Below are 48,076 nucleotides of genomic sequence, written 5' to 3' on the forward strand. Positions count from 1 at the left end.
GGCACAGGCGATAGGAAGCCGTCAGGTTTGTTGCAGATGCCCATACAACTTGGCATACAGCCCACCCTCGGCGATCAGCTGCTGATGGTCGCCATCCTCGGCCACATGCCCGCCGTCGAATACCAGCACGCGGTCGGCCTGCTTCACCGCCGACAAGCGGTGGGCAATGATCAGCGTGGTGCGGCCGCTGAGGAAGCGCGCCAGTGCCTGGTGCAGGTTGTACTCGGTGGCAGCATCCAGCGCCGAGGTGGCTTCATCGAGAATCACCACCTTGGGCTCGGCCAGGACCATGCGGGCAATCGCCAGGCGCTGGCGCTGGCCACCGGAAAGGCGCACCCCCGACCGGCCGACCACGCTGTCCAGCCCTTGCGGCAAGGCGGCAATGGTGGCGTCCAGCTGGGCAATGCGCAGTGCCTGCCAGCACGCTTCGTCAGTGCATTCGCGGCCCATGGTCAGGTTGGCGCGCACGCTGTCGTTGAACAGCGAGGGGTGCTGCAGCACCACCGCGACATTCTCGCGCAGGGTCTCAAGGCCGATTTCCTGCAGGCTGGCACCGCCAAAGCGGATAGTCCCGGCCTGCGCGCTGTACAGGCCCAGCAGCAACTGCACCAAGGTACTCTTGCCGCCACCACTGGCACCGACGATTGCCACTTTCTCACCGGGGGCAATGGCCAGGTTCAGCTGGTCCAGCACCGGCTCGTCGGCATAGGCAAACCGCAGGTCGCGCACCTCGATACCCACCGTCTCGCGGCCGCTGAACGGGTCACAGGACGCCGGGTACTGCGGCTCGTCGGCCCGCGACAGCAGCTCATTGAGCCGGCTCAGCGCACCGCCGGCAGCGTAGTAGGCATACTGCAGGTTGAGCAGCTGTTCCACCGGGCCGATCATGAACCACAGGTAGCTGAACACCGCCAGCATCTGGCCGATCGACAGGTCGGAAAACAGCACGGTCAGCATCGCCGCCGCACGGAAGATGTCGATACCGAACTGGAACAGCAGACCGCTGGCGCGGCCGCTGGCATCGCTCTTCCATTGCGATTCCACGGCATAGTCGCGCACTTCACGGGCCCGCAGGCCAAGGCGGCCGAGGAAATAGCCCTGGCGGTTGCCGGCACGGATTTCCTGGATGGCATCCAGGGTCTCCGACAATGCCTGGGTAAAACGCGAGGTGCTGTCGTTCTCGAGTTTCTTCAGGTGCTTGACGCGTTTGCCCAGCTGCACGGTGAAGTAGATCACCAGCGGGTTGAACAACAGGATCAGCAACGCCAGTTTCCAGTGCATCCAGATCAGGATCGCCGCCGTGCCGGTGAGGGTCAGCATGGCCACCAGGAAGCGGCTCAAGGTCTCGCCGACAAACTTGTCGAGGGTATCCAGGTCGGTGACCAGGTGCGTGGTCACGGTGCCGCTGCCCAGGCTTTCATATTCCTTCAGCGAGATGCGCTTGAGGCGCTCGATCAGGCGAATGCGCAGGCGGTAGACGATGTCCTTGGCCAAACCGGCGAACAGCTTGGCCTGCACCACGTTGAAGGCCAGCGCCGCCAGGCGCAGGCACAACGTGGCCACCAGCATCAGGCCGATGTAGCCGGCCGCCACTTGCCAGGCGCTCGGTAGCAGCTGGTTCATCCATTTCAGCGCGGCATCGCCGTGGCCCAGCAGCACTTCGTCAACCAGCAACGGCAACAGCAACGGGATCGGCACCGCGCAGCAGGCTGCCAGTACGGCGACCAGGTTGGCGGCCCAGAGGTTTTTCTTGTGATGCAGGGCCAGGCGCCGGATTTCCGCCCAGCTCAGGCGATCGGACACAGCGGCGGGCTTCCCTGGCACAGGGTCGTGCGACCCTGGCAGATCAAGCACAGACGGCCTGCTGTAGCCAGCGGCCAAGCAGCGGTTGCAGGCTGCCCAGCGGCTGGTAGCCATTGGTCAGCAACGCCAGCTGGCCGTTGCGCTCAGCTAGCAGGGTCGGGAAGCCGGCGATGCCAAGGTCCTGTACCCAGCTGAAATCGGCGCTGGTGGCGGCGCGAATATCATGGCTGGTGAACTGCTGGGCGAAGCGCTCGCGGTCGAAGCCGGCCTGTTCGGCCAGCTCGACCAGTTGCGGCGCGCGGGTGACATCCACGCCCTGCTCGTAGAACGAACGCTGGATCAGCGCCAGCAGCGGCCAGACACGTTCGGCGTCCAGCTCGCGGGCAGTGACCAGGGCGCGGCAGGCCGGCTCGGTGTCGTAGACGAAGCCGTCAGGCATGGCGCCGTCGAAACGGAACGGCTGCCCGGTGGCTTCGGCCACCGCCTGCCAGTGCTCGAGGATGTACTTGCGGGTCGAGCCGTCCAACGCGCTGCCGCCCGTGCGCAGCCCGCCCGGCACCAGCCGCGTGCTGACGCCCGCCTCGGCGGCCTGTGCGATCAGGGCCGCAGCCACAGGTGCGAAACCCCAGCACCAGGAGCACATCGGGTCCATCACATAGATCAGGCGGGCGGTCATGGTTCAAGCCTCGGCTTTGTAGTTGTAACCAATCGGGTGCGGCTGATTGCGAGCCTTGGCCAGCTCGATCTGCTTCTGCCGATCGATGGCGCTGCGGCGGGTCTTTTCGCTCAGGGTGTCCCAGCAATGCGGGCAGCTCACGCCTGGCGAATAGTGCTCCGACTCGCGGTCCTTGGCATCGACCGGGTGGCGGCAGGCATGGCACTGGTCGTACTCGCCCTCGCTCAGGTCATGGCGCACCGTGACGCGGTTGTCGAAGACGAAGCAGTCGCCGTCCCAGAGGCTCTCTTCCTGAGGCACTTCCTCGAAGTATTTCAGGATGCCACCCTTAAGATGATAGACCTCCTCGAAGCCTTCACCGAGCATGTAGCTGGACGCTTTTTCGCAACGGATGCCGCCGGTGCAGAACATCGCGACCTTCTTGTGCTTGCTTGGGTCGAAGTTGGCCTTGATGTACTCGGGGAACTCGCGGAAGGTCTCGGTCTTCGGGTCGATGGCGCCCTTGAAGGTGCCGATGGCCACTTCGTAGTCGTTGCGGGTGTCGATCAGCAGCACTTCCGGGTCGCTGATCAGGGCGTTCCAGTCCTTGGGCTCGACATAGGTGCCGACGGCCTGGTTCGGGTCGACACCCGGCACGCCGAGGGTGACGATCTCTTTCTTGAGCTTGACCTTGGTGCGGTAGAACGGCTGCTCGTCGCAGTAGGATTCCTTGTGGTCGACATCGGCCAGGCGCGGGTCGTTGCGCAGCCAGGCGAGCAAGCCGTCGATGCCCTCGCGAGTGGCCGAAACGGTGCCGTTGATGCCTTCGTGGGCCAGCAGCAAGGTGCCTTTGACACCGTTGTCGAGCATGGTCTTGAGCAGCGGTTCACGCAGCTCGACGTAATCTTCCAGGGTGACGAACTTGTACAGCGCCGCCACGACGATAGCTTGGGACATGTAACAGACTCTCCAGTGGTTGCCCTCGTAAGGGGCGGACCGGGTTTGACCTAAAAAAACATGGGGGCGCCTTGCGCCCCTTTCGCGACACAAGGCCGCTCCTACAGGGGAATGCGAATTCCTGCAGGAGCGGCCTTGTGTCGCGAAAGGGCCGCAAAGCGGCCCCCGGATTTTGCAGGATTGTACCAGAACGACGGAAAGGATTCAGTGCCCGCCGCCAGCACACACCGGCGAAGCCGGTGCTGCGCCCACCTTGGCCCACTCTTCGGCCGTGTAGGTGTGGATCGCCAGGGCGTGGATCTCGCCCATCAGCTCACCCATGGTGGCGTAGACCTTCTGGTGGCGCTTGACGCTGTTGAGCCCGGCGAACTGCTCGCTGACGATCACCGCCTTGTAGTGGGTTTCCTGGCCACGGCTGTGCATGTGGCTTTCGTTGTGCACTTCAAGGTGTTGCGGGGCCAGCGCGGCCAGTTGCTGCTCGATGCGTTGCTGCATGCTCATCGGGTGCTACTCACTTCTTGGCCGGGGCGGCGGCCTTGCCAGCGTTCGGGTCCAGCTCCTTGGTCATGTCGTCGAGCAGCTTGTTGACCACAGGCACCGCCGGTTCCAGGCTGGTCTGGGTCAGCTGGGCCGACTGCTGGGTGACCTTGGGCATTTCACGCAGGACTTTCTTGCCCAGCGGCGACTCGTAGAACTTGACCAGGTCCTTGAGCTCTTGCTCGGTGAAGGTCTGGGTGTACAGGTCGACCATCTTCGGCTTCAGCTTGTTCCAGCCGATGGCGTTGTCCAGGGCAGCGTTGGCCTTGGCCTGGTAGCTCTCGAGCACCGGCTGCTTGGAGGCCGGGGCCTTGGTCTGGGCGAAACGCTGGGCGAACATCTGCTGGACCTGCATGTACACCGGAGTGCCCAGCTTGTCGGCATTGGCCAGGGTCAGGAATTTCTCGGCGGCAGCATTGTGGCTGGCGGTGGCAGCGAGTACCTGGCCGCTGGCACAGGCCAGGGCGACGGCAGCACAGAGGACACGGAGACGGGTCATTGCATTTCCTTCAGGAGGGGAGGCGGTACCTCAGAGGAGAGCATTCTGCTCCCGCAGGGGCGCAGCGCTCAAGTGGCACGACGAGCGAATGAACCGCTCGCACGCATGAGGGCCTAAACTGCTGATTCTGACTGACAAGGAGTGAACGCAGCATGAGCCGTATCGAGACAGACAGCCTGGGCCCGGTCGAAGTTCCTGAGGACGCCTACTGGGGCGCACAGACCCAGCGCTCGCTGATCAACTTTGCCATTGGCAAGGAACGCATGCCGCTCGCGGTGCTGCACGCCCTGGCACTGATCAAGAAAGCCGCCGCGCGGGTCAACGACCGCAACGGCGACCTGCCTGCCGAAATCGCCCGGCTGATCGAACAAGCCGCCGATGAAGTGCTCGATGGCGAGCATGACGACCAGTTCCCGCTGGTCGTCTGGCAGACCGGCAGCGGCACCCAGAGCAACATGAACGTCAACGAGGTGATCGCCGGGCGCGCCAACGAGCTGGCGGGCAAAGGCCGCGGCGGCAAGGCGCCAGTCCACCCCAACGATCACGTCAACCGCTCGCAGAGTTCCAACGACTGCTTCCCCACCGCCATGCACATCGCCGCTGCCCAGGCGGTACACGACAAGCTGCTGCCGGCGATCGCCGAGCTGTCGTCGGGCCTGGCCGAGTTGTCGGCGCGCCACAGCAAGCTGGTCAAGACCGGCCGCACGCACATGATGGATGCCACACCGATCACCTTCGGCCAAGAGGTGTCGGCCTTCGTCGCCCAGCTCGACTACGCCCAGCGCGCCATCCGCGCCACCTTGCCGGCGGTGTGCGAGCTGGCGCAGGGTGGCACCGCCGTCGGCACCGGGCTGAACGCCCCGCATGGTTTTGCCGAGGCCGTGGCCGCCGAGCTGGCCGCCCTCTCTGGCCTGCCCTTCATCACTGCCCCCAACAAGTTCGCCGCCCTCGCCGGCCATGAGCCGCTGACCAGCCTGGCCGGTGCGCTGAAGACCCTGGCGGTGGCGCTGATGAAGATCGCCAACGACCTGCGCCTGCTCGGTTCCGGCCCGCGGGCCGGGCTGGCCGAAGTGCGCCTGCCGGCCAACGAGCCGGGCAGCTCGATCATGCCCGGCAAGGTCAACCCGACCCAGTGCGAGGCGCTGTCGATGCTGGCCTGCCAGGTATTGGGCAACGACGCGGCAATCGGTTTTGCCGCCAGTCAGGGGCATCTGCAGCTGAACGTGTTCAAGCCGGTGATCATCCACAACCTGCTGCAGTCGATCGAGCTGCTGGCCGATGGCTGTCGCAACTTCCAGCAGCATTGCGTGGCCGGCATCGAGCCGGATGCAGAGCAGATGGCGGCGCACCTGGAGCGCGGCCTGATGCTGGTAACGGCGCTGAACCCACACATTGGCTATGACAAGGCGGCGGAGATTGCCAAGAAGGCCTACAGCGAGGGCAAGACCTTGCGCGAAGCGGCGCTGGAGTTGAAGTACCTGACCAATGAACAGTTCGACCAGTGGGTGAGGCCGGAGAACATGCTGGCGCCCGGTGGCAAGGGCTGAACAGCCGATTCCAGGAATAGCGCGAAACCTGTAGGAGCGGCCTTGTGTCGCGAAAGGGCCGCAGAGCGGCCCCAGCAATTTCGGCAGCGCTGCTGAAATCCTGGGGCCGCTTCGCGGCCCTTTCGCGACGCAAGGCCGCTCCTACAAAGAGCGCGCAATCCTATGCCAGGCGTGCCCTTCTGGCCCGCCACCCGGCCACCAGCGAAGGCCCCAGCGCCACCAGGCTCGACCCCGCCACCACCGTCACCGCACCTATATAGCCCAGGGTATTGATGTCTTCGGCGTGCACGTACTCAGGCCACACCACGGCAGCCAGCGCCACCGCGACAAAGGTCACCAGCGGTGTCAGCGCCAGCGTGGCGCTCACCCGTGACGCCTCCCAATGCGCCAACGCCTCGGCAAACGCGCCATAGGCCACCAGGGTATTCAGGCAACAAGCCAGCAACAGCCACCCCTGCACCGGGCTCAATTGCAGCGCCTCCAGCGGATGCACCCAAGGCGTCAACAGGGCCGCACAACTCAGGTAGATGACCATCATCACCTGCTGCGAATGCCACACCGTCAGCAACTGCTTCTGGCTCAGGGCATAGAACACCCAGATGCTGGTGGCCAGGAGAATGGTCAGGACACCCGTGGTGTAGGTGCCCAGCGAGGTCAGCAGCTCTTCCAGGCGCTGATTGAAGAACAGGCCGAAACCGCCCAGCAGCACCAGCAGGCCAATGCCCTGCCCCAGGCTGAAGCGCTCCTTGAACACGAACACGCTGGCCACCAGCAACAACACCGGGCCGATCTGCACCACCAGCTGGGCAGTGCCCGGGCTCAGCAGCTTCAGGCCGATCAGGTACAGCACATAGTTGCCCATCAGCCCGAACACGGCGACCACGATCAGGGCCTTGCCCTTGGGCGCCAGCTTGCGCAGCGACGGCAGGCGCCGCTGGGCGGCCAGCCAGGCGAACAGCACGCCGCCGGAAACCAGCAGGCGATACCAGGTGACGGTCATCGGGTCGACCACCTGCAGCACCTGCTTGAGCTTGATCGGCAGGATGCCCCAGAGCAGCGCGGTCAGCAGTGCCAGAAACAGGCCGTAACCCCAACGGCCGGAAGTTGTGTGCATACAGTCCTCGAATGTGCCCTTGGTGGGGGTAACCGAATTCTAAGGGCTTGGAGCTCCGAGCCGGAGGAAAATGCCGGGAAATAAATTCATCGGGTCATTCCTCGGCGGCATGACTGGCTATTTCTTGTCCTTGGCGAAAGCTGCCTCCAGGGCTTGGTTGATCGTGCGCAGCACCTTCACCCGCGCCCAGCGCTTGTCGTTGGCTTCGACCAGCGTCCACGGTGCGATCTCGCTGCTGGTGCGGTCGACCATGTCGCCCACGGCCTGGGTGTAATCATCCCACTTGTCGCGGTTGCGCCAGTCGTCTTCGGTGATCTTGTAGCGCTTGAACGGGATCTGCTCGCGCTCCTCGAAGCGCTCCAGCTGGGTCTGCTGGTCGATCGCCAGCCAGAACTTGACCACCACCACGCCTGCGTTGACCAATTGCTCTTCGAAGTCGTTGATTTCGCTGTAGGCACGCATCCAGTCGGCCGGAGTGCAGAAGCCCTCCACCCGCTCCACCAGCACCCGGCCGTACCAGGAGCGGTCGAAGATGGTGAACTTGCCGCGCGCCGGGATGTGCCGCCAGAACCGCCACAGGTAAGGCTGCGCGCGCTCTTCTTCGGTGGGCGCGGCAATCGGCACGATGCGGTACTGGCGCGGGTCCAGCGCGGCCGCCATGCGGCGGATGGCGCCGCCCTTGCCGGCAGCATCGTTGCCTTCGAAAACCGCCACCAGGGCATGCCGGCGCATGCGCTTGTCGCGCAGCAGGCCGGCCAGGCGGGCTTGCTCGGTGACCAGCTGCTCCTGATAGTCTTGCTTGTCCAGGCGCACGCTCAGGTCCAGGGCACCGAGCAGGCTGCGCTGATCGATGCTCCGGCCCAGCGGAGCGACGTTGCCCTGGTGCTTGCCCTTGGGGTTGTTGGCCAGCGCCGCCTGCAGGCTTTCCAGCAGGATGCGCCCCACCGCCAGGCTGCGGTAGTTCGGGTCGACGCCTTCGACGATATGCCACGGCGCGTAATCGCGGCTGGTGCGGCGCAGCACGCGTTCGCCGAAACGCACGAAACGGTCGTAGGTTTCCGACTGCTGCCAGTCCAGCGGGCTGATCTTCCAGCTGTGCAACGGGTCGTCCTTGAGCGATTTCAGGCGCGCCTTCATCTGCTTCTTGGACAGGTGGAACCAGAACTTGATGATCAGTGCGCCTTCGTCACAGAGCATCTGCTCAAGCCGTTCGGCACCGGTGATGGCCTGGTCGAGCACGGCGTCCTTGAACTGGCCATGGACCCGCCCCTGCAGCATCTGGCTGTACCAGTTGCCGAAGAACACGCCCATCCGCCCTTTGGGTGGCAACGCTCGCCAGTAACGCCAGGCCGGTGGCCGGGCCAGTTCTTCATCGGTCTGCTGGTCGAAGGTGAGCACGTCGATCATGCGCGGGTCCATCCACTCGTTGAGCAGCTTGACCGTTTCGCCCTTGCCGGCGCCTTCGATGCCATTGATCAGCACGATTACCGGGAACCGCGCCTGCTGTTTGAGTTCGTATTGCGCCTCAAGTAGCGCTTCGCGCAAGGCAGGCACTTCTGCGTCGTAGGTTTCCTTGTCGATGCTGTGACCGATTTCTGCGGATTCGAACATGCACTGGCTCCTTCATTGGATAAGCAAGACTAGCGGATTTGCGTAGCGCCTGCGCAAACCCGGCAGATGACATAAGATCCGCACATCCGCTGCAACCGAGCCAACCATGTCCACCCTCCTCCAGCATGCCCAGATCGACTGGGACGACCAGGGCCGCCCCCACTCGCGGCAGTACGACGACGTCTATTTCTCCAAGAATGAAGGCACCGACGAAACCCGCTACGTATTCCTCGAACAGACGCGCCTGGCGCAGCGCTTCGCCGCCCTGGCCCCACACGCTTGCCTGGTGATCGGCGAGACCGGCTTCGGCACCGGTATGAACTTCTTCTGCGCCTGGCAGCTGTTCACCGAACAGGCCCATGCCGATGCACGCCTGCATTTCATCAGCGTCGAGAAGTACCCGCTCGGCCGCGACGACATGGCTCGCGCCGCGCGCTTGTGGCCGGAGATGGCGGCCTTCACCGAGCCCTTCCTGGCCCAGTACGTGGCAGTGCACCCGGGCTTCCAGCAGTTCAGTTTCGACGACGGCCGGGTCACCCTGACCCTGTTGATCGGCGACGTACTGGAGCAACTGCCGCAGCTCGACGCCTGCATCGACGTGTGGTTTCTCGACGGCTTCGCCCCCGCGAAGAACCCTGACATGTGGACCCCAGAGCTGTTCGGCCAATTGGCACGGCTGGCCCACCCCGGCACCGCGCTGGGCACCTTCACCACCACCGGATGGGTGCGCCGCGGGCTGATCGATGCAGGCTTCACCATGAAGAAGATCCCAGGCATCGGCAAGAAGTGGGAGGTGATGAGTGGCGAATACACCGGGCATCCATCGCCGGCCATGGTCACGCCCTGGTACGCCCGCCCCGCGCCTGTGGCAGGCCCGCGCCAGGCACTGGTGATCGGTGCCGGCCTGGCGGGCAGCGCCAGCGCCGCCAGCCTGGCCGCACGCGGCTGGCAGGTCACGGTGCTGGAACGCCACGCGGCGCCCGCGCAGGAGGCGTCGGGCAACCCGCAGGGGGTGCTGTACCTGAAGTTGTCCGCCCATGGCACCGCCTTGTCGCAGATGATCCTGGCCGGTTTCGGCTTTACCCGGCGCCAGCTCGAACGGTTGCAGCGTGGCCGCGATTGGGACGCCTGCGGTGTGCTGCAACTGGCCTTCGACCGCCAGGAAGGCGAGCGCCAGGCCAAGCTTGCCGAGGCCTTCGACAGCAGCCTGCTGCGGGCGCTGGAGCAGGCTGATGCCGAAGCGATTGCCGGGGTGGCGCTGCCTGCGGGCGGCCTGTTCTACCCCGAGGGTGGCTGGGTACACCCGCCCGCCTTGTGCCAGGCGCAGCTGCAGCACCCGAACATTCGCGTTCAACTCCATCAAGATGTGGTCGAGCTGCGCAAGGCCGACGGCCTGTGGCAGGCCTGGGATGGGGAGCATTTGCTGGCCAGCGCGCCGCTGGTGGTGCTGGCCGGGGCCGCCGATGTGCGCCGCTTCGCGCCTTGCGCGCAATTGCCGCTCAAGCGCATTCGCGGGCAGATCACGCGCCTGCCCGCCACTGAAGCCAGCCGTGCCTTGCGCACCGTGGTCTGTGCCGATGGCTACGTCGCACCGCCCCGGGGTGATGAGCACACCCTGGGTGCCAGTTTCGATTTCCACAATGATGACCTGACACCGACCGTTGCCGAGCACCAAGGCAACCTGGCGTTGCTGGATGAGATTTCCACCGACCTCGCCTCACGGCTGGGCGCGGAGGCACTCGACGTCGAGCAACTGCAGGGCCGGGCAGCGTTTCGTTGCACCAGTCCGGATTACCTGCCGATAGTCGGCCCGGTCGCCGACCCTGAAGTGTTTGCCCAGGCGTATGCCGTGCTCGGCAAAGATGCGCGACAGGTACCGGAGGTGGCGTGCCCGTGGCTGGATGGGCTGTATGTGAACAGTGGGCATGGCTCGCGAGGGTTGATCACCGCGCCGTTGAGTGGCGAGCTGATTGCGGCCTGGGCCAGTGGCGAAGCGCTGCCGTTGCCACGGGCGGTGGCTGAGGCCTGCCACCCCAACCGGTTCATGCTGCGCCGGCTGATTCGCGGGAAGTGAGGGGGCTGGGGGCGTATGGCGATGGATCTCACAGGCGACACAAATTTATCGGCTCACACTTCAGGCCTCACCCCTGCTTATAACAGATCGATCTAAAACTCCCACAAACCGCACAGGTCAGTTCCTTACAGGGTGCCCTAATCCGGGGCGCTCATTCCCCAACGGAAAAACCGGTAAGGACCTATGTGCGGATTAGCAGGAGAGTTGCGTTTCACCCCCATCGACCAGGCCCCTCGCCCAGCCGACCTGGCTGCGGTAGAGCGCATAACCCACCACCTGGCGCCCCGTGGCCCCGACGCCTGGGGCTTCCATAGCCAGGGCCCGATCGCCCTCGGCCACCGCCGCCTGAAGATCATGGACCTGTCCGACGGTTCGGCGCAGCCGATGGTCGACAACACCCTGGGCCTGTCCCTCGCCTTCAACGGCGCCATCTACAACTTCCCCGAGCTGCGCCAGGAATTGCAGGCGCTGGGCTACAGCTTCTGGTCCGACGGCGACACCGAGGTGCTGCTCAAGGGCTACCACGCCTGGGGCGCAGCCTTGCTGCCCAAGCTCAACGGCATGTTCGCCCTGGCCATCTGGGAACGCGACAATCAGCGCCTGTTCCTGGCCCGCGACCGCCTGGGCGTCAAGCCGCTGTACCTTTCGCGCAACGGCGAGCGCCTGCGTTTCGCTTCGACACTGCCGGCGCTGCTCAAGGGGGGCGATATCGATCCGATGATCGACCCGGTGGCGCTCAACCACTACCTCAACTTCCATGCCGTGGTGCCTGCACCGCGCACGTTGCTGGCCAATGTACAGAAGCTCGAGCCAGGCACCTGGATGCGCGTCGACCGTCACGGCGAAGTCGAGCGCCAGACCTGGTGGCAGTTGCACTATGGCCCCAACCCGGACGAGCGCGACCTCGACCTGGAAGGCTGGACCACTCGCGTGCTCGACGCCACCCGCGACGCCGTGGCCATCCGCCAGCGCGCCGCCGTTGACGTCGGCGTGCTGCTGTCTGGCGGTGTCGACTCCAGCCTGCTGGTCGGCCTGTTGCGCGAGGTCGGCGTGGACGACCTGTCGACCTTCTCCATCGGTTTCGAGGATGCCGGCGGCGAACGCGGTGACGAGTTCCAGTATTCCGACCTGATCGCCAAGCACTACGGCACCCGCCACCACCAGCTGCGCATCGCCGAGCACGAGATCATCGAGCAGCTGCCGGCCGCCTTCCGTGCCATGAGCGAACCGATGGTCAGCCACGACTGTATCGCCTTCTACCTGCTGTCGCGGGAAGTGGCCAGGCATTGCAAGGGCGTGCAGAGTGGCCAGGGCGCCGACGAGCTGTTCGCCGGCTACCACTGGTACCCGAAGGTGAACGGTGCCGAGGATGCCTTCGCCGCCTACCGCGACGCCTTCTTCGACCGCAGCCATGACGAGTACCGCGACACGGTCCAGGCCCCTTGGCTGCTGGAGACCGACGCGGCCGGCGACTTTGTCCGCGAGCACTTCGCCCGCCCCGGCGCCCCCGAAGCCGTGGACAAGGCATTACGCCTGGACAGTACGGTGATGCTGGTCGATGACCCGGTCAAACGGGTCGACAACATGACCATGGCCTGGGGCCTGGAGGCGCGCACCCCATTCCTCGACTACCGCCTGGTCGAACTGTCGGCGCGCATTCCGGCACGCTTCAAGCTGCCCGACGGCGGCAAGCAGGTGCTCAAGCAAGCCGCGCGGCGGGTGATCCCCCACGAGGTGATCGACCGCAAGAAGGGCTACTTCCCGGTGCCCGGCCTCAAGCATCTGGAAGGCGCAACGCTCGGCTGGGTGCGCGACCTGCTGACCGACCCAAGCCAGGACCGTGGCCTGTTCAACCCGGCCATGGTTGACCGCCTGCTGAGCAATCCGCATGGCCAGCTCACCCCACTGCGCGGTTCCAAACTGTGGCAGCTGGCGGCCCTGAACCTGTGGCTCAGCGAACAAGGAATCTGACCGATGAAAACCCACGAAATCGCCTACGGTCAGCGCCTTCTGCGCGGCCAGGCGCCGTCCTACGAGCGCTTGCAGGCGCGCCTGGCCGGCGACGGCAGCGAGCCGCACGACCAGCCGCGTGTGTTGCACTGCGGTTGGGGGCGTCTGCTGATCGGCCACACCTACCCGGACCCAGCCAGCCTGGCCGCCGCCTTGCAGGAGGAGCGCCCCGGCGAGCGTGACATCGCCCTGTACGTGGCCGCTCCCCAGCAATTGCTGGCCCAGGCACCCCAGCAGCTGTTTCTCGACCCCTCCGACACCTTGCGCCTGTGGTTCACCGACTACCGCCCGGCGCAGCGGGTGTTCCGTGGCTTCCGTGTGCGCCGGGCGCAAAACCCCAGCGACTGGCAGGCGATCAATACCTTGTACCAGGCGCGCGGGATGCTGCCGGTCGACCCCGAGCTGGTCACCCCCCGCCACCTTGGTGGCCCGGTGTACTGGTTGGCCGAAGACGAGGACAGCGGCGCGGTGATCGGCAGTGTCATGGGCCTGAACCACAGCAAGGCGTTCGACGATCCCGAACACGGCAGCAGCCTGTGGTGCCTGGCCGTGGACCCGCAGTGCACCCGTCCGGGGGTTGGCGAGGTGCTGGTGCGCCATCTGGTCGAACACTTCATGAGCCGGGGCCTGGCCTACCTCGACCTGTCGGTGCTGCACGACAACCACCAGGCCAAGCGCCTGTACGAAAAACTCGGGTTCCGCAACCTGCCGACCTTTGCGGTCAAGCGCAAGAATGGCATCAACCAGCAACTGTTTCTCGGGCCCGGCCCGGAAGCCGGCCTCAACCCATACGCCCGCATCATCGTCGACGAAGCGTTGCGCCGCGGTATCGAGGTGCACGTCGACGACGCCGCTGCCGGCCTGTTCACCCTCAGCCTGGGCGGGCGCCGGATCCGCTGCCGCGAGTCGCTGAGTGACCTGACCAGTGCCGTGACCATGACCTTGTGCCAGGACAAGCGCCTTACCCAGCATGTCCTGCGCAACGCCGGGCTGCAGGTGCCAGCGCAGCAGCTGGCCGGCAATGCCGACGACAACCTGGCGTTTCTCGACGAGCATGGCGCGGTGGTGGTCAAGCCTGTGGACGGCGAGCAGGGCCAGGGGGTGGCGGTCAATCTCACCTGCATCGAGGAAGTGACACAGGCCGTGGAAAGCGCCCGCCGCTTCGACAGCCGGGTGCTGTTGGAGAGCTTTCATGCCGGCAGCGACCTGCGCATTCTGGTGATCGGCTATGAAGTGGTGGCGGCGGCGATTCGCCACCCGGCCCAGGTGATCGGTGACGGCAAGCACAGCATTCGTCAGCTGATCGAGGCGCAGAGCCGCCGGCGCCAGGCGGCGACCGGTGGCGAAAGCCGCATCCCGCTGGACGACGAGACCGAACGTACCCTGCACAGTGCCGGGCACGGCTATGACGACGTGCTGCCCGCCGGCCAACGCCTGGCGGTGCGTCGCACGGCCAACTTGCATACCGGTGGCACCCTGGAAGACGTCACCGAACGCCTGCACCCGGTGCTGGCCGATGCGGCGGTGCGTGCGGCGCGCGCGCTGGAAATCCCGGTGGTGGGCCTGGACTTCATGGTGCGCGATGCCGAGCAACCGGATTACGTGATCATCGAAGCCAACGAGCGGGCCGGGCTGGCCAATCATGAGCCGCAGCCGACGGCCGAGCGGTTTGTCGATTTGCTGTTCCCGCATAGCCGGCCTTTGGCATGAATCAGTGTTGAGGCCTTCGCGGGCACGCCCGCTCCCACGAGGGCGGTGCAGTACCTGTGGGAGCGGGCGTGCCCGCGAAGGTCCCAACACAGGAACCAAGGAGTACCCATGACCGATCGACTCCCCGAACCCGACCTCGACTACATGAAGCGCGTGCTGCTGGAGATGCTCGCCATCCCCAGCCCGACCGGTTTCACCGATACCATCGTGCGTTACGTGGCCGAACGCCTGGACGAACTGGGCATCCCCTTCGAACTGACCCGCCGTGGCACCATCCGTGCCACCCTCAAGGGCCGGCAAAGCTCGCCCGACCGCGCCGTCTCGGCCCACCTCGACACCATCGGCGCCAGCGTGCGCCAGTTGCAGGACAACGGCCGCCTGGCCCTGGCCCCGGTAGGCTGCTGGTCGAGCCGCTTCGCCGAGGGCAGCCGGGTCAGCGTGTTCACCGACACCGGCGTCTTCCGTGGCAGCGTATTGCCGCTGATGGCCAGCGGGCATGCCTTCAACACCGCCATCGACCAGATGCCGATCAGCTGGGAACACGTCGAGGTACGCCTGGATGCCTACTGCACCACCCGCGCCGATTGTGAAACGCTGGGCATTGCCATCGGTGATTTCGTCGCCTTCGACCCACTGCCGGAGTTCACCGAAAGCGGCCATATCAGCGCCCGCCACCTGGACGACAAGGCCGGCGTGGCAGCCCTGCTGGCCGCCCTCAAGGCAGTGGTGGAAAGCGGCCGCCAGCCACTGATCGACTGCCACCCGCTGTTCACCATCACCGAGGAAACCGGCTCCGGTTCCGCCGCTGCCCTGCCCTGGGATGTCAGCGAGTTCGTCGGCATCGACATCGCCCCGGTCGCCCCCGGCCAGGCCTCCAGCGAGCATGCGGTGAGCGTGGCCATGCAGGACTCGTCCGGGCCATACGATTACCACCTGTCACGCCACCTGCTGAAGCTGGCCGGCGACCAGGACGTGCCAGTGCGCCGCGACCTGTTCCGCTACTACTTCAGCGATGCCCACTCGGCCGTGACCGCCGGGCATGACATCCGCACCGCGCTGGTGGCGTTCGGCTGCGATGCCACCCATGGCTACGAACGTACCCATATCGACAGCCTGGCCGCGCTCAGCCGCCTGCTTTCGGCATACCTGCTCAGCCCACCCGTGTTTGCCAGCGACTCGCAACCGGCCAATGCCTCGCTCGAGCGCTTCAGCCACCAGCTGGAGCACGATGCGCAGATGGAAAGCGATACCCGGGTACCGGCCGTGGACAGCCTAGTAGGAAACAAAAGCTGATGGCCATGGAATCGCGTAGCATGCAGGGATTCATGAACAAGACCGTGCGCTGCCCATGCTGATCCCCTACGACCAACTGCAAGCCGAAACCCTGACCCGCCTTATCGAAGACTTCGTCACCCGTGACGGTACCGATAACGGCGACGATACCCCGCTGGAGACCCGTGTGCTGCGGGTGCGCCAGGCGTTGGCCAAGGGCCAGGCGTTCATCCTGTTCGACCCGGAGAGCCAGCAGTGCCAACTGCTGGCCAGGCATGATGTACCCCGCGAGCTGCTCGAGTGACATCGTGCCTTGTCGCGGGTCCTGTGGGAGCGGCCTTGCGTCGCGAAAGGGCTGCAGAACAGCCCCAGCAATCTCGGCGCAGTCGCTGATATCCTGGGGCCGCTTTGCGGCCCTTTCGCGACGCAAGGCCGCTCCCACAGAGGCCGGTGCCGGTCAATCAGCCCTGCGCGCCAGCGCAGCCTTGATCCGCCGATAGACTTCGGCCCGGTGCACCGGCACCTTGCGCGGCGCATCCACACCAAAGCGCACCACGCCATTGCGCGTTTCCACTACCTTGATCCGAATATCGTCACCAATGGTGATGACTTCACCGATTTCACGCGTGATCACCAACATGTCCCGGCCCTCTCGCAACAGGAAAAGACCGCAGAGTGCTCAGGGATATTCCTCTGGACAATACTTCGCCTGCAATTCAGAACGAGCCTACGCAGGCAGGTAATTTCTCCTACAGACAATTCCTACAATCAACGCGGCTGCGCCTTGGCCCGCATCTTTACCGCCATGTCCGCCATCGCATTGTACAGCCGCTCCGGCGCCTGGCGTTTGAGCTGCCAAGCCTCGCGCCCGGCGGTATGGGGGAGGATCAGGAACTCACCCGCCGCGACGTGCTGGTGGATGTAGTCGGCGATATCCGCCGCGCTGATCGGCGAGCCTTCCAGCAGCTTGCCGACCTGGGCTTTCATCGCCGGGTTGGGCCCACGGAACGAGTCCAGCAGGTTGGTCTGGAAGAACGACGGGCACACGCAGTGCACCGCCACCTCGAGCTGGCGCAGCTCCACCAACAGGCTCTCCGAAAGCGCCAGCACGCCGGCCTTTGCCACGTTGTAGTTGCTCATGCCAGGCCCCTGCATCAGCGCCGCCATGGACGCGACGTTGATGATGCGGCCTTTGCTGCGCTCCAGCTGCGGCAGGAACGCCTTGCACCCCTTGACCACGCCCATCAGGTTGACCGCAATCTGCCAGTCCCAGTCTTCCAGCGACAGCTCGGCGAAGAAGCCACCCGAGGCGACGCCGGCATTGTTGACGATCACATCGATGCCGCCGAACTTTTCTTCGCAGGCCTGGGCCAGGGCGGTGAGCTGGCTGTAGTCGCGCACGTCGCAGCGCTGGACGAAGCCCTGGCCCCCTGCGTCCCGCACCAGCGCCAAGGTTTCGCGCAGGCCCGCTTCGTTGACATCGGCCAGCGCCAGGTGCCAGCCCTCACGCGTCCAGCGCAGGGCGATCTCGCGGCCAAGGCCGGAGCCGGCGCCAGTGATCATGATGCGGTTTTGCATGGTGGCACGCCTTGTTCTGACAGGTTGTGCAGCGAGTCTAATCAAGGCTTCGGCCGGGGGCAGGATCCATCAGGGTAGTGAATGGGCGGGCATGTCTGTGTAGTCAGTGCCAGCCTCTTCGCGGCTAAAGCCGCTGCCACAGGGATCACCTAAGGCCTGAGGCCAGCACAGTATCTGTGGAAGCGGCCTTAGCCGCGAAGAGGCCGGCACAGGCAGTATTCAAATGGAATCTTTGGCAAGCGGCACCGGTCCGAATTTACAAGAGGCCAGCAGTCCGAGGCCCTTGACCTTCAACCACGCAAGGACTCCGTCATGACCACGATTCTCATCATCATCCTGATCCTTCTGCTGATTGGTGGCTTACCGGTCTTCCCGCACTCGCGCAGCTGGGGCTACGGCCCGTCCGGCATCGTTGGCGTGGTGCTGGTGATTCTGTTGGTGCTATTGCTGCTAGGCATGATCTAGCCGCAGCCCATGAAAAAACCGCGCCAAGGCGCGGTTTTTTCATGGCCGGTGGATCAGTGCGAAACCGCGCCGGAGGCGCCCAGGCCGGTCTGCGAGCGAACGAACTGCGGGAAGAACTTGGCACGTTCGTCATCCGCTGCCTTGGACTTGTCGGTGATCGAGAAGAACCAGATCCCGATGAAGGCGATGATCATCGAGAACAGCGCCGGGTACTCGTACGGGTAGATGGCTTTCTCATGACCAAGGATCTGCACCCAGATGGTCGGGCCGAGGATCATCAGCGTCACCGCGCTCACCAGGCCCAGCCAGCCGCCGATCATGGCGCCGCGGGTGGTCAGCTTCTTCCAGTACATCGAGAGCAGCAGTACCGGGAAGTTGCAGCTGGCGGCAATGGAAAACGCAAGGCCAACCATGAAGGCGATGTTCTGCTTCTCGAACAGGATACCCAGGCCGATCGCCAGCACGCCAAGGGCAATGGTGGTGATCTTCGACACGCGGATCTCGTCCTTGTCGTTGGCCTTGCCCTTGCGCCAGACGCTGGCATAAAGGTCGTGGGAAACCGCCGAGGCACCGGCCAGGGTCAGGCCGGCAACCACCGCCAGGATGGTGGCGAAGGCCACGGCCGAGATGAAGCCGAGGAACACGCTGCCGCCCACGGCATCGGCCAGGTGCACCGCCGCCATGTTGTTGCCGCCGATCAGGGCGCCAGCGGCGTCCTTGAAGTCCGGATTGGTGCTGACCAGCAGGATCGCGCCAAAGCCGATGATGAAGGTCAGGATGTAGAAGTAGCCGATGAAGCCGGTGGCGTACAGCACGCTCTTGCGGGCTTCCTTGGCGTCACTGACGGTGAAGAAGCGCATCAGGATATGCGGCAGGCCAGCGGTACCGAACATCAGCGCCAGGCCCAGGGAGAACGCCGAGATCGGGTCTTTCACCAGGCCACCCGGGCTCATGATCGCCTCGCCCTTGGCGTGCACCTTGATCGCTTCGGAGAACAGCGTATTGAAGTCGAAGCCGACGTGTTTCATCACCATCAGCGCCATGAAGCTGGCACCGGACAGCAGCAACACGGCCTTGATGATCTGCACCCAGGTGGTAGCCAGCATGCCGCCGAACAGCACATACAGGCACATCAGGATACCCACCAGGATCACCGCGACGTGGTAATCAAGGCCAAACAGCAGCTCGATCAACTTGCCCGCGCCGACCATCTGCGCGATCAGGTAGAACGCCACCACCACCAGCGAACCGGAGGCCGACAGCGTGCGGATCTCCTTTTGCCCGAGGCGGTACGAGGCAACGTCGGCGAAGGTGTACTTGCCGAGGTTGCGCAGGCGTTCGGCGATCAGGAAGAGGATGATCGGCCAGCCGACCAGGAAGCCGATCGAGTAGATCAGGCCATCGTAGCCAGAGGTGAACACCAGGGCCGAAATACCCAGGAACGAGGCCGCCGACATGTAGTCGCCGGCAATCGCCAGGCCGTTCTGGAAGCCGGTGATCTTGCCACCGGCGGCGTAGTAGTCAGCCGCCGACTTGTTGCGCTTGGAGGCCCAGTAGGTGATACCGAGGGTGAAGGCGACGAAGGCCACGAACATGGCGATCGCCGGCACGTTCAGCGGTTGTTTCTGCACCTCGCCGGTCAGGGCATCGGCGGCCCACACGGCGGGTGCAAAGGCTCCGCAGGCCATGATGGCCAGGGCTTTGGCGTGGCGAATCATTGTTGCGCCTCCTTCAGGATGGCCTTGTTCAGCTCATCGAATTCACCGTTGGCGCGGCGCACGTAGATGGCGGTCAGGACGAATGCCGAAACGATCAGGCCGACGCCCAGGGGAATGCCCCAGGTAATCGACGAGCCAGGGCTGAGCTTGGTGCCCAGAATCTGCGGACCGTAGGCGATCAGGAGGATGAAGGCGCAGTAGAGGCCGAGCATGATCGCCGAGAGAATCCAGGCGAACCGTTCACGTTTGCTGACCAGCTCCTTGAAGCGCGGGCTGTTTTGTATCGAGAGGTAAATGCTGTCGTTCATTGTTTTTGTCCTAGCAGCACAGGTAGGGGATGGAACCCACACCCTTACTTTATGCAGCTGTTGGACGCCAACCAGACGACCTTAGTCTTAGATGCAACGGTGTTTTACAGAATCTGCAAAAAAGCGGGGCCGCTTTGCGGCCCTTTCGCGACACAAGGCCGCTCCTACAGGAGATCGCACACATCTGTAGGAGCGGCCTTGTGTCGCGAAAGGGCTGCAGAGCAGCCCCATGCTCTAAAAATTACTTGCCAGTCCACTCTTTAACGCGGTCAGGGTGCTTGGCCACCCAGTCCTTGGCCGCTGCCTCAGGCTTGGCCCCTTCCTGAATGGCCAGCATCACCTCGCCAATCTCATCCTTGGACTGCCACTGGAATTTCTTCAGGAACTCCGCCACTTCCGGCGCCTTGGTGCCCAGTTCCTTGCTGCCGATGCTGTTCACGGTCTCAGCCGCGCCATATACGCCTTTCGGGTCTTCGAGGAATTTCAGCTTCCACTTGGCGAACATCCAGTGCGGCACCCAGCCGGTCACTGCAATCGACTGCTGCTTGGCATACGCGCGGCCCAGTTCGGCGGTCATGGCCGCGCCGGAGCTGGCCTGCAACTTGTAGCCGGTCAGGTCGTAGTCTTTGATGGCCTGGTCGGTCTTGAGCATCACCCCCGAACCTGCATCGATACCGACGATCTTCTGCTTGAAGCTGGTATCGGTCTTGAGGTCGGCAATGCTCACCGCCTTGACGTACTCGGGAACGATCAGGCCAATCTTGGCATCCTTGAAGTTCGGGCCGTAGTCGACCACGTTGTCCTTGTTCTTGGTCCAGTACTCACCGTGGGTGACCGGCAGCCAGGCCGAGAGCATCGCGTCGAGCTTGCCGGTGGCCACACCCTGCCACATGATGCCGGTGGCCACGGCCTGCAGCTTCACGTCGTAACCGAGTTTCTGCTTGATCACCTCTGCGGCGACGTTGGTGGTCGCCACGCTGTCAGCCCAACCATCCACGTAACCGATGCTGACTTCTTTGGCCATGGCCTGTGCAGCGCTCATGGCCAATACCAGGGCGGTGCCCACCCCCAGGAAACGGCGCATTCTTGTAAAAGTAGCCATCAAAGCATCCCCTCGTCAGGTCTTGGAGATTGCATCATCTTCCTGCAACAAAGCGCGACCTGCTCCCACTGCGACCTGTACCACTCCATAGGCGACAGCACTGTGCCATTAGCGGCATCGAGCTACAGCGCCCTGCGCGATCCTTGCATGCCAAAGGTTTGGCGTCAGGCTACTATCTAACGTTTTGCGCCTGACGATGGACCGCCCGATGCCCGATGCCTCCCGCCCGCTGCCGTTGTACCTGCTCGCCTGCCTGCTCGCCCTGCTCGGGCTGGGAGCGCTCTGGTACGGGCTGGGCAAGCCGGTGCAGTTGCCCGACGCGGCCAGCCCCACGCATAAATTGCAGTGTGCGTCGTACACCCCGTTCGACAAGGACCAGTCGCCCTTCGACCAGCCTTTCCGACTGCGCCCGGCGCGCATGGACGCCGACCTGGCGTTGCTGGCCGAGCGATTCCAGTGCATCCGCACCTATTCGATGACCGGCCTTGAGGCAATCCCGGCGTTGGCGCGCAAGCATGGGCTGAAGGTGATGCTTGGCGCCTGGGTCAACGCCAACCCGGTCGACACCGGCAAGGAAGTGGACGCGCTGATTGCCGCTGCCAATGCCAACCCGGACGTGGTCAGCGCAGTCATCGTCGGCAACGAGGCGCTGTTGCGCAAGGAAGTGACCGGCGAGCAGCTGGCCGCGCTGATCGCAAAGGTGAAAAGCCAGGTCAGGGTGCCGGTGACCTATGCCGATGTCTGGGAGTTCTGGTTGCAGCACCCGCAGGTGGCGCCGGCCGTGGACTTCCTGACCATCCACCTGCTGCCCTACTGGGAAGACGACCCACGCGGCATCGACGATGCCCTGGCCCATGTTGCCGATGTGCGCCAAGTGTTCGGCAACCGATTCGCGCCCAAAGACATCTTCATCGGCGAAACCGGGTGGCCCAGCGAAGGTCGCCAACGCGAGACCGCAGTGCCCAGCCGGGCCAACGAGGCGCGCTTCATACGTGGTTTCGTCAGCATGGCCGAGGCCAATGGCTGGCACTACAACCTGATCGAAGCCTTCGACCAGCCGTGGAAGCGAGCCAGTGAAGGCGCCGTGGGCGGCTATTGGGGGCTGTACGATGCCGACCGGCAGGACAAAGGCGTGCTCGAAGGGCCGGTCAGCAACTTGCATTACTGGCCGCAGTGGTTGCTGGCGAGCGCGCTGTTGATGGTGGCCACGCTGCTGATGGCCGGCCCCCCCGCGACACCGCTGGCAGCCCTGCTGTTGCCAGTGCTGGCCGCGTTCGCTGCGGGCTGCCTGGGCTTGTGGGGCGAGTTGATGCGCACCCATGCGCGGTTTGCCGGGGAGTGGGTGTGGGCGGTGGTGCTTGCTGGGTTGAACCTGCTGGTGCTGATGCATGCGGCCCTTGCCCTGGCACGCCGCGACGGCTGGCGTCGGCGGCTGTTCGACTATATGCAGGCTCGGGCCGGTTGGCTGTTGCTCGCGGCCGGTTTTGCAGCGGCGGTGAGCATGCTGGCGATGGTGTTCGACCCGCGCTACCGCAGCTTCCCCAGCGTGGCGCTGGCATTGCCGGCGCTGGTGTACCTGCTCAGGCCCGTGGCGGCGCGGCGAGCGGAGGTGGCGTTGCTGGCCTTCATCGTCGGCGCCGGGGTGTTGCCGCAACTGTTTCGGGAAGGTTGGGAGAACCAGCAGGCTTGGAGCTGGGCGGTAGTCAGCGTGCTGATGACCGCAGCCCTGTGGCGAAGCCTGCGAATTACTATAAGGCGATAAGCTTTTTGTAGGAGCGGCCTTGCGTCGCGAAAGGGCCGCGTAGCGGCCCCAGCAATCTCGGCAGAATGCTGAAATCTTGGGGCCGCTACGCAGCCCTTTCGCGACGCAAGGCCGCTCCTACACAGACCGTGTAGTTTTTCAGGCTGCACGTTGCCGTACCAGGCGCAAGCCCGCCAGCACCACCACGAACACCGCGATGCTCGCGGTATACAGCACCAGGGCAGGAATACCGAACACCAGCGCCAACACCGCCAGCCACCAACCGCCACGACTGGTAATGACCTGGGCAAGCAACGCCAGCCCCAACCCGGCCCAGGCCATCACCTGAAAGTGAATGCCCAGCCCCAACAACGAACGTGCCTGGCACTGCCAGTGGTCGCCCGGCACTGCGCACAGCCCCACCCACTGTCCATCTTCCATCAAGCCATAGCGCACGCCATAACTGGCGGCAAGCCAGATGGCCAGAAACATCAGCAGTAGAGCGCCCGGCAGCGTTCGAGACATCCCGTTCTCCAATAGCGGTAATCGAAATCATCCATGATCGCCCAAGCCCTGTTGTAAGGCAAAATCACAACCCTGCAGCTATGTTGCAGATAACAAGCACACCAAAGGCCACCGCGCTCGGCAACTTTGCCCAGGCAACCGTGGTCCTAGCCTGCGTACTGCACGACCTTGATCCTTCTGGGGGAATACATGCTTCGATCTTGGCGCCTTGCCGCCCTTCTTGGCGGCCTGCTCATGGCTGCGGCCGCTTCGGCGCGGGATATCGACGCCGCCAGCTACGGCTACCCCTTGACCAACCCGTTCGAGGCGACCATCGCCACCACGCCGCCGGAGCAGCGCCCGACCCTGCCCAGCGACGATGACATCGACCAGTCCGACTACAGCCTGAACCTGCGCCCCGAGCGCGAGTTCACCCTGCCCGACAACTTCTGGGCAGTGAAGAAGCTCAAGTACCGCCTGGCCCGCCAGGACCACGAGGCACCGCTGATCTTCCTCATCGCCGGTACCGGTGCGCCCTACTCCAGCAGCATCAACGAGTACCTCAAGAAGTTGTTCTACCAGGCCGGCTACCACGTGGTGCAACTGTCGTCGCCGACCAGCTACGACTTCATGAGCGCCGCCTCGCGCTTCGCCACCCCCGGGGTCAGCCAGGAGGACGCCGAGGACTTGTACCGGGTGATGCAGGCCGTGCGTGCCCAACACCCGCGCCTGCCGGTCAGCGAGTACTACCTGAGCGGCTACAGCCTGGGCGCGCTGGACGCTGCCTTCGTCAGCCACCTCGACGAAACCCGCCGCAGTTTCAACTTCAAGCGCGTGCTGCTGCTCAACCCGCCGGTCAACCTGTACACCTCGATCAACAACCTGGACAAACTGGTGCAGACTCAGGTCAAGGGCATCGACCGCAGCACCACCTTCTACGAACTGATGCTGGCGAAGCTCACCCGCTACTTCCAGGACAAGGGCTACATCGACCTCAACGACGCCCTGCTGTACGACTTCCAGCAGTCGAAACAGCACCTGTCCAATGAACAGATGGCCATGCTCATCGGCACCTCGTTCCGCTTCTCGGCGGCCGACATCGCCTTCACTTCCGACCTGATCAACCGCCGCGGCCTGATCATTCCGCCGAAGTTCCCGATCACCGAGGGCAGCAGCCTGACGCCGTTCTTCAAACGGGCGCTGCAATGCGACTTCGACTGCTACATGACCGAACAGGTGATCCCGATGTGGCGCGCGCGTACCGATGGCAACAGCATCCTGCAACTGGTCAACCAGGTCAGCCTGTATGCGCTGGAAGACTACCTGCGCAACAGCGACAAGATCGCCGTGATGCACAACGCCGACGACGTCATCCTCGGCCCCGGTGATATCGGCTTCCTGCGCAAGGTGTTCGGCGATCGCCTGACCCTTTACCCCCATGGCGGCCATTGCGGCAACCTCAATTACCGCGTCAACAGCGACGCCATGCTGGAGTTCTTCCGTGGCTAACCAATTCCTCCTCGCCACCGCGCTGCTCGTCGCCGCCGGCAATGCCCTGGCAGCCGAAACCGCACCACGGGCCAGCGTGGTCGAAGCCGACCCGCAAGTCACCCAGGCGCCGCTGACACCAGAGGCCGACGGCTTCATCGACCCGCTGCGCGAATTGAAATTCAACCCAGGGCTGGACCAGCGCGAATTCGAACGCTCGACCCTGGAAGCGCTGAACGTGTACGACCCGCTGGAGTCGGTGAACCGGCGCATCTACCACTTCAACTACCGCCTTGACCAATGGGTGCTGCTGCCGCTGGTCAGCGGTTACCAGTACGTCACGCCCAACTTCGTGCGCACCGGGGTGAGCAACTTCTTCAACAACCTGGGTGACGTGCCGAACCTGTTCAACAGCGTGCTGCAGCTCAAGGCCAAGCGCTCGGCGGAAATCACCGCGCGGCTGATGTTCAACACCATCATCGGCGTGGGCGGCTTGTGGGACCCGGCCACCAGCATGGGCCTGCCGCGCCAGAGCGAGGACTTTGGCCAGACCCTGGGCTTCTATGGCGTGCCGGAGGGGCCGTACCTGATGCTGCCGGTACTTGGCCCGTCGAACCTGCGCGACACGACCGGACTGGTGGTGGACTATGCCGGCGAGCAGGCGGTCAATTACCTGAACGTGGCCGAAGCCAGCGAGCATCACCCGGAGATCTTCGCCTTGCGCGTGGTGGACAAGCGCTACACCACCAAATTCCGCTATGGGCAGCTCAACTCGCCGTTCGAGTATGAGAAGGTGCGTTATGTGTACACCCAGGCGCGCAAGCTGCAGATCGCCGAGTAGGCAGGCCCGGCCTCTTTGCGGCTAAAGCCGCTCCCACAGGTACTGTGCAGGTCTCAGGCCTGAGGTGATCGCTGTGGGAGCGGCTTTAGCCGCGAAGAGGCCGGTACAGGCAACATCAAATCCCCAGGAACTGGCACAGCTCGCGCTTCTTCGCCAGGGCATCGCGCCGCCCCAGTTCGATCAGTTCGCTGCAATAACTGGCCTCGAACAGCAGATAGCTCAGCACCCCTGCTCCGCTTGTCCGGGTCGCCCCCGGGCCGCGCAGGAACAGGCGCAACGCCGCCGGCAACTCGCGCCGGTGCCGCGCCGCAATCTCGTCCAGCGGTTGGCTGGGCGCTACCACCAGCACCTCGATCGGCGCCAGCCCCAGGCGCCGTGCATCCAGGTGCGCCGGCAGCAGCCGGCTGAGGTGGTTGAGCCGCTGCAGCAGCTCGATATCGTCTTCCAGGCTGTCGATGAACGTGCTGTTGAGCATGTGCGCGCCAATCTGCGCCAGGCTCGGCTGCTGGCCGCTGAACACGCGCTGGGTCGGCAACGGCGCAGCCGGGCGCTGCGGGTTGCCGCTGACCCCGACCACCAGCACCCGGCTGGCGCCCAGGTGCAGGGCTGGACTGATCGGTGCCGACTGGCGCACCGCGCCGTCACCGTAGTACTCGTCACCCAGGCGCACCGGGGCGAACAGCAGCGGGATCGCCGCGCTGGCCAGCAAGTGATCGATGGTCAACGGTGTGGGCACGCCGATACGGCGGTGGCGCAGCCAGGCATCGATGGTGCCGCGCCCCTGGTAGAAGGTCACCGCTTGGCCGCTTTCGTAGCCAAAGGCGGTCACGGCGACTGCCCGTAGCTGTTCGGCGGCGATGGAATGGCCGATGCCATCCAGGTCCAGGTGCGACTGCAACAGGCCCCGCAGCGGGCTGCTGTCGAGCAAGGCCACCGGCACCTGGCCGCCCAGGCCCAGCAGGCTATGGCCAACGAAGCGGCTGGCCTGGCGCACGACGCCGGGCCAATCGCTGCGGATCACCAGGCGGCTGCGGAAGTTCTGCCAGAACGTGGTGAGGCGCTGCACCGCATCGTTGAAGCGGGTGGCGCCAGTGGCCAGGGTAACGGCGTTGATGGCACCGGCCGAGGTGCCGACGATGACCGGGAACGGGTTATGTGCGCCGGGCGGCAGCAGTTCGGCGATGCCGGCAAGGACGCCGACCTGATAGGCGGCGCGGGCACCGCCGCCAGAGAGGATCAGACCAGTTACCGGGGGTGGTGCCATGGATTCCTTCCTGGGGTTGATGTGCTTTCAGGACTGTCCTCTTCGCGGGCACGCCCGCTACCACGGGTTATGCAATCCCTGTAGGAGCGGGCGTGCCCGCGAAGAGGCCGGCACAGGCAACAAACGGTCTAGCGTTTTTTCTTGTCGTACAGCCGTGGCGCGCCCTCAGGCCGCGACTTGAAGCGCCGGTGCGCCCACAGGTACTGCTCCGGGCACTCGCGCAGCACACCCTCGACCCACTGGTTGATACGCAGGCAATCCGCTTCTTCGCTTTCACCGGGGAAGTTCTCCAGCGGCGGGTGGATCACCAGACGATAGCCGCTGCCGTCCTCCAGGCGCTTCTGGGTGAAGGGAATCACCTGCGCCTTGCCCAAGCGGGCGAACTTGGTGGTCGCGGTGACCGTGGCTGCCGGAATACCGAACAACGGCACGAAGATGCTCTGCTTGGCGCCGTAGTCCTGGTCCGGTGCATACCAGATCGCCCGGCCCGAGCGCAGCAGCTTGAGCATGCCCCGCACGTCATCACGCTCCACGGCCAGCGAATCGAGGTTGTGCCGCTCACGGCCACTGCGCTGGATGAAGTCGAACAGCGGGTTGCCGTGCTCGCGGTACATGCCGTCGATGGTATGCGCCTGGCCAAGCAACGCGGCGCCGATCTCCAGGGTGGTGAAGTGCACCGCCATCAGAATCGCGCCCTGCCCGGCCTGCTGCGCAGCCTGCAGGTGCTCGAGGCCTTCGATGTGGGCCAGGCGCGCCAGGCGAGCCTTGGGCCACCACCAGCTCATGGCCATTTCGAAGAAGGCGATACCGGTCGAGGCAAAGTTGGCCTTGAGCAGGCGCCGCCGTTCGTCGTCGGACAGCTCCGGGAAGCACAGCTCGAGGTTGCGCGCGGCAATGCGCCGGCGCTCACCGGCCACGCGATACATCAGCGCGCCCAGGGCAGCGCCGAGCCATAGCAGGGCACGGTAGGGCAACTGCACCACCAGCCACAGCAGGCCCAGGCCCAGCCACAGGCCCCAGAATCGCGGGTGGAGGAAATAGGGTCGAAAACGCGGGCGTTCCATTGAAGCTTCCGGCAAGACAAAGGCCGAGCATTCTACATCGGATCGGCACCGGTTGCGGCCAACCGGTCTTATCGTTATAAGTCAGGGCACTTTTTTCGCAACAAGCCGTCTATGCAGACCATGAGCCCAAACCCCACACCCGACACCGCCTCCGTGTTCCAGCTCAAGGGCAGCATGCTCGCCATCACTGTGCTGGAACTGGGGCGTAACGACCTGGAAGCCCTCGACCGCCAGCTGGCGGCGAAAGTGGCCCAGGCGCCGAATTTCTTCAGCAACACGCCGCTGGTGCTGGCGCTGGACAAGCTGCCCGCCAACGAAGGGGCAATCGACCTGCCCGGGCTGATGCGTATCTGCCGCCATCATGGCCTGCGTACCCTGGCGATCCGCGCCAACCGCATCGAGGACATCGCGGCGGCGATCGCCATCGACCTGCCGGTACTGCCGCCGTCCGGCGCCCGTGAGCGGCCGCTGGAGCCCGAACCCGAGGTAAAAAAGGCCGAGCCTGCACCTGCCCCGGCAGCAGAGCCTGCGCCTGTGCCAGAGGTGCGCCCGACCCGCATCATCACCGCCCCCGTGCGCGGCGGCCAGCAGATCTATGCCCAGGGTGGCGACCTGGTGGTCACCGCCTCGGTCAGCCCGGGTGCGGAACTTCTCGCCGATGGCAACATCCATGTGTACGGCGCCATGCGCGGCCGCGCCCTGGCAGGGATCAAAGGCAATACCAAGGCGCGTATCTTCTGCCAGCAGATGACCGCTGAAATGGTCTCGATCGCCGGCCAGTACAAAGTGTGCGAAGACCTGCGCCGCGACCCGCTGTGGGGCGCTGGCGTGCAAGTCAGCCTGTCCGGTGACGTGTTGAACATCACCCGTCTTTAACGGATACTTGCCGTCATTTTTAGAGCAACTTTTTCATCTGTTGCCGTTTATTTGCATATTGCTGGGACACCTGTCCCGACTTATTTAGGGGTGAAACACCTTGGCCAAGATTCTCGTCGTTACTTCCGGCAAGGGGGGTGTGGGCAAGACCACCACCAGCGCCGCCATCGGCACCGGCCTCGCACTGCGCGGCCACAAGACTGTCATCGTCGACTTCGACGTGGGCCTGCGTAACCTCGACCTGATCATGGGCTGCGAGCGCCGTGTGGTGTACGACTTCGTCAACGTGGTCAACGGCGAAGCCAACCTGCAGCAGGCCCTGATCAAGGACAAGCGCCTGGAGAACCTGTTCGTGCTGGCCGCCAGCCAGACCCGCGACAAGGACGCGCTGACCCAGGAAGGCGTGGAAAAGGTGCTGATGGAGCTGAAAGAACAGTTCGATTACGTCATCTGCGATTCCCCGGCCGGTATCGAGAAAGGCGCGCACCTGGCGATGTACTTCGCCGACGAAGCCATTGTCGTGACCAACCCTGAAGTGTCCTCGGTGCGTGACTCGGACCGCATGCTGGGCATCCTGTCGAGCAAGTCGCGCCGCTCCGAGAACGGCGAAGAGCCGATCAAGGAACACCTGCTGATCACCCGTTACCACCCCGAGCGCGTGGAAAAGGGCGAAATGCTCAGCATCGCCGACGTCGAAGAGATCCTGGCGATCAAGCTCAAGGGTGTGATCCCCGAGTCGCAGGCCGTGCTCAAGGCCTCCAACCAGGGTATCCCGGTCATCCTCGACGACCAGAGCGATGCCGGCCAGGCGTACAGCGACACCGTCGACCGCCTCCTGGGCAAAGAGAAACCCCTGCGTTTCGTCGAAGTGCCGAAGCAAGGATTCTTCGCGCGCCTGTTTGGAGGCAAGTAAACCATGAACCTTTTTGACTTCTTTCGTGGCAGACAGAAACAGACCAGCGCGTCGGTAGCGAAAGAGCGTCTACAGATCATCGTGGCGCATGAGCGCGGCCAGCGCAGCGAACCGGACTACCTGCCGGCGCTGCAGAAAGAACTGCTGGAAGTGATCCGCAAGTATGTGAACATCGGCAACGATGATGTGCACATCGAGCTGGAAAACCAGGGCAGCTGCTCGATTCTGGAACTGAACATCACCTTGCCTGATCGCTGATTCAGGCGTTTCAGGCACAGGCGAAAACCACTGGGGCTGCATTGCAGCCCCAGTGGTTTTTGTCATTTTCACAGAGAACCCGCAATGCCGCTGTCGAACATCCAGATCCTCCATGAAGACGCCGCCATTCTGGTGATCAACAAACCGACCCTGCTGCTGTCGGTGCCCGGCCGTGCCGAGGACAACAAGGACTGCCTGATCACCCGCCTGCAGGAAAACGGCTACCCGGACGCGCTGATCGTGCACCGCCTGGATTGGGAAACCTCTGGCATCATCCTGCTGGCCCGCGATGCCGACAGCCACCGCGAGTTGTCGCGCCAGTTCCATGATCGCGAAACCGAAAAGGCCTACACCGCGTTGTGCTGGGGCCAGCCGGCGCTGGACAGCGGCAGCATCGACCTGCCCCTGCGCTACGACCCGCCAACCAAGCCACGGCATGTGGTGGACCATGAACAGGGCAAGCATGCACTGACGTTCTGGCGCATCGTCGAGCGATGCGGGGATCACTGCCGGGTCGAGCTGACCCCGATCACCGGGCGCTCGCACCAGTTGCGCGTGCACATGCTGTCGATCGGCCACCCGTTGCTGGGCGACCGCCTGTATGCCAACCCCGAGGCGCTGGCGGCCCATGAACGGCTGTGCCTGCATGCCTCGATGTTGAGCATCACCCACCCGGTCAGCGGCGAGCGCTTGAAGTTCGAGTGCCCTGCCCCCTTCTGATGCTGCAGGGCCTGTACCGGCCTCTTCGCGGCTAAAGCCGCTCCCACAGGGACGGTGCCAGCCGCAAGGCCTGTGATATCCCTTGGGAGCGGCTTTAGCCGCGAAGAGGCAGACACAAATTGTCGACTCAATAGGCTAAACTCGCGCCACTGCTGTCTGGAGTGAGTTATGCGCGAAGCACTGAATACCGGCCTGATCGAATTCCTCAAGGCCTCCCCGACGCCCTTCCATGCCACCGCCAGCCTGGCCCAGCGCCTGGAGGCGGCCGGCTACCAGCGCCTGGACGAGCGTGACAGCTGGGCTACGGTGCCCGGTGGCCGTTACTTCCTTACCCGCAATGACTCCTCGATCATCGCGATCAAGCTGGGCAAGCAGTCGCCGCTGCACAACGGCATCCGCATGGTCGGCGCGCACACCGACAGCCCTTGCCTGCGGGTCAAGCCGCAGCCTGAGTTGCAGCGCCAGGGCTTCCTGCAACTGGGCGTGGAAGTGTACGGCGGCGCGTTGCTGGCGCCGTGGTTCGACCGCGACCTGTCGCTGGCCGGGCGCGTCACCTTCCGCCGTGACGGCAAGGTAGAAAGCCAGCTGATCGACTTCAAGCTGCCGATCGCGATCATCCCCAACCTGGCGATCCACCTGAACCGCACCGCCAACGAAGGCTGGCAGATCAATCCGCAGAATGAACTGCCGCCGATTCTCGCCCAGGTGGCCGGTGACGAGCGCATCGACTTCCGCGCCGTGCTCACCGAACAGCTGGCCCGCGAGCACGACCTCAACGCCGACGTGGTGCTGGATTACGAACTGAGCTTCTACGACACTCAGGACGCCGCGCTGATCGGCCTCAATGCCGACTTCATCGCTGGCGCCCGCCTGGACAACCTGCTGTCGTGCTATGCCGGCCTGCAGGCGCTGCTCGGCGCAGACAGCGATGAAACCTGCGTGCTGGTGTGCAACGACCATGAAGAAGTCGGCAGCTGCTCGGCCTGTGGCGCCGATGGCCCGATGCTCGAACAGACCCTGCAGCGCCTGCTGCCGGATGGCGATGCCTATGTGCGCACCATCCAGCGCTCGCTGATGGTCTCGGCCGACAACGCCCACGGCGTGCACCCCAACTATGCCGACAAGCACGACGGCAACCACGGGCCCAAGCTCAACGCCGGGCCGGTGATCAAGGTCAACAACAACCAGCGCTACGCCACCAACAGCGAAACCGCCGGGTTCTTCCGGCACCTGTGCATGGCCGAGGAAGTGCCGGTGCAGAGCTTCGTGGTGCGCAGCGACATGGGCTGTGGTTCGACCATCGGGCCGATCGCCGCCAGCCATCTGGGGGTGCGCACGGTAGATATCGGTTTGCCGACCTTTGCCATGCACTCGATCCGCGAGCTGTGTGGCAGCCATGACCTGGCGCACCTGGTGAAAGTGCTTTCGGCCTTCTACCGTAGCCGCGAGCTGCCCTGAGATTGATGTAGGCAGGTCCGGCCTCTTCGCGGGCAAGCCCGCTCCCACAAGTCCTCCACAAGATTCAAATCCTGTGCGATACCTGTGGGAGCGGGCGTGCCCGCGAAGAGGCCGGGCCTGCAAACAGATGCCCAGGATCAATCCCCCTTCTGTCCAACCCGCTATGCTTGTTGTATGGCCCCTTAAGCAGAAGGACCGCTGCACATGTCCCCCTTTCTCTCACTGTTCGTGCCGGTATTCCTGTTCCTGATGCTGCTGACCATCGGTTTCAGCATGCGCGAGCGCAATATCGGCGTGCTGATGATGTGGATCGGCACCTTGGGCATCTTTGGCCTCACCTGCTGGACGATCCTGGAGAAACTGCCCACATAAACCTCTACACTCGGTCAATCGTTTGACCTGAGGTAGATTTCCCGGTGCCAGCCTTCCTTCGTTGCCTAGCCCTGCTGCTATTCATCTTCCTGTCCCCGGCCCACGCGGCCGGCCTGCCCAGCTTGCTGGGCTCCAGCGCCCCCGCTCAGCCGGAGGCCACCGAGCCGCTGGCCAATTCACTGGACGAGGTGATCAAGAACCTCGAAAACGACCAGCAACGCACCAAGCTGCTGGCCGACCTGAAGAAGCTGCGCGACGCCACCAGGCAATCGCAACCTACCGTCGAACAGGGCGTCCTGGGCCTGATCGGCGGCGCCCTGCACGACTTCGAGAAGCAGTTCAGCGGTGACTCCAGCCCGTTCTACCGCTGGTCGCAGGAAATCGAACAGGCCCAGGCCGAACTGGCCGAACTGATCGTACCGGTGCATCAGTGGCCGGCCATCCTGTTCGGCTTTGCCGCGGTGATCGCGGTGTGGAGCTTGCTGGCCTATGCCTTCAACTGGATTGGCCACCGCGTGCGGGTGCGTTTCGGCCTGACCGAGGAGCTGCCGCAACACCCCCGTACCTGGGACCTGGTGCGCTTCGCCCTGCGCAAGTTGGGGCCGTGGATGGTGGCGCTGATCTTCACTGTGTACCTGAGCTTTGCCCTGCCCCCGTCGCTGGGCAAATCGCTGGCGATGGTGCTGGCCTATGCACTGGTGGTCGGTACCTGTTTCTCGGCCATCTGCGTGATTGCCTTCTCGCTGCTCGACGGCCCCCATCGCCACCGCGCCCTGCACATCCTGCGCCACCAGGCCTTCCGCCCGCTGTGGCTGATCGGCAGCTTCGCCGCCTTTGGCGAGGCCATGAGCGACCCGCGCATGCAGGTCGCACTCGGTACCCACCTGGCCCACGCCCTGGCGACCCTGGCCAATGTCATCGCGGCGCTGTCGTCGGGCCTGTTCATCCTGCGCTTCCGCCGGCCGATCGCCCACCTGATCCGCAACCAGCCCCTGGCCCGGCGCCTGACCCGACGCACCCTGAGCGACACCATCGAGATCCTCGGCAGCTTCTGGTTCGTGCCGGCACTGATCCTGGTGGCCATTTCGCTGTTCGCCACCTTCATTTCCGCCGGTGACACCAGCACTGCCCTGCGCCAGTCATTGATGTGCACCGTGCTGGTGGTGGTATGCATGGTGCTCAACGGGCTGGTCCGCCGCCACGCCGCCAACCCCAAACGCGCCAACAAGCGCCAGGCGGTGTACGCCGAGCGCCTGCGCAATTTTGCCTACCTGCTGGTGCACCTGTTCATCTGGCTGGTATTCATCGAACTGGGCTTGCGCGTATGGGGCCTGTCGATGATCGGCTTCGCCGAGGGCGAAGGCCATGAAGTGAGCCTGCGCCTGCTGGGCCTGGCCGGCACGCTGATTGTCGCCTGGCTGGTATGGATCCTTGCCGACACCGCCGTACACCATGCCCTGGTCCGCTCGCGCCGGGGCCTGGCCAACGCCCGTGCGCAGACCATGATGCCGCTGATCCGCAACGTGATGTTCGTGGTGATCTTCATCATTGCGGTGATCGTCGCCCTGGCCAACATGGGCATGAACGTCACGCCGCTGCTGGCTGGTGCCGGCGTGATCGGCCTGGCCATCGGTTTTGGCGCGCAGTCGCTGGTAGCCGACCTGATCACCGGCCTGTTCATCATCATCGAAGACTCGCTGGCGATCGACGATTATGTCGATGTCGGCGGCCACCTGGGCACGGTCGAGGGCCTGACCATCCGTACCGTACGCCTGCGCGATATCGACGGCATCGTGCACACCATCCCGTTCAGCGAGATCAAGAGCATCAAGAACTACTCCCGTGAGTTCGGCTACGCGATCTTCCGCGTCGCCATCCCGCACAGCATGAACATCGACCAGGCCATCACGCTGATCCGCGAAGTGGGGCAGAAACTGCGTAACGACCCGCTGATGCGCCGCAATATCTGGTCGCCGCTGGAGCTGCAGGGGGTGGAGAGTTTCGAGTCAGGCTCGGCGATCCTGCGGGCACGCTTCAAGACCGCGCCGATCAAGCAGTGGGAAGTGTCGCGGGCGTTCAACCTGGCGCTCAAGCGCCAGCTCGATGAAGCCGGGCTGGACCTGGCCACGCCGCGGCTGTCGGTGCAGGTGGTGACTGCCGGAGGTGGCCAAATGGCGGAATCCGGTTCTTCCAGCTAAGGCCCTTTCGCGGGCTCGCCCGCTCCCACAGGGTGCTCACTGGTATTGAAACCTGCGCGTTACCTGTGGGAGCGGGCAAGCCCGCGAAGAATCCAACACCTCAGCCCGCCTGCGCGCGGATGCGAATGGCATCGTGCCGCCAGTATTCAAGGTCACAGTCGATCAGGCGCCCATGCTGGTCGCTGTTGACCCGGGTGATATGCAACCCGGGGCTTCCCGTAGAGACCTTGAGGGCAGCAGCCGCTTCCACCGGCAAGGCGGTCGGCAGGATCTCGAAGCACACCTGCCCGTAGCGGATGCCGTACACCCGCCCGTAGATCTCGGTCAGCGACTGCGCCAGGTCCTGCTCGAGGATCCCGGGAAAATACCTCGGGTTCAGGTAATGCTCGGCGTACAGCACCGCCCGCCCATCGATGCGCCGTAACCGGCATATTCGCACCACGCTGGACAGCGCCGGCAGTTGCAGGCGCGCGCAGATTGCCGCCGAAGCCGGCTGCAGACGCGCCGAGAGCAGCTCGGTGCTGGCCTCCCGCCCCTGGTCCCGCACCATCGCATGAAAGTGGCTACGCTCGATCAGGTCGTAGGTCAGACGTTGCGGTGCGACGAACCAGCCGCGCCGTTCTTCGCGGTAGATCAGGCCCTGGGCTTCCAGCTGCACCAGCGCCTCGCGCAGGGTGATGCGCGTGGTGGCGAACACCTCGCTGAGCTTGCGTTCGGCCGGCAGCTTGCCGCCCGGTGCCAGCAGGCCGTGCTCGATCTGCTCCTGCAGGGCATGGCAGATGGCTGTTACCGCGCGCGGGGGCGTCGACTGCATCAAAAGGTTACCTATCTGGACTAGTCCAGCCCCATAACGAGGCCTCTGGAGAATAGTGCAAGCCTAGGCAGGGCTGATGAACATCCTGTGACAAAGGCCTCGGCCGGGTACTGCCAGAAACGCGCCAGGCCAGCATATCCGGGGCCATCGGGTGGTCTACGCTGTAGCGTCAAGGCCTTGTGCAGGCTTTGCCCTACATCAAACTGTCATGCAAGCGGCCTACCTTGGCTCAAGCTTTGCTGACCTAGACCAACGGTCAGCAAAAACCGCTTCACTCATAACAACGATCGCTAAAGGCACCCACCCAAGGAGCTTCGGATGAAAAAGTTGTTCATGGCGTCACTGCTCGGTTCGGCCATTACCCTGTGCACCTCGGCGATGGCCGCAGGCCCCGACCTCAAAGCCCTGGAAGACGCCGCCCGCAAGGAAGGCAACGTCAACAGCGTGGGCATGCCGGATGCCTGGGCCAACTGGAAGGGCACCTGGGAAGACCTGGCCAGCAAATACGGCCTGAAGCACAGCGACACGGACATGAGTTCGGCCCAGGAAATCGCCAAGTTCGAAGCCGAGAAGGACAACGCCAGCGCCGACATCGGCGACGTCGGTGCCGCCTTCGGCCCGATCGCCGCCAGCAAGGGCGTGACCCAACCCTACAAGCCAAGTACCTGGGACCAGGTGCCGGAGTGGGCCAAGGACAAGGACGGCCATTGGGCGCTGGCCTATACCGGCACCATCGCCTTCATCATCAACAAGGACCTGGTCAAGGAAGGCGATCGCCCGACCACTTGGCACGACCTTGAAAAAGGCAAGTACAAGGTCGCCATCGGTGACGTCAGCACCGCCGCCCAGGCTGCCAATGGCGTGCTGGCTGCGGCCATCGCCTACAAGGGCGATGAAGGCAACCTGGCCCCGGGCCTGCAGTTGTTTACCAAGCTGGCCCAGCAGAAGCGCCTGTCGCTGGCCAACCCGACCATCCAGACCATCGAGAAGGGCGAGGTCGAGGTCGGCGTGGTCTGGGATTTCAACGGCCTGAGCTACCGCGAGCAGATCGACCCCAAGCGTTTCGAAGTGCTGATCCCATCGGACGGTACGGTGATCTCGGGCTACACCACCATCATCAACAAGTACGCCAAGCACCCGAACGCGGCCAAGCTTGCACGTGAGTACATCTTCAGCGACGCCGGGCAGATCAACCTGGCCAAGGGCCATGCGCGGCCGATCCGTGCCGAGCACCTGAAACTGCCGGAGGATGTGCAGGCCAAGCTGCTGCCCAACGAGCAATACAAGGCCGCGCAGCCGATCAAGAATGCCGAGGTGTGGGAAGCGACTTCGAAGAAGCTGCCGCAGATGTGGCAGGAGCAAGTGATCATCGAGATGGAATAAAGGGCTAGCTTTTGTAGTACCTGATCTGGCCCTTTCGCGGGCACGCCCGCTCCCACAGGGATTGCACATGCTTTGAAAGCTGTGCTGTACCTGTGGGAGCGGGCATGCCCGCGAAGAAGCCAACGCGGATTTGACTGGAGCCACCATGCAACACAACGTCATCCTGGTCCTGCTCGACGGCCTCAACTACCAGGTCGCGCACCATGCCATGGGCCACCTGCACGCCTACGTCGAGGCCGACCGCGCCGCGCTGTACCGTATGGAATGCGAATTGCCGTCGCTGTCACGGCCGCTGTACGAGTGCATCCTCACCGGTGTCGCACCGATCGACAGCGGCATCGTGCACAACAACGTCAACCGCCTGTCCAACCAGCGCAGCGTGTTCCACTACGCCCGCGAAGCCAACCTGGGGACTGCCGCGGCGGCCTATCACTGGATGAGCGAGCTGTACAACCGCTCGCCCTTCGACCCCCAGCGCGACCGCCACACCCACGCGCCGAAGCTGCCGATCCAGCACGGCCTGTTCTACTGGGACGACCGCTATCCCGACTCACACTTGCTGGCCGACGGCGAATACCTGCGCCGCCGCCATGCGCCGAATTTCCTGCTGGTGCATCCGATGAGCATCGACGACGTCGGCCACCGCCATGGCCTGGACAGCAGCCAGTACCGTAATGCCGCGCGCAGCGCCGATATCCTGTTGTCCGACTACCTGCCGCTCTGGCTGGAAGAGGGCTACCAGGTGCTGGTAACCGCCGACCATGGCATGAACAACGACCGCTCGCACAACGGCTTGCTGGCCGAAGAGCGTGAAGTGCCGCTGTTCGTGTTCGGCGACGCCTTCAGCCTCGACCCGGCTGCCAAACCGCTGCAGACCGAACTGTGCGGGACCATCTGCGAGCTGCTCGGGGCGGCGCACGACAAGTCGGTTTGCCGGGAGTTGCTCAAGTGAACCGTGGCCGCTACCTGGCCCTGCTCTGCCTGCTGCCGTTCGCGGTGTTCTTCGTGATCTTCCAGATCGCCCCGCTGGCCTGGGTGGCGATCAACAGCCTGCAATCGGAAGCAGGCTGGGGCATGGACAACTTCAGCAAGGTGTTCGCCTCGAAGTTCTACCTGCAAGCGCTGCAGCGCAGCCTGGAGATCAGCTTCTGGTCGAGCCTGTTCGGTATCGTCATCGCCACCCTCGGCGCCTATTCGCTGCGCCAGGTCGACTCGAAGCTGCGCGACTTCGTCAGCGCCTTCGCCAACATGACCAGCAACTTCGCCGGGGTGCCGCTGGCCTTCGCCTTCATCATCCTGCTCGGCTTCAACGGCGCGCTGACCCTGCTGCTGAAACAGATCGGCCTGCTGGAGGACTTCAGCATCTACTCCAAGAGCGGGCTGATCCTGGTCTACACCTATTTCCAGATCCCGCTTGGCGTACTGCTGCTCTACCCCGCCTTCGACGCCCTGCGCGAAGACTGGCGCGAGTCGGCCGCGCTGCTCGGTGCCAGCCACTGGCAGTTCTGGCGGCATATCGGCCTGCCGGTACTGACCCCGGCGCTGCTCGGCACCTTCGTCATCCTGCTGGCCAACGCCCTCGGCGCCTACGCCACCGTGTACGCCCTGACCACCGGCAACTTCAACGTACTGCCGATCCGCATCGCCGGCCTGGTGGCTGGTGATATCAGCCTCGACCCGAACCTGGCCAGCGCCCTGGCGATGGTGCTGGTGGGGCTGATGACGCTGGTGACGGTGGTTCATCAATGGCTGCTCAAGAGGAGCTACCATGCGCGCTGAAAAAACCTCCGCCGGGCTCTACCATCGGCTGGTGGTGTACCTGCTGTTCCTGATCCTGCTGCTACCGCTGGCCGGTACCCTGCTCTACTCGTTGGCCACCAGCTGGTCGGCAAGCCTGCTGCCCAGCGGCCTGACTTTCAAGTGGTATGTCGCGCTGTGGAGCGAGCCACGCTTCCTGGCCGCGTTCGGCCAGTCGCTGCTGGTGTGCGTGGGCGCGTTGCTGCTGTCGGTGGTGCTGATCCTGCCGCTGCTGTTCGTGGTGCACTACCACTTCCCGAAACTCGATGCACTGATGAACATCCTTATCCTGCTGCCCTTTGCGGTACCGCCGGTGGTGTCCTCGGTGGGCCTGCTGCAGCTCTACGGCAGCGGCCCACTGGCGATGGTCGGCACGCCGTGGATCCTGATCGGCTGCTACTTCACCATCGCCTTGCCGTTCATGTACCGGGCAATTACCAACAACCTGCAGGCAATCAACCTGCGCGACCTGATGGACGCCGCCCAACTGCTCGGCGCCAGCACCTGGCAGGCCGCCCTGCTGGTGGTGCTGCCTAACCTGCGCAAAGGCCTGCTGGTGGCGCTGCTGCTGTCGTTCTCGTTCCTGTTCGGCGAATTCGTGTTCGCCAACCTGCTGGTCGGCACTCGCTATGAGACCTTGCAGGTGTACCTGAACAACATGCGCAACAGCAGTGGCCACTTCAACAGCGCGCTGGTGATTTCGTATTTCGCCTTCGTGCTGGTGCTGACCTGGGTCGCCAACCGCCTGAACAAGGACAAAACCTGACATGAGCTTCGTCAGCGTACAAAACCTGCAAAAAAGCTATGCCGGCAGCCCGGTGTTCGAGCACATCGACTGCCAGATCGAACGCGGCGAGTTCGTCACCCTGCTCGGCCCCTCCGGCTGCGGCAAATCCACACTGTTGCGTTGCATCGCCGGGCTGACCCCGGTAGACGGCGGCAAGATCCTCCTCGACGGCCACGACATCGTGCCGCTAAGCCCGCAGAAGCGCGGCATCGGCATGGTGTTCCAGAGCTATGCGCTGTTCCCCAACATGACCGTGGAGCAGAACGTTGCCTTTGGCCTGCGCATGCAGAAGGTCAAGGCCGATGAAAGCCAGCAGCGCGTGCGCGAAGCACTGGAGCTGGTGGAGCTGGGCAGCTTCGCCGGGCGTTACCCGCATCAACTGTCCGGTGGCCAGTGTCAGCGTGTGGCCCTGGCCCGTTCGCTGGTCACTCGCCCGCGCCTGCTGCTGCTCGACGAACCGTTGTCGGCGCTGGATGCGCGCATTCGCAAACACCTGCGTGAGCAGATCCGCACGATCCAGCGCGAACTGGGGCTGACCACCATCTTCGTCACCCACGATCAGGAGGAGGCGCTGACGATGTCTGACCGCATTTTCCTGATGAACCAGGGGCGCATCGTCCAGAGCGGCGATGCCGAAACCCTCTACACCGCGCCGGTGGACCTGTTCGCCGCCGGTTTCATCGGCAACTACAACCTGCTCGACGCCGACAGCGCCAGCCGCCTGCTGCAACGGCCGGTGGCCGGTCGCCTGGCAATCCGGCCCGAATCGATAACCCTGGGCCTGGACGGTGAACTGGACGCCGAGGTGCGCAGTCACAGCCTGCTCGGCAACGTCATCCGCTACCGGGTATACGTGCGTGAGGTGGAACTGGTGGTCGACGTGCTCAACCGCTCGCCACAGGACCTGCATGCCGACGGCCAGCGGGTCTCCCTGTCGATCGACCCCACGGCGTTGCGCGAAGTGGCTTAAGGAGAATCAGCAAGATGGCACTGGCAATTTTCGATCTGGACGAAACCCTGATCCACGGCGACTGTGCGTCGCTGTGGAGCGAACAGATGGCCCGGCTGGGCTGGGTCGACAGCAAGGCGTTCCTGCGCCGCGACCATGAACTGATGGAGGCCTACGGCAAGGGCCACCTGCGCATGGAAGACTACATGGCCTTCAGCCTGGAGCCGATTGCCGGGCGCACGCTGGAAGAGGTAGAGCACTTGGTGGAGCCGTGGGTCGAGGAGGTGATCGAGCCGATCATCTACGGCGACGCCTGCCGCTGCATTGCCGAGCACCGCCAGCGAGGCGACCGGGTCCTGATCATTTCTGCCTCAGGCACGCACCTGGTGGGGCCGATTGCGGCGCGGCTGGGGGTTGATGAGTACCTGGCGATTGAACTGGAGGCAGTCAACGGGGTGTATACCGGCAACACCCATGGGGTGTTGACCTACCGCGAGGGCAAGATCACCCGGTTGCTGGAATGGCTGGATCAGGAGCAGGAGAACCTCGAAGGGGCGAGTTTCTATTCCGATTCGCGCAATGACCTGCCGCTGTTGTTGAAGGTGGATCATCCGCATGTGGTGAACCCGGATGCGGTATTGCGCGAGCATGCCGAGAAGAATGGCTGGCCAATCCTGAGCTGGTCCTGAAGATTACGGTGGACCTCTTCGCGGGCACGCCCGCTCCCACAGGCACCCACAGTTTTCGGACTTGTGGTGATGACTGTGGGAGCGCGCGTGCCCGCGAAAGGGCCTGGCCTGCTTACGCCAGGCTCGGGTCGATGACCATCACCAGCTTGCCGGACACCTGGTTGCTCTCAAGCTCGGCATAAGCCGCCTGGGCAAACTCCACCGGGTAGGTATCGACCAGTTGCGGCGACAGTCGCCCTTCGGCAAACAGCGGCCACACCTGCTGCTGCAATTCACGCAGCAGCTCGGCCTTGAAGCCATCATCGCGGTTGCGCAGGGTCGAGCCGGTGATCTCCAGGCGTTTGCCCAGCACCTGTGCCAGGTCCAGCTCGAACGTGCGCCCGCCCATCAGGCCAATGATCACCCAACGCCCGTCACGCGCCAGCAGCTTGAGGTTCAGCTCACCGTAGCTGGCACCCACCGGGTCCAGAATCACGTCGAACGGCCCAATGCCTTCCAGCGCGTCGAGGTTCTGGTTGCGCACCACGCCACCCGCTGCGCCCAGCGCCTCACAGTAGTCCAGGCGGTCCTGGGAACCGACACTGACCCAGATCGGGCTGCCAAAGGCCTTGCACAGCTGAATCGCCGCCGAGCCCACACCGCTGGCGCCTGCATGCACCAGCACCTTCTCACCGGCCTTCACCTTGCCCAGCTGGAAGATGTTCAGCCACGCCGTGGCATACACCTCCGGCAGTGCCGCCGCTTCATGCAGGCTCAGGCCCTCTGGCACCGGCAACACATGGCGCGCATCGACCACCACTTCTTGCGCCATGGCACCGCTGGCCAGCAGCGCGCAGACGCGGTCGCCCACCCGCCAGTCAGCGCCGGCACCGACCTCCTCGATCACCCCGGCGCACTCCAGGCCCATGTATGGGCTCGCGCCTGGCGGCGGTGGATACAGCCCTTTCATCTGCAACAGATCGGCGCGGTTCAGCCCCGCTGCAGCCACGCGAATGCGCACTTGGCCCGCGTCACAGGCCGGGCGTTCGGCCTCGACCCAGGCCACATGTCCGTCAACGCCTTGCAATGCCTTCACAGTGCCTCCATAGTTGATTCACAGACTGAGCCTGAGGAGCCCGCTCCTCAGGCTTTTTTGCAGTATTTGCCCGGCTCTGATGGAACCGGCGAACGGATAAGACGGCCTACTATGCGTGATCAATTGCCTCCACGTCGAATCAGCATGAAGCATTTCCTTCCCAGCACCGCCCTGGCCCTGATGGTTGGCCTGGGCAGCCTCACGCTCGGCGGCAATGCGGCGGCCGCCAACAAGTGGGACAGCCTGCAGCCGGACCGCGACGAAATCGTCGCCAGCCTCAATGTGGTGGAGCTGCTCAAGCGTCACCACTACAGCAAGCCGCCGCTCGATGACGCCCGCTCGGTGATCATCTACGACAGCTATATCAAGCTGCTCGACCCGGCCCGCAGCTACTTCACCGCAGCCGACATCGCTGAATTCGACAAGTGGAAGACGCAGTTCGACGACTTCCTCAAGAGCGGCAACCTCGACCCCGGCTTCACCATCTACAAGCGCTACCTCGACCGCGTCAAGCAGCGCCTGGACTTCGCCCTGGCCGAGCTGGCCAAGGGCGTCGACAAGATCGACTTCACCACCCGCGAAACCTTGCTGATCGACCGCAAGGATGCCCCGTGGGAGAAGGACCAGGCCGCGCTCGACGAGCTGTGGCGCAAACGCGTCAAGGACGAGGTGCTACGCCAGAAGATCGCCGGCAAAGAGCCGAAGCAGATCCAGGAAACCCTGACCAAGCGCTACAAGAACCAGCTGGCGCGCCTTGACCAGACCCGGGCCGAAGACATTTTCCAGGCCTACATCAATACCTTTGCCCAGTCCTACGACCCGCACACCAACTACCTGTCGCCAGACAACGCCGAGAACTTCGACATCAACATGAGCCTGTCGCTCGAAGGTATCGGCGCGGTGCTGCAGAGCGACAACGACCAGGTCAAGATCGTACGCCTGGTGCCGGCAGGCCCGGCCGCCAAGACCAAGCAGGTGGCACCGGCCGACAAGATCATCGGCGTCGCCCAGGGCAACAAGGAGATGGTCGACGTGGTCGGCTGGCGCCTGGACGAAGTGGTCAAGCTGATCCGTGGCCCGAAAGGCTCGGTGGTGCGCCTGGAAGTCATCCCGGCCAGCAATGCGCCAAGCGACCAGACCAGCAAGATCGTCTCGATCACCCGCGAATCGGTAAAGCTCGAAGAACAGGCAGCGAAGAAGTCGGTGCTCAAGCTCAAGCAGGACGGGCGTGAGTACAAGCTCGGCATCATCGAGATCCCGGCCTTCTACCTGGACTTCAAGGCTTACCGCGCCGGTGACCCGGAGTACAAGAGCACCACGCGCGACGTGAAGAAACTGCTCACCGAGCTGCAGAAGGAGAAAGTCGACGGCGTGGTGATCGACCTGCGCAACAACGGCGGCGGCTCCCTGCAGGAAGCCACCGAGCTGACCAGCCTGTTCATCGAGAAAGGCCCGACCGTGCTGGTCCGCAACAGCGACGGCCGCGTCGATGTGCTCGAGGATGAAAACCCGGGCGCCTTCTACAAAGGCCCGATGGCGCTGCTGGTCAACCGCCTGTCAGCCTCGGCCTCGGAGATCTTCGCCGGCGCCATGCAGGACTACCACCGTGCGCTGATCATCGGTGGCCAGACCTTCGGCAAAGGCACCGTGCAGACCATCCAGCCTCTCAACCATGGCGAGCTGAAGCTGACCCTGGCCAAGTTCTACCGCGTTTCCGGGCAGAGCACCCAGCATCAGGGCGTGCTCCCGGACATCGACTACCCATCGATCATCGACACCAAGGAAATCGGCGAGAGCGCCCTGCCGGAAGCGATGCCGTGGGACACCATCCGCCCGGTGGTCAAGCCCGCAGTCGACCCATTCAAGCCGTTCCTGGCCGACCTCAAGGCCAAACATGACGCTCGCAGCGCCAAGGACGCCGAGTTCACCTACATCCGTGACCGCCTGGCCCTGACCCAGAAGCTGATGGACGAGAAGACCGTCAGCCTCAACGAGCAAGAACGACGTGCCCGCCACGATGAGGTCGAAGCCAAGCAGCTGGCCATGGAGAACATTCGTCGCAAGGCCAAGGGCGAGGAGCCACTCAAGGAGCTGAAGAAAGTCGACGAGGACGCCCTGCCGGAAGAGGATGACAAGACCAAGCCGGAAGATGATGCGTACCTGGCCGAGACCGGTCGCATCCTTATCGACTACCTGAGCGAAAGCACCAAGATGGCGAAGAAGTAACCGACCAATGATGGCAGATTAATGTGATCCGTCATCAAACAGTCATGGCACTTTCGTGAAATAGAGGGGCCGGGCATGCAAATGCCCGGCCCTTTCATTTTCAGGATACCGTCATGACCATCGCCGAACAGCTCAGTGCATTGAGTGTAATTCTGGCTCAGCGCAGCATTCACAGCTTGTTCCAACCGATCGTCTGCCTCGGCGAACGGCGGGTCTTCGGCCATGAAGCCTTGAGCCGTGGCCCCTCCAACAGCCCGCTGCATTCGCCCTTGAACCTGTTCGCCATCGCCCGCCAGGCCGGTCGACTGACCGAACTGGAGGCCGCGTGCCGTGAAAGTGCGTGCCGACGCTTCAGCGAACAGGGGCTCGACGGCAAGCTGTTTCTGAACATCTCGCCCGAATCGCTGCTGGAACCGCACTATCCTTCCGGGCGCACCCTCAAGCTCCTCGAACAAGTGGGGTTGCCGCCCAGTCGGGTGGTGATCGAGCTTACCGAGCAGACCCCTGCCGACGATTTCCAGCTGTTGTCCAACGCCTTGCACCATTATCGCGACATGGGCTTTTCCATCGCCCTGGACGACCTCGGCGCCGGTTATTCGAGCCTGCGCCTGTGGTCGGAGCTGCGTCCCGAGTACGTGAAGATCGACCGCCACTTCATCGATGGCATCCACCGCGACCCGCTCAAGCGCGAATTCGTCGGCTCCATCCTGCAGATTGCCAGGGCCTCGAAGGCGCAAGTGATCGCCGAAGGGATCGAGTTGCCGGAAGAGCTGGCGGTATTGACCGAGATGGGCGTGGACCTGGTACAGGGGTACCTGATGGGACGGCCGCAGGATATGGGGGTGCGAGAAGATCAGCTAATGGCTCAAGTGCTGCCGGCGGCCTTGGTCGAACAGCCAACGGTGGGGCTGAATGCCACGCTTGGCCAGGTCATGGATTTGTTTGGCCGCTATGGTGACCTGAAGGAACTGGATGTACGGGATGCCGATGGCAACCCTTGCGGCGTGATCCATCGAGATGCTCTGTCTGTGCTGGCGTCTTCGCGGCGGTTCGACGCCTCGCAGAGGCCAGCACAGGGAGCCCACACTGTTCAGGCATGCTCGGGATAACTGTACTCAAACACCCGAACGACCTCGGAGGCATGCCAGGACGCCGCCTCCATGCCATCCACAGGCCCCGCGAAACGCCCCAGGCGCTCCACACACTCGAAGAAGCCGGTTCGCGGCAGACGGCTGGCACCCTGGCTGATCACCAGCGAGCTGCGCAAGGGCTGCTCGGCACGGGCATCGAGCACCGCCAGGTATTCCAGCGCAGCGGTGAGGGTCTGCATGGCCGGGCTGGGCAATTGCAGGCGCTCGATCAGTGCACGGTAGGTGAGCAGGTGGCGTTGACGGCGGGCCAGGTCAAGCTCGTCCAGCAGGCTCTGCCATTGCTGTCGGCTGATCCTGACCTGGCTCATGACGGCTCGCTCCAGCCGGCTACCCCCAGATGCCAGGCCAGGGCGCGGCGGATCGCGGCATCCGGCTGGCGCTCACCCGATTCGATCATGGCCAGGTAAGCCGGGCTGACCCCGACATTACGCGCCAGTTGCTCAGGGGCGATGCCTTTGGCCTGGCGCAGTTGCGCCACTTCGCTGAACGCTGGCAGGCTGGCTGCAGGCGCGCTTTGCTGCGCTGATTCGGCAACCGCCTCGGCGGGCGCTTCCCCGGCTGCCTTGAGCAAGGCCTGGTACTGCTCCCAGGGCACGACGGCATACTCGGGTTGACCGTCCCGGCTAATAACCTGAATACCCATTACAACCCCCTTACGTAAGGATTACCGCATGTAATCCGTAGGCATAACGCTTATGCCAATTATATTACCAAGCGCGGGAGTCTGTGGGGACTTGCTCGATTTCAGTGCGTATTACGCTCCAGCCGCAGTGCTTCCGGGGTGTCGGGCAGGCGTTCGACTACCCGCAGGCGCTCGGGCGCCTGGCTGTCGCGCCAGGCCTTGAAGCGCGCCAGCTCATCAGCCACGGTCTTCAGGACCCAGCCGAGCACAGCGATGTCATCGAGAAAACCGACACCCAGAATCCAGTCGGGAATGGCGTCGATGGGGCTGACGAAGTACAGCAGGCCGGCGACGATGGTCACCAGTGCCTTGGGACTGATGGCGCGGTATTCACCCCGCCACCAGGCCAGGCACAGCGACTGCAGTAACTTGACGTCGTCGCGCAGCTGGCCGATGCGCGGGCCTTTGCGGGCTACTGCGAACAGCAAGGCCGGCAAGCGGCCACGGCTGAGCAGGCGCTCGGCCAGAGGCAGGAAACGGGCGAAATTCCAGGGTGCGCTCATGGAGCCTCCAGCAGGTAAAGGTTATCCACATTTATTGTGGATAACCTTGTGAACAGGACGAAGTTTGTGACGGCGGGCGCCCACAAGGCAAGGGTCCCGCTCAGATCGGGCGTTTTTTACGCAGCCGTTTCAGATCTGCAAACGATATGCGTCAGAAGCTTCCGGCTTCTTCACACTGCACTTGCTCGGACAATAGCCGCCGCACGAGGTTCGCCGAATGAGCCTTCACAAACGACAACGCCCCGTCAGGACGGGGCGTTGTGCAAGTACCAGCCGTTGTTACTTGGCAGGTGCTTCGGCCGGGGCTTCAGCTTCGGGTGCTTCGCCACCCTGCAGCTGGGCCGGGTCCTTGATGGCGATCAGTTCCAGGTCGAACACCAGCACCGAATTGGCCGGGATCAGCGGGCTCGGGCTTTGGGCGCCGTAGGCCAGTTCGGCCGGGATGAACAGTTTGTACTTCTCGCCAACGTGCATCAGCTGCAGGCCTTCGACCCAGCCAGGGATCACACCGCTGACGGGCAGGTCGATCGGGCTGCCACGCTCGACCGAGCTGTCGAACACCTTGCCATCGATCAGCTTGCCTTCGTAGTGAACGGTGACTACGTCGGTCGGCTTTGGCTGCGGGCCGTCGGCCTTCTTCACGACTTCATACTGCAGGCCAGAGGCGGTGGTAACCACACCAGGCTTCTTGGCGTTCTCTTCGAGGAATTTCTTGCCAGCACTGGCAGCTTCTTCGCTGGCCTTGGCCAGGCGCTCTTCGGCGCGCTTCTGCAGCGCGGTGAAGGCTTCTACCAGTTCTTCGTCCTTGATGCGTTGCTCTTTCTTGCCGACAGCGTCTTCGATGCCGAGAGCGACCGCTTTCGAATCCAGGTCTTCCATGCCTTCCTGGGCCAGGCTCTTGCCCATGTTCAGGCCGATACCGTAGGAGGCTTTCTGTGCCGGAGTTTTCAGCTCGGGGCTGCTGGCTTGTTGATCACAGCCAGCCAGTACCAGGCCTACCAGGGCAACCGCAGCCGCCAGACGATGCTGTTTCATGCTATTTCCTTGTTCATGCGCCATAAGGGCAATCAGGGTAAAGCCGCGAGCTTATCAGGCGGCCATCACCAATGGCTACCGGCATAGGAGCGGGTTTTCGTAAGGAAGTTCAGTAGGTAAAAGCTTCTTCATGGAAGCTTTACAGCCATTTGCCAGTATTGACCCTTTGTGTTGGGTTTTCCTGGTTTTTGTGGCTTTTTATTTCGGCGGGTTCTGAGGTGGCGAGTGGTGAGTTTGGGAGGCTGAGGATGGCAGGATTTAAATTTGTGCCAGGGCTACCAAGTGCCTGCCTCGACAGCTTCAGCGCCTGTGAGATCGAGCGCCGCCC

General features: G+C 63.9%; 47 protein-coding genes. 25 read left to right on the top strand and 22 right to left on the bottom strand.

Annotated features, from left to right (window positions below):
* Positions 1-21 precede the first annotated feature (21 nt).
* From APH33_RS17690 to APH33_RS17710, 5 genes are all read right to left on the bottom strand, one after another.
* Positions 22-1,854 carry an ABC transporter ATP-binding protein gene (locus tag APH33_RS17690; RefSeq protein WP_054886394.1) on the bottom strand — a complete coding sequence of 611 codons (1,833 nt, stop codon included), beginning with the start codon at positions 1,852-1,854 and terminating at the stop codon, positions 22-24.
* Positions 1,847-2,479, bottom strand: coding sequence for a DsbA family protein (locus APH33_RS17695; RefSeq protein WP_054886395.1), 633 nt, complete (start codon positions 2,477-2,479; stop codon positions 1,847-1,849). Before APH33_RS17695 ends, APH33_RS17690 begins: the two co-directional genes overlap by 8 nt.
* Positions 2,480-2,482: 3 nt before the next feature.
* Positions 2,483-3,415 carry a rhodanese-related sulfurtransferase gene (locus APH33_RS17700; protein ID WP_054886396.1) on the bottom strand — a complete coding sequence of 311 codons (933 nt, stop codon included), beginning with the start codon at positions 3,413-3,415 and terminating at the stop codon, positions 2,483-2,485.
* Between the two features lie 204 nt (positions 3,416-3,619).
* Positions 3,620-3,916 (bottom strand): BolA family transcriptional regulator, encoded by a 297-nt coding sequence (locus APH33_RS17705; protein ID WP_054886397.1) that lies wholly within the window; start codon positions 3,914-3,916, stop codon positions 3,620-3,622.
* Positions 3,917-3,926: 10 nt separating this feature from the next.
* The gene (locus tag APH33_RS17710; protein ID WP_027918170.1) at positions 3,927-4,451 is read right to left on the bottom strand and encodes a DUF2059 domain-containing protein; all 525 of its coding nucleotides are present in this window, start codon (positions 4,449-4,451) and stop codon (positions 3,927-3,929) included.
* Between the two features lie 152 nt (positions 4,452-4,603).
* Here APH33_RS17710 and APH33_RS17715 point away from each other — a divergent pair, with 152 nt between their 5' ends.
* Positions 4,604-5,998, top strand: a complete 1,395-nt coding sequence (locus tag APH33_RS17715) for a class II fumarate hydratase (protein WP_054886398.1) — start codon at positions 4,604-4,606, stop codon at positions 5,996-5,998.
* Positions 5,999-6,158: 160 nt separating this feature from the next.
* Here APH33_RS17715 and APH33_RS17720 read toward each other — a convergent pair whose 3' ends face one another.
* Positions 6,159-7,112: a DMT family transporter gene (locus APH33_RS17720; protein ID WP_054886399.1), complete on the bottom strand. Its 954-nt coding sequence runs from the start codon at positions 7,110-7,112 to the stop codon at positions 6,159-6,161.
* Between the two features lie 117 nt (positions 7,113-7,229).
* Positions 7,230-8,723 (bottom strand): polyphosphate:AMP phosphotransferase, encoded by a 1,494-nt coding sequence (gene pap / locus APH33_RS17725; RefSeq protein WP_054886400.1) that lies wholly within the window; start codon positions 8,721-8,723, stop codon positions 7,230-7,232.
* 106 nt (positions 8,724-8,829) lie between these two features.
* Here pap and mnmC point away from each other — a divergent pair, with 106 nt between their 5' ends.
* The 5 genes from mnmC to APH33_RS17750 all read left to right on the top strand — a co-directional run bounded on the left by mnmC (position 8,830) and on the right by APH33_RS17750 (position 16,093).
* A complete protein-coding gene (mnmC, locus tag APH33_RS17730) occupies positions 8,830-10,797 on the top strand; it encodes a bifunctional tRNA (5-methylaminomethyl-2-thiouridine)(34)-methyltransferase MnmD/FAD-dependent 5-carboxymethylaminomethyl-2-thiouridine(34) oxidoreductase MnmC (RefSeq protein WP_054886401.1) in 1,968 nt (655 codons plus the stop codon).
* 183 nt (positions 10,798-10,980) lie between these two features.
* The gene (locus APH33_RS17735) at positions 10,981-12,768 is read left to right on the top strand and encodes an N-acetylglutaminylglutamine amidotransferase (protein ID WP_054886402.1); all 1,788 of its coding nucleotides are present in this window, start codon (positions 10,981-10,983) and stop codon (positions 12,766-12,768) included.
* 3 nt (positions 12,769-12,771) lie between these two features.
* Positions 12,772-14,517: an N-acetylglutaminylglutamine synthetase gene (ngg, locus tag APH33_RS17740; protein ID WP_054886403.1), complete on the top strand. Its 1,746-nt coding sequence runs from the start codon at positions 12,772-12,774 to the stop codon at positions 14,515-14,517.
* A 108-nt stretch (positions 14,518-14,625) separates the two neighbouring features.
* Positions 14,626-15,810, top strand: a complete 1,185-nt coding sequence (locus APH33_RS17745) for an osmoprotectant NAGGN system M42 family peptidase (RefSeq protein ID WP_054886404.1) — start codon at positions 14,626-14,628, stop codon at positions 15,808-15,810.
* Between the two features lie 55 nt (positions 15,811-15,865).
* Positions 15,866-16,093: a YheU family protein gene (locus APH33_RS17750; protein WP_054886405.1), complete on the top strand. Its 228-nt coding sequence runs from the start codon at positions 15,866-15,868 to the stop codon at positions 16,091-16,093.
* 153 nt (positions 16,094-16,246) lie between these two features.
* Here the strand turns inward: APH33_RS17750 and csrA are convergent, their stop codons facing one another.
* Both csrA and APH33_RS17760 read right to left on the bottom strand, forming a co-directional pair.
* On the bottom strand, positions 16,247-16,429 hold the full coding sequence (gene csrA, locus APH33_RS17755; protein WP_054886406.1) for a carbon storage regulator CsrA: 183 nt from the start codon (positions 16,427-16,429) through the stop codon (positions 16,247-16,249).
* 128 nt (positions 16,430-16,557) lie between these two features.
* Positions 16,558-17,367 carry an SDR family oxidoreductase gene (locus APH33_RS17760; protein WP_054886407.1) on the bottom strand — a complete coding sequence of 270 codons (810 nt, stop codon included), beginning with the start codon at positions 17,365-17,367 and terminating at the stop codon, positions 16,558-16,560.
* 312 nt (positions 17,368-17,679) lie between these two features.
* Here APH33_RS17760 and APH33_RS26780 point away from each other — a divergent pair, with 312 nt between their 5' ends.
* Entirely contained in the window at positions 17,680-17,832 is a 153-nt protein-coding gene (locus APH33_RS26780; RefSeq protein ID WP_012271016.1) for a DUF3309 family protein, read from the top strand.
* A 53-nt stretch (positions 17,833-17,885) separates the two neighbouring features.
* Here APH33_RS26780 and APH33_RS17765 read toward each other — a convergent pair whose 3' ends face one another.
* The 3 genes from APH33_RS17765 to APH33_RS17775 all read right to left on the bottom strand — a co-directional run bounded on the left by APH33_RS17765 (position 17,886) and on the right by APH33_RS17775 (position 20,960).
* Positions 17,886-19,550 (bottom strand): cation acetate symporter, encoded by a 1,665-nt coding sequence (locus tag APH33_RS17765; protein ID WP_054886408.1) that lies wholly within the window; start codon positions 19,548-19,550, stop codon positions 17,886-17,888.
* Positions 19,547-19,858, bottom strand: a complete 312-nt coding sequence (locus APH33_RS17770; protein ID WP_054886409.1) for a DUF485 domain-containing protein — start codon at positions 19,856-19,858, stop codon at positions 19,547-19,549. Before APH33_RS17770 ends, APH33_RS17765 begins: the two co-directional genes overlap by 4 nt.
* A 241-nt stretch (positions 19,859-20,099) precedes the next feature.
* Entirely contained in the window at positions 20,100-20,960 is an 861-nt protein-coding gene (locus APH33_RS17775; RefSeq protein ID WP_054886410.1) for a glycine betaine ABC transporter substrate-binding protein, read from the bottom strand.
* A gap of 196 nt (positions 20,961-21,156) precedes the next feature.
* On the opposite strand from APH33_RS17775, the gene APH33_RS17780 reads away from it, so the two are divergent.
* The gene (locus tag APH33_RS17780; protein WP_054886411.1) at positions 21,157-22,722 is read left to right on the top strand and encodes a hypothetical protein; all 1,566 of its coding nucleotides are present in this window, start codon (positions 21,157-21,159) and stop codon (positions 22,720-22,722) included.
* 138 nt (positions 22,723-22,860) lie between these two features.
* Here the strand turns inward: APH33_RS17780 and APH33_RS17785 are convergent, their stop codons facing one another.
* Positions 22,861-23,226 carry a hypothetical protein gene (locus APH33_RS17785; protein ID WP_054886412.1) on the bottom strand — a complete coding sequence of 122 codons (366 nt, stop codon included), beginning with the start codon at positions 23,224-23,226 and terminating at the stop codon, positions 22,861-22,863.
* Between the two features lie 189 nt (positions 23,227-23,415).
* Here APH33_RS17785 and APH33_RS17790 point away from each other — a divergent pair, with 189 nt between their 5' ends.
* Together APH33_RS17790 and APH33_RS17795 are read left to right on the top strand one after the other, a co-directional pair.
* Positions 23,416-24,714 (top strand): serine/threonine protein kinase, encoded by a 1,299-nt coding sequence (locus tag APH33_RS17790; RefSeq protein ID WP_054886413.1) that lies wholly within the window; start codon positions 23,416-23,418, stop codon positions 24,712-24,714.
* A 76-nt stretch (positions 24,715-24,790) separates the two neighbouring features.
* Positions 24,791-25,534: a VacJ family lipoprotein gene (locus APH33_RS17795; RefSeq protein WP_054886434.1), complete on the top strand. Its 744-nt coding sequence runs from the start codon at positions 24,791-24,793 to the stop codon at positions 25,532-25,534.
* Between the two features lie 115 nt (positions 25,535-25,649).
* On the opposite strand, the gene APH33_RS17800 is transcribed toward APH33_RS17795, so the two are convergent.
* Together APH33_RS17800 and APH33_RS17805 are read right to left on the bottom strand one after the other, a co-directional pair.
* The gene (locus tag APH33_RS17800; RefSeq protein ID WP_054886414.1) at positions 25,650-26,798 is read right to left on the bottom strand and encodes a patatin-like phospholipase family protein; all 1,149 of its coding nucleotides are present in this window, start codon (positions 26,796-26,798) and stop codon (positions 25,650-25,652) included.
* Between the two features lie 128 nt (positions 26,799-26,926).
* A complete protein-coding gene (locus APH33_RS17805) occupies positions 26,927-27,862 on the bottom strand; it encodes a lipid A biosynthesis lauroyl acyltransferase (protein ID WP_054886415.1) in 936 nt (311 codons plus the stop codon).
* 111 nt (positions 27,863-27,973) lie between these two features.
* On the opposite strand from APH33_RS17805, the gene minC reads away from it, so the two are divergent.
* The 7 genes from minC (at position 27,974) to APH33_RS17835 (ending at position 34,657) form a co-directional block, all read left to right on the top strand.
* On the top strand, positions 27,974-28,738 hold the full coding sequence (minC, locus tag APH33_RS17810) for a septum site-determining protein MinC (RefSeq protein WP_054886416.1): 765 nt from the start codon (positions 27,974-27,976) through the stop codon (positions 28,736-28,738).
* A gap of 100 nt (positions 28,739-28,838) precedes the next feature.
* Positions 28,839-29,651 carry a septum site-determining protein MinD gene (gene minD / locus APH33_RS17815; RefSeq protein WP_054886417.1) on the top strand — a complete coding sequence of 271 codons (813 nt, stop codon included), beginning with the start codon at positions 28,839-28,841 and terminating at the stop codon, positions 29,649-29,651.
* 3 nt (positions 29,652-29,654) lie between these two features.
* Positions 29,655-29,909, top strand: coding sequence for a cell division topological specificity factor MinE (minE, locus tag APH33_RS17820; protein ID WP_003252572.1), 255 nt, complete (start codon positions 29,655-29,657; stop codon positions 29,907-29,909).
* A gap of 84 nt (positions 29,910-29,993) precedes the next feature.
* On the top strand, positions 29,994-30,629 hold the full coding sequence (locus APH33_RS17825; RefSeq protein ID WP_054886418.1) for an RluA family pseudouridine synthase: 636 nt from the start codon (positions 29,994-29,996) through the stop codon (positions 30,627-30,629).
* 168 nt (positions 30,630-30,797) lie between these two features.
* A complete protein-coding gene (locus APH33_RS17830; RefSeq protein ID WP_054886419.1) occupies positions 30,798-32,087 on the top strand; it encodes a M18 family aminopeptidase in 1,290 nt (429 codons plus the stop codon).
* 204 nt (positions 32,088-32,291) lie between these two features.
* The gene (locus tag APH33_RS27450) at positions 32,292-32,459 is read left to right on the top strand and encodes a hypothetical protein (protein WP_165837385.1); all 168 of its coding nucleotides are present in this window, start codon (positions 32,292-32,294) and stop codon (positions 32,457-32,459) included.
* Between the two features lie 44 nt (positions 32,460-32,503).
* A complete protein-coding gene (locus APH33_RS17835; RefSeq protein WP_054886420.1) occupies positions 32,504-34,657 on the top strand; it encodes a mechanosensitive ion channel family protein in 2,154 nt (717 codons plus the stop codon).
* A 100-nt stretch (positions 34,658-34,757) separates the two neighbouring features.
* On the opposite strand, the gene APH33_RS17840 is transcribed toward APH33_RS17835, so the two are convergent.
* Positions 34,758-35,471, bottom strand: coding sequence for a UTRA domain-containing protein (locus APH33_RS17840; protein ID WP_054886421.1), 714 nt, complete (start codon positions 35,469-35,471; stop codon positions 34,758-34,760).
* A 318-nt stretch (positions 35,472-35,789) separates the two neighbouring features.
* Here APH33_RS17840 and APH33_RS17845 point away from each other — a divergent pair, with 318 nt between their 5' ends.
* The 6 genes from APH33_RS17845 to APH33_RS17870 all read left to right on the top strand — a co-directional run bounded on the left by APH33_RS17845 (position 35,790) and on the right by APH33_RS17870 (position 41,076).
* Entirely contained in the window at positions 35,790-36,854 is a 1,065-nt protein-coding gene (locus APH33_RS17845) for an ABC transporter substrate-binding protein (RefSeq protein ID WP_054886422.1), read from the top strand.
* A gap of 145 nt (positions 36,855-36,999) precedes the next feature.
* Positions 37,000-37,806 carry an alkaline phosphatase family protein gene (locus APH33_RS17850; protein WP_054886423.1) on the top strand — a complete coding sequence of 269 codons (807 nt, stop codon included), beginning with the start codon at positions 37,000-37,002 and terminating at the stop codon, positions 37,804-37,806.
* Positions 37,803-38,633 carry an ABC transporter permease subunit gene (locus APH33_RS17855; RefSeq protein WP_054886424.1) on the top strand — a complete coding sequence of 277 codons (831 nt, stop codon included), beginning with the start codon at positions 37,803-37,805 and terminating at the stop codon, positions 38,631-38,633. Before APH33_RS17850 ends, APH33_RS17855 begins: the two co-directional genes overlap by 4 nt.
* Positions 38,623-39,417, top strand: coding sequence for an ABC transporter permease (locus tag APH33_RS17860; protein WP_054886425.1), 795 nt, complete (start codon positions 38,623-38,625; stop codon positions 39,415-39,417). The genes APH33_RS17855 and APH33_RS17860 overlap by 11 nt, the downstream gene beginning before the upstream one ends.
* 1 nt (position 39,418) lies before the next feature.
* The gene (locus APH33_RS17865) at positions 39,419-40,408 is read left to right on the top strand and encodes an ABC transporter ATP-binding protein (protein WP_054886426.1); all 990 of its coding nucleotides are present in this window, start codon (positions 39,419-39,421) and stop codon (positions 40,406-40,408) included.
* A gap of 14 nt (positions 40,409-40,422) precedes the next feature.
* Entirely contained in the window at positions 40,423-41,076 is a 654-nt protein-coding gene (locus APH33_RS17870; RefSeq protein ID WP_054886427.1) for an HAD family phosphatase, read from the top strand.
* 112 nt (positions 41,077-41,188) lie between these two features.
* On the opposite strand, the gene APH33_RS17875 is transcribed toward APH33_RS17870, so the two are convergent.
* Positions 41,189-42,151 (bottom strand): NAD(P)H-quinone oxidoreductase, encoded by a 963-nt coding sequence (locus APH33_RS17875; protein WP_054886428.1) that lies wholly within the window; start codon positions 42,149-42,151, stop codon positions 41,189-41,191.
* Positions 42,152-42,295: 144 nt separating this feature from the next.
* Between APH33_RS17875 and APH33_RS17880 the strand changes: the two genes are divergently transcribed.
* A complete protein-coding gene (locus tag APH33_RS17880) occupies positions 42,296-44,377 on the top strand; it encodes a carboxy terminal-processing peptidase (RefSeq protein WP_177332419.1) in 2,082 nt (693 codons plus the stop codon).
* A 113-nt stretch (positions 44,378-44,490) separates the two neighbouring features.
* Complete coding sequence (locus APH33_RS17885) at positions 44,491-45,486, top strand: EAL domain-containing protein (RefSeq protein WP_054886430.1); 996 nt, start codon at positions 44,491-44,493, stop codon at positions 45,484-45,486.
* Here APH33_RS17885 and APH33_RS17890 read toward each other — a convergent pair.
* From APH33_RS17890 to APH33_RS27535, 5 genes are all read right to left on the bottom strand, one after another.
* A complete protein-coding gene (locus APH33_RS17890) occupies positions 45,468-45,836 on the bottom strand; it encodes a hypothetical protein (RefSeq protein ID WP_054886431.1) in 369 nt (122 codons plus the stop codon). The genes APH33_RS17885 and APH33_RS17890 overlap by 19 nt on opposite strands.
* Positions 45,833-46,171 (bottom strand): helix-turn-helix transcriptional regulator, encoded by a 339-nt coding sequence (locus APH33_RS17895; protein WP_054886432.1) that lies wholly within the window; start codon positions 46,169-46,171, stop codon positions 45,833-45,835. The genes APH33_RS17890 and APH33_RS17895 overlap by 4 nt, the downstream gene beginning before the upstream one ends.
* A gap of 101 nt (positions 46,172-46,272) precedes the next feature.
* Complete coding sequence (locus APH33_RS17900; RefSeq protein WP_054886433.1) at positions 46,273-46,713, bottom strand: YkvA family protein; 441 nt, start codon at positions 46,711-46,713, stop codon at positions 46,273-46,275.
* Positions 46,714-46,992: 279 nt separating this feature from the next.
* Positions 46,993-47,748 carry an FKBP-type peptidyl-prolyl cis-trans isomerase gene (locus APH33_RS17905; protein WP_027918134.1) on the bottom strand — a complete coding sequence of 252 codons (756 nt, stop codon included), beginning with the start codon at positions 47,746-47,748 and terminating at the stop codon, positions 46,993-46,995.
* A 139-nt stretch (positions 47,749-47,887) separates the two neighbouring features.
* Positions 47,888-48,076: hypothetical protein (locus APH33_RS27535; protein ID WP_218187132.1), on the bottom strand; the 189-nt coding region annotated here is incomplete at its 5' end.

Source organism: Pseudomonas sp. NBRC 111130 (assembly GCF_001320485.1).
Lineage (GTDB): Bacteria > Pseudomonadota > Gammaproteobacteria > Pseudomonadales > Pseudomonadaceae > Aquipseudomonas > Aquipseudomonas vlassakiae.

What these genes read in the sequence shown, in the direction of transcription:
- APH33_RS17695 (WP_054886395.1), bottom strand. Translation starts at nt 2,479, where the DNA reads ATGACCGCCCGCCTGATCTATGTGATGGACCCGATGTGCTCCTGGTGC.
- APH33_RS17700 (WP_054886396.1), bottom strand. Translation starts at nt 3,415, where the DNA reads ATGTCCCAAGCTATCGTCGTGGCGGCGCTGTACAAGTTCGTCACCCTG.
- APH33_RS17705 (WP_054886397.1), bottom strand. Translation starts at nt 3,916, where the DNA reads ATGAGCATGCAGCAACGCATCGAGCAGCAACTGGCCGCGCTGGCCCCG.
- APH33_RS17710 (WP_027918170.1), bottom strand. Translation starts at nt 4,451, where the DNA reads ATGACCCGTCTCCGTGTCCTCTGTGCTGCCGTCGCCCTGGCCTGTGCC.
- APH33_RS17715 (WP_054886398.1), top strand. Translation starts at nt 4,604, where the DNA reads ATGAGCCGTATCGAGACAGACAGCCTGGGCCCGGTCGAAGTTCCTGAG.
- APH33_RS17720 (WP_054886399.1), bottom strand. Translation starts at nt 7,112, where the DNA reads ATGCACACAACTTCCGGCCGTTGGGGTTACGGCCTGTTTCTGGCACTG.
- pap (WP_054886400.1), bottom strand. Translation starts at nt 8,723, where the DNA reads ATGTTCGAATCCGCAGAAATCGGTCACAGCATCGACAAGGAAACCTAC.
- mnmC (WP_054886401.1), top strand. Translation starts at nt 8,830, where the DNA reads ATGTCCACCCTCCTCCAGCATGCCCAGATCGACTGGGACGACCAGGGC.
- APH33_RS17735 (WP_054886402.1), top strand. Translation starts at nt 10,981, where the DNA reads ATGTGCGGATTAGCAGGAGAGTTGCGTTTCACCCCCATCGACCAGGCC.
- ngg (WP_054886403.1), top strand. Translation starts at nt 12,772, where the DNA reads ATGAAAACCCACGAAATCGCCTACGGTCAGCGCCTTCTGCGCGGCCAG.
- APH33_RS17745 (WP_054886404.1), top strand. Translation starts at nt 14,626, where the DNA reads ATGACCGATCGACTCCCCGAACCCGACCTCGACTACATGAAGCGCGTG.
- APH33_RS17750 (WP_054886405.1), top strand. Translation starts at nt 15,866, where the DNA reads ATGCTGATCCCCTACGACCAACTGCAAGCCGAAACCCTGACCCGCCTT.
- csrA (WP_054886406.1), bottom strand. Translation starts at nt 16,429, where the DNA reads ATGTTGGTGATCACGCGTGAAATCGGTGAAGTCATCACCATTGGTGAC.
- APH33_RS17760 (WP_054886407.1), bottom strand. Translation starts at nt 17,367, where the DNA reads ATGCAAAACCGCATCATGATCACTGGCGCCGGCTCCGGCCTTGGCCGC.
- APH33_RS26780 (WP_012271016.1), top strand. Translation starts at nt 17,680, where the DNA reads ATGACCACGATTCTCATCATCATCCTGATCCTTCTGCTGATTGGTGGC.
- APH33_RS17765 (WP_054886408.1), bottom strand. Translation starts at nt 19,550, where the DNA reads ATGATTCGCCACGCCAAAGCCCTGGCCATCATGGCCTGCGGAGCCTTT.
- APH33_RS17770 (WP_054886409.1), bottom strand. Translation starts at nt 19,858, where the DNA reads ATGAACGACAGCATTTACCTCTCGATACAAAACAGCCCGCGCTTCAAG.
- APH33_RS17775 (WP_054886410.1), bottom strand. Translation starts at nt 20,960, where the DNA reads ATGGCTACTTTTACAAGAATGCGCCGTTTCCTGGGGGTGGGCACCGCC.
- APH33_RS17780 (WP_054886411.1), top strand. Translation starts at nt 21,157, where the DNA reads ATGGACCGCCCGATGCCCGATGCCTCCCGCCCGCTGCCGTTGTACCTG.
- APH33_RS17785 (WP_054886412.1), bottom strand. Translation starts at nt 23,226, where the DNA reads ATGTCTCGAACGCTGCCGGGCGCTCTACTGCTGATGTTTCTGGCCATC.
- APH33_RS17790 (WP_054886413.1), top strand. Translation starts at nt 23,416, where the DNA reads ATGCTTCGATCTTGGCGCCTTGCCGCCCTTCTTGGCGGCCTGCTCATG.
- APH33_RS17800 (WP_054886414.1), bottom strand. Translation starts at nt 26,798, where the DNA reads ATGGCACCACCCCCGGTAACTGGTCTGATCCTCTCTGGCGGCGGTGCC.
- APH33_RS17805 (WP_054886415.1), bottom strand. Translation starts at nt 27,862, where the DNA reads ATGGAACGCCCGCGTTTTCGACCCTATTTCCTCCACCCGCGATTCTGG.
- minC (WP_054886416.1), top strand. Translation starts at nt 27,974, where the DNA reads ATGCAGACCATGAGCCCAAACCCCACACCCGACACCGCCTCCGTGTTC.
- minE (WP_003252572.1), top strand. Translation starts at nt 29,655, where the DNA reads ATGAACCTTTTTGACTTCTTTCGTGGCAGACAGAAACAGACCAGCGCG.
- APH33_RS17825 (WP_054886418.1), top strand. Translation starts at nt 29,994, where the DNA reads ATGCCGCTGTCGAACATCCAGATCCTCCATGAAGACGCCGCCATTCTG.
- APH33_RS17830 (WP_054886419.1), top strand. Translation starts at nt 30,798, where the DNA reads ATGCGCGAAGCACTGAATACCGGCCTGATCGAATTCCTCAAGGCCTCC.
- APH33_RS27450 (WP_165837385.1), top strand. Translation starts at nt 32,292, where the DNA reads ATGTCCCCCTTTCTCTCACTGTTCGTGCCGGTATTCCTGTTCCTGATG.
- APH33_RS17840 (WP_054886421.1), bottom strand. Translation starts at nt 35,471, where the DNA reads ATGCAGTCGACGCCCCCGCGCGCGGTAACAGCCATCTGCCATGCCCTG.
- APH33_RS17845 (WP_054886422.1), top strand. Translation starts at nt 35,790, where the DNA reads ATGAAAAAGTTGTTCATGGCGTCACTGCTCGGTTCGGCCATTACCCTG.
- APH33_RS17850 (WP_054886423.1), top strand. Translation starts at nt 37,000, where the DNA reads ATGCAACACAACGTCATCCTGGTCCTGCTCGACGGCCTCAACTACCAG.
- APH33_RS17860 (WP_054886425.1), top strand. Translation starts at nt 38,623, where the DNA reads ATGCGCGCTGAAAAAACCTCCGCCGGGCTCTACCATCGGCTGGTGGTG.
- APH33_RS17865 (WP_054886426.1), top strand. Translation starts at nt 39,419, where the DNA reads ATGAGCTTCGTCAGCGTACAAAACCTGCAAAAAAGCTATGCCGGCAGC.
- APH33_RS17870 (WP_054886427.1), top strand. Translation starts at nt 40,423, where the DNA reads ATGGCACTGGCAATTTTCGATCTGGACGAAACCCTGATCCACGGCGAC.
- APH33_RS17880 (WP_177332419.1), top strand. Translation starts at nt 42,296, where the DNA reads ATGAAGCATTTCCTTCCCAGCACCGCCCTGGCCCTGATGGTTGGCCTG.
- APH33_RS17885 (WP_054886430.1), top strand. Translation starts at nt 44,491, where the DNA reads ATGACCATCGCCGAACAGCTCAGTGCATTGAGTGTAATTCTGGCTCAG.
- APH33_RS17890 (WP_054886431.1), bottom strand. Translation starts at nt 45,836, where the DNA reads ATGAGCCAGGTCAGGATCAGCCGACAGCAATGGCAGAGCCTGCTGGAC.
- APH33_RS17895 (WP_054886432.1), bottom strand. Translation starts at nt 46,171, where the DNA reads ATGGGTATTCAGGTTATTAGCCGGGACGGTCAACCCGAGTATGCCGTC.
- APH33_RS17900 (WP_054886433.1), bottom strand. Translation starts at nt 46,713, where the DNA reads ATGAGCGCACCCTGGAATTTCGCCCGTTTCCTGCCTCTGGCCGAGCGC.
- APH33_RS17905 (WP_027918134.1), bottom strand. Translation starts at nt 47,748, where the DNA reads ATGAAACAGCATCGTCTGGCGGCTGCGGTTGCCCTGGTAGGCCTGGTA.